The following is a 54,575-nucleotide window of genomic DNA, read 5'->3' as shown; positions in this document are numbered from 1 at the left end:
GAGATCGACCAGTTCGCCATCGACGCGATCCTGCTCAACGCCGAGGCCAACGGGCTGAGCGTGGACACCGAGCACGGCGACATGGTCGACGGCGACGCCGACGGATTCGACGTGGTGCTCGCCGGGGACATCTTCTACGACACCGCCGTGACCTCGCGGATGATGCCGTTCATCCGCCGCCTGCAGGCCCGGGACGTGACCGTGCTGGTCGGCGACCCCGGCCGGGCGCACCTGCCGCGGGAGCAGTTCTCCCGCGTCGCCCAGTACGAGGTGCCCGTGCCGAAGGCACTGGAGAACGCGGAGATCAAGACCACCACGGTGTGGCAGCCGCGTCCGCCGCGCTGACGCCAAGGGCGAGTGTCCGCCCGACACCGCCTGCCAGGCCTGCCGGGGTGGGCCTGGACCTACCCGCCACGGGGGAGTTGCCGCCATCGCCGCGGCACGGACCACGCGGTTAGCGTCGTGCCCACCACGAACCTGGGGGGTACCCATGGTGCAGCTCGCACTACGCTCGATCCGCTACCGGGCAGGCGGTTTCGCCGCCAGCCTGCTGACGTTACTGCTCGGCGCGACCATCCTGATGACGTTCGCGTCCCTGCTGGACACCGCCGCCGGAACCGACTCCCAGACCGCGGAATCACTCACCATCATGGCGAGTGTCGTCGGCGGGTGGGGACTGGTCATCGTCACCTTCGCCGCGGCGTCCACCCTCACCCTGCTCGTACGGCAACGCGCCGCCGAGATGACGCTCCTGCGCAACATCGGCGCCACCCCGGCGCAGATCCGCCGGATGCTGCTCGCCGAAGCGGTGACCCTGGCCGTCGTCGCCGTCGCGCTCGCCGCCGTGCCGTCGGTGTTCACCGGCCGCCTGCTGGTGGACCTGCTCGCCGACGCACGCCGTATCCCACCCGGCGTGACGCCCGCGTTCGGGCCGATTGCCCTCAGCATCGGACTCGGCGTCACCCTCGCCGCCGCCGCCCTCGCCGCGCTGCTGGCCTCCCGCCGCGCCACCAGCACCAGCGCCCCCCGCGGGTCAGCCACCCGCGGCCGCATCGCGGTCATCGCGGGCGTGCTCTGTCTCGCCGGCGGCATCAGCTGCGCGGTGACGACCATCGTCGCTCTCGACGACAGCGACGTCGCCGTGATGGCCGTCGGCGCACAAGGCTGCATCCTGTCCGCGGTCGGTTTCGCGCTGCTCGGGCAGCCGATCATCACCGCCGTGGCGGGCCTGCTCACCGCGCTGCGCCGCGGCGGCAGCCACCTCACCGTGGCCAACCTGCGCGGCCACACCCACCAGATGGCCGCGGCACTGGCCCCGATCGTGCTGTTCACCTCGATCGCGACCGGCACCCTGTACATGCAAAGCATCGAGAACAGCGCGGGCACCCGCCAGCCCGCCGAGATCGCGGACACCGTCGAAACCCTCAACTACGTCGTCGTCGCCATGATCACCCTGTTCGCGGCGGTGATGCTGATCAACACGACGGTGGCCGCCACCCTGCACCGGCGCCGCGAGTTCGGCCAACTGCGACTGGTCGGATCCACCCGCCCGCAAGTGGTGGGCATGGTCGGCAGCGAAGCGGGAGTGCTCGCCGCGGTCGGCGTGCTGTTCGGCACCCTCTCGGCCGCCGCGACCGTGATCCCGTACAGCGTCGTGAAAGCCGGGACGGTCCTGCCGGACGCGACGATCACCACCTACCTCGGTGTCGTGCTGGCCGCGGCGGTGCTCACCCTCGCGACCAGCCTCGCCAGCGCCCGCCGAGCCACCCGGCACCCGGCCGTCACCGTGGTCAGCGCCGCCTGACCCGTCCCCTGCGGTCGGCGACGAACCCCGGGTTCGTCGCCAACCCGGAGCGGGCCACGATCGAGTGACACGCTTGAGCTTCCAGCGGCTGGAGACTCTACGGTCGCCGACATGACGATCACGGTCCTGGACACCTACCCGGCCATCCAGGAGATCCTGCGCGCGCCCCACGCCGACCGGCCCGGCCTGCTCACGGCGATGGTGCGACCGGCGGCGGGCATGTACCGGTACTTCCCCGGCGAGGTCGACCTGGTCGCCATGCACCGAATGGGCTCCGGCTTCCCCCTCGACCGCGACGAGGACCAATGCCTCGACGCACTCGAGGCCATGCGCACGGCCGACGCGTGGAACCGGATCCGCCAAGCGCTCGACGACGCCCTCGCCACCCAGCTGACAGCCACCCCCGGCATCACGGTTCCGCCGGACATCACCGTCCTGCTGGTCATCGGCGACCCGGGCGACCAGCACTTCATGGGCACCGGCCTGGGCATGACGGCCAACGGCAGCGTCTCCGGCTACCTGTACCTCAACATCTGGCCCTACCCGGAGAACCTGGCGAGACTCGAAGCGACGGCGGTCCACGAACTCAACCACAACCTCCGCTACAACACCGGCAACGTCGTCTGGGACCCGGCGACAGTGACCGTGGGGGAGCAGATCGTCTCCGAAGGCCTCGCCGACGCCTTCGCCCGCCAGCTCTACGGCGACGAACTCGGATACGCCCGCGTCGGAGTACCGCACCTGACCGACGACGCGGTGTTCGCCAAGGTCATCACCGGCCTGGACATCACGGGCATGCAGAACTTCGCGGCCTGGGTGCACGGCGACGAGATAGCCGCCCGCTACGGCGCCACCCCGGTCGGCCTGCCCACCGGCGCCGGATACGCCGCGGGCAACCGGCTCGTCGACGCCTACCTGACCGCGACCGGCCACACCGCCGCCCAAGCGCTGCTCGCCGACAGCCGAGACGTCATCGACACCGCGCTGTCGACACCCTGACCACAGCCGCGACCTGGACCGCGCTCAACGGCCAGATCTACCGGGCCGTCCTGGAAGCAGGGCTGACTGGATCGAGGAGCGAACCGGCAAGTCCGCCCTTTACGCCCAGCCCTTGCCCTGGAAAGTGTCGCCGCGCCCCTGCGTTATCGTCAGAAACGTGGACGCTGAGAAGCCAAGTTCACCTTCCGCCAACGTCGGAGGATTCGCCGTCTGATTCGTGTTCTACGTCGCCATCGGGATGCCGCGACCAGACAGCACGCGATTTATCAGCTCGGACGGGCTGGTGGGGGTTCCGACGCGACAGCGGCGATCGCCGACGCGGCCGCGCATGACCTCAACCCTTATGTCCGGGCGTCCGCGCTTGCCCATCTCGCTCGCCGCGACGCCCAGCCTTTCGTGGGTCTGTTTTGCAACGCTCTGAGGGACCAAAGCCTCCTGGTGGTGAAGACCGCTATCGAAGGTTTGATTGCGGTCGGCGACCCGCGCCACGCCCCCCGCCTTGTGCGGTATCTCGACCATGAACTGCACAGCGTGCAACGGGTCGCCGCGACCGCCCTGCACGAATGGGGGTGGGCCACTGATGATGTCCGCCGCGCCCGAGTAGCGGTACCCCTGGAGGCGTGGACCGACGTCGCGTCACTCGGTGCGGGTGCTGTAGCAGTGGTGGCCAGGTCGTTGGCCCCGCTGTGGGCCTGCTGTATTTTGTGTGTCGGCAGATGTGCCTGCCCGCTTCCGAATCTCGGCACCCACGCGGCCAACTCGCCAGTGCGGCGGTTACGCCTGACCAACAGCCACCGATGCCCGGCGGGCTCGCCTCCGCCGCTGGCGAGGCCGATCCAGGCCCAGTTGTAGAACCGGTGTCCTTTCGCGCCCCTCCCGGCAGACAGGCGTTGCCAGGCGCGTTTCGGCAGCCGCGCGACCATCTCGTCGGCGGCGACCCACCCAGCGGGCACGCCGCTATAGAGAGCCCGCAGGATCATGCGCGAGGCCAGCGCGGGCTTGGTCGCGAACCTCGTATCCTCGGGCACTCCCGCCGCCGCGCACCGATCGGCATCACCGGTCCACGAGCGCGGCAGATAAAGCTCACGATCGATCAGCGCGTGCCCCACGGTGGTGGTTATAGGTCAGGAACACCCCGACCTGACTGTTCTCGATCCATCCGGCGGTGCCTGTTCGACGCGGTGATGCACCGCGCGCCAGTGGGCGACAGACGAGTTGACAATCGAAGATCGATGGGGACTGGTCCCTCGCAGTCGAGCCACTATGCATAAGTGTCGCGGTGCGCAGATGCGTCGCAGTTGGCGATCGAGACAGAAGAAGATCGCGACGACCCGCGCCTCGCCGTAGACCTGCTGCGCAAGGCCACAGTGGACGGTCACGGCGACGCGTTCCTCTACGAGGGCACCAGCAGCGAGAAGGTCACCGTCGACGCGGTGCTTGCCGACGAGAAGTTCATGCAAGGCCACGAGTTCGTCGCCGAGCGCATCGACGGCCAGGTCGCCACGGTGCTCGAGGAGGTAGGGATGCGCGAGGACGAGCTGGTGCGTGTTCCGGTGCTGCGGCGCGGGTACACCTGACAGGCCCTGGAGTCGTCGCGGATCGAGGTGAAGTCGCTCGAGGTGCTGCGCGAGCGGATGCGCACCGGCCAGGCACCCCAGACGCTCTACGCGGCGGCGAAGCGGATGGGTAAGCCGTTCGACGTCCGGTAGTGGCATTGCGGCGGCGTCGGCGATGTCGTTGTCGGTGAGCTGCGGGGCGGTGGTGATCGTTGTGCGGATCACGTGGCGCCGATGTTCGTAGGCGTCCATGAGGTCCATGTCGGCCGGGGGTGGCGCGTTCCTGCTCGACTCGGTGGGCGGCGGCCCGAAGCGCGTCGAGCGCGGCCTGGCGGGCGCGGGCGGCATCCAGCCTGCTGACACTGGCAGTCGGGATCACCGTGATCGTTCCGGTTGTGCTCGACGGCTGACGTCGTCGCATTCGGTGCGGGGACCTGCTGACCAGCGGCCCCCGCACTCGCTCACGACCAGCCCGCGCAAAGGCGGCAGCTGGCCTTCAGGAGGGCAGTTTCTGCGCGGCGACGGCCGCGAGGTTCTCCGCCCGGGGGCAGTATTCGGCGCCTGGTCGATCGCCTTCCACTGTCAGCACCACCACGTCGATGTGGGCTCGCGGCGCTGATGTCGGCGGCCGATGAGGCACGCTGACTGTGCACTTGTTGTTGGAGTCCGGGTCCAGCCAGACATACGCCGCGTGGCCACCCAGGTGGACCAGTTCGCCGTTGACCTTTTCCTGTGCTGGGTGCTGGTCGAAGCGCACGTTGATGCCGAGTCCGCCGACGGAGCTGAACCACTTGCACGCCCAATTCCCGAACACGTTGACGGCCGAATCGATGTCCACCGCGGCCACCGTGACGAGCGTCGTGCTGTCCAGCAACGTGCAGGCGTTGGCATGGGCTAGGGAATCGTCAGGGAATGGGCCGGCGCGCCGCGGGATCGAGCCGTTGCGAAGCACGGTCAACACGGTGTCGGTGGCGACCGTGGCTACTGTGCAAAGATCCGCTGGTGGGTTGTGTAGCTTCGCTGTCACGCGAACCGCGTACTCGTCATCCACGACCACGGTGCGGTCGCACTCGCTGTCGTTGTGGGCTGACTTGACGACTTCCAATGGTCGCCCCTGCACCACACGCGACGCGCGAGTGATCAACTGTACTTCGACGTCCACCGGGCGTTTCGCGCCCACGTCGATCAAGGCGTCACAGCGGTTGAAGTTGCCGTAGGTGGTCACTACTTTCACCGATCCGAACTGGCGTAATTGGTTCTCGTCGATCAACGCGCACGGGTCGGCGGTGCGTTCGTCGCCGATGACGCTACCGGGTGGTGTGGGCTGGAGCGCATCGGTAGGCTCTGGATGCTGTTCGAACAGTGCGGTGCCACCAAGCACTGCCACGGCGAGTATCACCGCGCTTTGTCGACGCAGGCGCTGACGCCGCGTTGGCCTTCGGGCACGGTGGTCAGTCGGCGACGGCGGTTCCCACTCGCCGACGATGTCCTTCAGACAGGTCCTGACTTCGGCCGCGGTTGGTCTCGTGTCAGGGTCGGGTCGCAGCATCTCCGCCAGCAGTGGGCCGAGTGCCCCGGCTTGCCGTATCGGGGGGGACATCGGCTAGTCGGACGCGTTCGAGAATTTCGTATGGTTCGCCGCTGCCGAACGGCGGCGTGCCCTCCACCGCAGCGAACAGGGTGGCGCCCAGAGAAAACACGTCCGAGGCCCGACTGGCCGGATACCCCTTGGCCACCTCAGGGGCGGCGTACGCGGGAGTACAGCTGAATTTGCTGTCGCCGGTGCAGGTGACATCTCGCCACAGGGAGATGCCGAAGTCGGTCAACTTGGCCAGGTCGTCGTCGGTGACGAGGATGTTGCCGGGCTTCACGTCGCGGTGCACGATGTTCTTCGCGTGTACCGCGGCCAGCGCGTCCGCGATCTGCAGACCGATCCTGGCCACTCGTCGTGGTGGCAATGCCCCGCTCGTCGCCAGCATCCTGTCCATGCTCTGCGTGGGCAGGTACTCCATCACGAGCCAGCAGCCGTCGGCGTCGATGGTGTCGAAGACCGAGATCGCGTGTGGGTGGTGCACTTGCGCGGCGTTCTGAGCCTCGCGGCGAAACAGCGCCCGACCGGCGTGGGTCACCTCGGCGTGCGGACGCTTGAGCGCTACCCGCCGTTTGAGCTTCCGGTCGAACGCCGTCCAGACGAGGCCGCCGGACCCGGAGCCGCAGATGTCTTGCAGCTCGTATCGCCCACCAACCAGATCCCCGGTGCGCACAGGAAACACGGTAACGGTAGCGGTAGGTGCCGTCACGCGCGTCCTGTCGAATCACCCGTTTGTCCTGCCGTTCATCGCAGCAATTCGGTGCTCAGATACGCCGGAACGCGGCGCGTCAGTGACCAACACCAACCTCGCCCGCGCCGACCGCTGACGACCCACCCAACAACCGTAAGACCACCACCACCTCGTGACCACCGTGACCAGCTAGAAGCTCCGCCAGCGCGGTTCAAACCCCTGGCGTGCAACAGAAACTACTTCAGAAGCAAGCACCAAACGGCCGGTGCTCACGTCTTGTCGGCGTCGATCGCCGCGCTCAACTCCCGCACAGCGACGTCATAGCGGTCGCGGTCGAACTGGAACGGGCCGAACGCGGTGTAGTCGCGTGCCCGGCGGTGAGGCTGTTGGAAGTCATCCCAGATCACCACCTCATCGGTCGTGGTGACCCGGGCCAACAGCGGCCAGCAGCCCACATCGCCGCAGCTGCATGCCAGCAGCGCGGTCCTCGGCCCGGTCGCGTCGGCGGGCAGTCCGTGGAAGTAATCCTCCACCGGGGCCGATCGGAAAACCCACGAGGCGAGACCGCCGTACACGTTGCCCGCCGGTCGCATGCCCGCGCCGATCTCGAACCGGTCGATCAGATCGGTGAGCGGTGCGCCGTCGACACGCGGAACGACCTGCGGCACACCGGAATCACCACGGCGCAGGTAGTCGAACCGGATCTCACTGCGGGCCACGCCGTGATTCTCCCAGACAATCCGCTCAGAGCCGACCCGCCTTGCGGACCATGAGGGCGGCCTGGTGGAACCGCTCACCCTCGTGCGGTTCGCGCCGCAACCGGGCGACCTCGTCGAAACCGGCCTCGCGCAACAGTTCCACGAGGCTGTCGGGCGACCACCGGTAGGCCAGCGACACCTTGTGGTCGAACTCCCGCGGAAGCGGGTCGTCCCCGGCGAAGAACCCGAGCAGCAGATGACCACCCGGCGCCAGCACCCGGTGGAACTCGGCGAACACGGCCGGCAGGTGCCGCGGTGGCATGTGGATGATGGAGTAGAACGCCAGAATGCCGCCGAGAACGCCATCCGCAAGGTCCAGAGCGGTCATCGATCCCTCGTGGAACCGCAACGCCGGATGCGCCTGACGGGCCAGGGCCACCATCGCGGCGGACAGATCGACACCGAACGCCGTCAGCCCCAGCGCGTGCAGATGCGCCGTCACATGGCCGGGCCCGCATCCGATGTCGGCGACCGGCCCAGCGCCGTGAGCCCGCACCAGGTCAGCGAACACGGCCAGCAGCGCACGTTCCATCGGCAAGGTGTCGAGCACATCGCTGAAAAGCTCGGCGTAGAGCGACGCGACAGAGTCGTAGGCGGCCTGGGTGTCCTGCAAGGTAACGGGTTCGGTCACGGCGGAACCCTATCGCCACCCTGCCTTCGTGATCGGCGACCGCCGGGTTCCGCGACGCCGCTGGCGAACGTCATCGGAGTCGGGCATGGTCCGGCGCTCAACTGTTGCCGCGCCGACTCCGGTAGGCCGCGACGCTGGCGCGGTGCGCGCAGGTTCGGGTGCAGTACTGCTTCGAGCCGTTGCGTGACAAGTCCACGAAGGTGGCCCGACAGCTGGGCCCGGCACAGACGCCCAGACGAGTCGGACCGAGCGTGGCGATCACGGAAGCCAGCGCGCTGAGCGTGGTCGCGGCCAGGTGCGCGGCGCAGCGGTCGGTGTCGGAGGTGACCTCGGTCCACCAGCGGCCGTGATCGTGGCGCAGCACCGGAGTGGCTCGGCTGCGGCGCAGACCGTCGTTGATCAGCATCGCGGCTGCGGCCGCGTCGGTGCTCGCTCGTTCGAGCACACCGCGCACCGTTTCACGCAACGCGCGGACCTCGGTCAGGTCGGTGCGGGTAAGACGCCGCCATGGACCGGTTCCCCGGTCGGTGGCCGTACTCGACGGCTCGCCCGGTCCGGCATGCGGATGGGCGTCGAGGAAGCCCTGGAGCTGGTCCACGGTCTCCAGCGCGTCTTCGCCCTTGACCGGCCTCAAGGTGTTGGCGAGATCGACGGCCAGCTCCACCGCCGACGTTCTGTGACACGCATCTAGCATTTGACGTATCTCCTCGCCGTTCGTAGAGTGACACTCATATCAGGTTTCACATGTCACAACATACCTCGGTGGAGACGACGATGCCGCAGACGATCCGGTCGGGAGAGCCCCTCGGCGGGGGAGCTGCCCACGGCCCGGACGGGCGTCGGCTGGGACTGGTCCTGGGGACGCTGGTGCTGCCGATGTACGTCGCACTGGGGGCTCCGGCGGTGGCGCTGCCGTCGATCGGCCGCGCGCTCGGAGTGCCGTTCGGGGCCACGGCATGGATCCTCGCCGCGTGGTCGCTGACCTCGGCGCTGGCGATGCCGGTCGCCGGTCGGTTGATGGCGCGGTGGAGCCCTTTCCGGGTCCTCGTCGCCGGGGTCGTCGCACTCAGCGCGGGCTCCGCGCTCGCCGCGGCAGGCCCGACGTTGCCGGTCGTGGTCATCGGTCGACTGATCGGTGGTGCCGGGGCGGGTGCGACCGTGATCGCCGTCTTCGCCGTGGCCACCGCCCTTCCCGGGCGGCACCGGCTGCGTGCGTTGGGAACGGTCGCAGCCGCCAGCGCGACGGCCTCGGCGTGCGGCACCCTGGTGGGCGGGGCGGTCACCGCGTGGCTGGGGTGGCGTGCCGTGCTCGCGATCCCGGTCCTCGCGCTGCCTCTCCTTCTGGTCGCGTCGGCAGACCGGCGCGCGTTCACGGGGGTCGGCGGCGGTGACCGCGACGGTGCTGCTGAGCGATTCGACGTCGTCGGCGCGGCGGTGCTGTCGGTGCTCGCCGGGTCGCTGATCACGGTGTTGCAGGCGCACTCGGTCGGCCTGTCCGCTCCGGTCACGCTTGCCGTGGCCGCCGCCGGGGCGCTCGCCGCGGTGGGACTGTGGTGGCGTGTGCGGCGCAGGCCCGACGGGTTCGTGCCCCGGCGAGTGATCGCGGCCCGCGGCGTCCCGGCGGCCGGGCTCGTCGGCGGGGCGGTCTTCGCCGGCTACTACGGGGTGCTGTTCCTCGCCCCGTCCCTGATCGAGCAGGCCACGGGCGGTGGCGCCCTCGAAGCCGGCGCCCTGCTGGTCCCGGCCGCCGCCTGCTCAGTGCTGGCGGCGCGACTGGTCGGCGCCGCGACCGCACGGTTCACCGCGTGGCAGGTCTCGGCCGGGCTTGCCGCACTCACCACCCTCGGCGTGCTCGTGGTCAGCGTGTTCAACGGGCCGATCGCGGTCATTGTCGGCGTGGCGCTGACCGTGTGCGGATTCGCCGGTGCCCAGGCTGTGCTGGTGGGCCTCGCGCCGGACCTGGTCGCCGCGGACGATCGTGACACCGCGCAGGGCCTGCTCACCTTCATGGTCAACCTGGGTGGCGGGATCGGTCCGGCCGCTGTCGCGGGCCTGTCCGGCATCGTGTCGGTGCCGGTGGCCCTCGCCGTGCTGGCGGTACTTCCCCTGGCCGGACTCGTCCTCGGCGTCACCCGGCGCCCCGGCGCCCGACATCCAGCGGACGCCGTCGACTCCCAGCCCGGCAAGTCCTGACAGAAAGCGAGCCAGCTATGGCCCCCGAGCCCTTCGAGGTCAGCATCACCGAAGCCGAGATCGCGGACCTGCGTGACCGGTTGCGACGGACGCGGTGGCCCGAGCCCGAGCCGGTGGACGACTGGTCGCAGGGAGTACCGCTGGCTTACGCGCAGGAGCTGTGCCGTAGCTGGGCCGAAGACTACGACTTCGGGTTCGCCGAGCGGCTCAACGTCTTCCCGCAGTACCGCGACACCGTCGACAGGCTGGGCATCCACTTCCTGCACGTCCGCTCGCCGGAGCCGAACGCGTTCCCGCTGGTGCTCACGCACGGCTGGCCGGGTTCGGTGCTCGAGTTCCTGGAGGTCCTCGGCCCGCTGACCGACCCGCGCGCGCACGGCGGGGACCCTGCGGACGCTTTCCACGTCGTCGCACCGTCGTTGCCCGGGTACGGCTGGAGTGACAAGCCGACGACGACCGGGTGGGGTGTCACGCGCATCGCGCGCGCCTGGGACACGCTGATGGTGTCGCTGGGGTACCAGCGCTACGGCGCACAGGGCGGAGACTGGGGTTCCGCGGTGTCCGGCGCGCTGGGCGAGGTGGCGCCCGAGCGGGTCGCCGGCGTGCACCTGAACCTGGGCTCCGTGACGCTAGGCAACTTCGACGACCCAACGCCCGCTGAACGGGCGAGCCTCGAGGCCGAGAAAGAGTTCCAGCGCACCGGCCGGGGATACTCGGGGCAGCAGGCGACGCGGCCGCAGACGCTCGGCTACGGCCTCACCGACTCCCCGTCGGGCCAGGCCGCCTGGATCGCGGAGAAGTACTGGGCCTGGACCGACCACAACGGCCACGCCGAGGACGCGGTGTCGCGGCAGCAGATCCTCGACGAGATCTCGGTCTACTGGTTCACCGCGTCGGCCACGTCGTCGGCACGCCTGTACTGGGAGAGCTTCGCCCACTTCCGCGACAAGGTAACCGCGCCGTCGGGCCTGTCGATCTACCCACGCGACATCACCCGCCCCTCGCGGCGGGAGGCCGAGCTGCGGTTCACCGACCTGCGCTGGTTCGAGGAACTGCCGCGAGGTGGCCACTTCGCCGCGCTGGAGCAGCCGGAGTCGCTGGTCGAGCAGGTGCGCGGGTTCTTCCGCCTCTTCCGCTGACCAGTAGTCGCAGACAGTTCGGAAAGCCACCCGGCCTCGAAGGCACCGTGGTCCGGCTCGAGGTCCAGCGGTTACCGTCCGGGGCGATCCCGGAACCGGTCTGGCACTGGTACTCGGCCACCGGCCTCGACCCTGCCGGGGTTGATCTGGGCCTGGCAGGCGTTCCTGTGAAGGTTCGACATCGACAGCACAACAGACGTCACCAGCCCGAGTCCGAAGAGGCTTCGGAACCGGCCACACCTAACCCGTCCAGCCCCACGCCATGACGTCCATACCGCCACCGGCACCCACACGCGAAAACCCAGCACCGGCAAGAAACCGAAGTCCAGCAACCCACGACACGGACACTGATCACGCCGTCGTCAGATCGGCCACCTCCGGCACAGGCTGCTTCACGACACGGTCGGCCGAGTCGCGAGTGGTGTACATGTCCCACAGGTCCGCGGCCAGGGCGTGCGGTTCCAGCATCGGGATGCTCTCGTCGGGCACGAACCGCCGCTGGGCCTCGCTGCCGCGCACGATGCCGCCGATCAGCAACAGGCCCGCGTAGACGCCCGTGTCGGCCAGTTCGTCGCGTAAGGCGTGCACGTAGTTGTGCAGTCCAGCGGCGGCCGCGCCGATGTTGCTGATCATGGGCATCGGTTCGGTCGCCGATATGCCCGTCGCGTACAGCACCGCGCCGGTGCCGCGTGCCAGCATCGACGGCAGGATCAGCCTGGTCAGTTCGACCGGGGCGATCAGGCGCAGTTCGAGTTGGGAGCGCAGGGCCTGTGCGGTGAGGCCCACGGGGCGGGCGGGCACCTCGTCCATTCCGGTCGCGCTCGACAGGGCCACGTCGATCTCGCCGATGTCCGCGACCACCTCGGCCAGCCGCGCGTGGTCGGTTATGTCGGCGACGAATGTCCTTGTCGGACTGTCGATCCTGGCCGCTACCGCGTCCAGTTTGGACTGGGTACGGCCGATCAGGGCGACGTGGAAGCCCTCGTCGGCGAATCGGGCCGCCGTGGCACCGCCGAGTCCGCTTCCGGCGCCGAACACCGCGATCGTCCTGGGCATGGGGTCTCCTCGATCCGGGAAGTTGAGGTCTTCCTCAAGATAGCAGAACATGAGGGGGGTCTCAACTTCGTAGGATGGGGATGTGAACAAGCCGCTGCGCCGGGATGCCCAGTACAACCGGGACAAGCTGATCGTTGCCGCGTCCGCCGTGTTCACCGAACGCGGCCTGGAGGCGCCGCTGGAGGAGATCGCCCGGCTGGCCGGGGTCAGCATCGGCACCCTCTACAACCGGTTCCCCACCCGCGCCGCGCTGTTCGACGCGGTCTTCCCCGAACGCCTGGCCACCACGCTGGTGTTCGGCGACGAGGCGCTCGACTGCGACGACGCGTGGGACGGGTTCGTGCTGTTCGTGACGAGACTGTGCGAACTGCAGGCCGCCGACCGCAGCCTCAACGACCTGATCACCCGGCGGTTCCCCGACGCCACCGCCGTCGCCGAGGCCTGCGGGCACGGGCTGGACAAAGCCACCGAGGTGATCGAACGGGCCCAGCGCGCCGGCAGCCTGCGCCCGGACTTCACCTTCGCCGACCTGGTCACCCTGACCTGGGCCAACGCCCGCATCGTCGCCGCCACCCACGACACCGCGCCCACCGCGTGGCGCAGGCACCTGGCGTTCCTGCTCGACGGCCTGCGCACGCCTGCCGCCCACCCGATCGACGAGCCGCCGCTGACCGCCGAACAACTCGACGCCTCGATGCGCGCCTGAAGCGTGCCCGGCAAACGGCGAGCTAGAGCGCACTCTAGATCAAGCGCGCGCATAGGCTGACCGACATGAGCGAGACCCTCAGCATCGGGCAGGTGGCCGAACGCACCGGGCTGAGCGTGCACACATTGCGCTTCTACGAACGCGAGGAACTGCTCACCGCGCCCGTCACCCGCGACACCGGCCGGCGCCGCGTCTACACCGAGGACGACGTGGAATGGCTGACCATGTGCGCGAACTTCCGGGCCACCGGCATGCCGCTGCCCGTCATCCGCGCGTACGCCGCGCTGGTGCGGCAAGGCCCCGGCAACGAACAGGACCGGCTGAACCTGTTGCGGGAGCACGAAAGGCGCATCGCCGAGCGGATGAGCGACCTGGCCGCCTGTCAGGAGCTGATCAGCTACAAGGTGCGGGTCTACGAAAGCCGTGTCGCGCACGGTACCACCGGCGGGCTCTGACCTGACATGTCGGCGACACGGCTGCTCGTGCTCGGCGTGGTCCGCGGCTTCGGCCGCGCGCACGGCTACCTCGTGCGAGCCCAGCTGGTCACCTGGGGCGCGCAGGACTGGGCCAACATCAGATGGGGCTCGCTGTACCACGCGCTGCGCAAACTCACCGCGGACGACCTGTTGACCGCCGCCGAGGACGGCCGGGGCCGCGTCGACTACGAGATCACCGCACGCGGCGAGGCGGAGTTCTTCCGGCTGCTGCGCTCCGCGTTGAGCGAACCCGCACCCCGGCCGGACATGCTCGCCGCCGGTCTGTCGCTGCTGCCCGCGCTGGGCCGGGCCGAGGCCGTCGAACTGCTGCGCGCCCGGCAGCGGATCCTGCGCGCCACGCAGGACGAGATCCCCGGCCGGATCCCCACGGGCTCACCGCATGTGCGTGAGCTGTACGGGCTGTGGGCGCAGAACACCGCGGGCAACCTGGCGTGGACCCAGCAGGTGATCGACCGCCTCGAAGCGGGCAAGTACGTCATGGCCGACGAGCCCGGCGCGCGGTTCGGGATCGCCGGAGCCTGGTCTCCACCGGCCGAATGACCACGAGATACCCGGCCAGGTGGGTACCTTTTGGCGTGATTCGTCCCGGTTCGCGGCCCACGTCCCCGGTTGCGCCGTTCGGCCGTAGCTGTGGTCTAGACCTCACTCTAACGTGGTCTGAACCATATCGTCGCCGCCTGCAAGCGCGAGGAGAACCATGTCTCTGAAGAGATGGGGCGCCGCCGTCCTGGCCGGTGCCTTATCGATCGGGTTGTCGGTCGCCGCATCCCCGGCCAACGCCCACGACCATGACCACGGCGGCAGCGGTGCCCGCACCGTCGGGTACTACACGCAGTGGAGCATCTACGACCGCAACATCCCGCTCCGCTACCTGGTGGACAACGGCACCGCCGCCAAACTCACCCACCTCAACTACGCCTTCGGCTTCCTCAACGAACAGGGCAGCTGCGTCAGCGCCGACGCGTGGGCCGACTACCAGCGGCCGTTCCCCGCCGAGCAGGCCATCAACGGCAAGGCCGACGAGGCGGGCCAGGCACTGGCGGGCAACCTCAACCAGATCAAGCAGCTCAAGCGGAAGTTCCCCAAGCTGCGGGTGTACATCTCGCTCGGCGGCTGGACCGGGTCGAAGTACTTCTCCAACGCCGCGCTCACCCCGGAATCCCGCGCCGCGCACGTGCGTTCCTGCGTCGACCTGTGGCTCAAGGGCAACCTGCCCGGCGCGCCCGCGGGCGCCGCGAAAGGCGTGTTCGACGGAATCGACCTGGACTGGGAGTGGCCGTCCACCGAGGGCAACCCCGGCAACGTCGTGCGTCCCGAGGACAAGCAGAACTTCACCAAGCTGCTGCGCGAGTACCGCGTGCAGCTGTTCAAACAGGGCTTCCAGGACCGCAGGACCTACGACCTCACCGCGTTCCTGCCCGCCAACCGCGAGGCGATGGACCGCGGCTACGAGCTCGCCAGCGTCTACAAGCTGCTGACGTTCGCCACAGTGCAGGGCTACGACTACCACGGCACGTGGGAGAAGATCACCAACCAGCAGTCCGCGATCCGCACGCCCGAAGGCGACCCGACCACGCCCAAGGACAGCAGTGAGATCGTCGTCGACGCGCACCTGCAACGCGGCGCGCCCCGCGACAAGATCACGCTCGGCCTGCCGTACTACGGCCGTGGCTGGACCGGCGTGACCAACCAGAACAACGGCTTGTTCCAGCAGTCCACCGGGCCCGCGCCGGCGACCTACGAAGCGGGCAACGAGGACTACCGCAAGCTCAAGACCCTGCTGGGCACCGGCACCTACAAGCTGTACCGCGACGAGAAGGCCGGGTTCGCGTGGCTGTTCGACGGCACCACGTTCTGGACCTACGACGACCCGACCGAGCTCAAGCGCAAGGCGAAGTTCATCCGTGACCGCAGGCTCGGCGGCGCGATGATCTGGTCACTGGACGGCGACACGCCACAAGGCGAGCTGATCAATGCCGTGCACAGGGGACTGCACAGGCGCTGAGATCCGTGGGGCGGGCGGCGTCCACCCGCCCGCCCCGCGAACCGGCGTCACTCACCCAGGTAGAACTTGCTGACCGCCTCCTGCGAGGCCCGTGCCGCCTGCTCCGGCGTGCCCGCGGCGATGTTGGCCTCGGCCCATTTCTCGCTGCTGACCAGCGTGAACTGCCTGCCCTCGGCGGAGACCTGCCACGCCTGTGCCTCGTCGGTGCTCATCGACTCGCCCGACAGGTGCAGTGCCAGCCCGGCGAGCATCCCGTCCCAGCCGATCCCGACCGCGCCCGGCCCGAACTGCGCCCACATCTCGTCCTGCACGTGCGCGACGTGTTCGAGCGCGAAGCGCGACCGGCCGTCCGGGTCTGTCGACAGGCGAACCTCGACCCAGGACACCTCGCCGCCCATCTCCCAGGTCACCGCGAAACTCGTCGGCGGGTCGCAGCGCTCGATCACACCACCGGCGTTGCCGTCGAACTGGTAGCGGCCGCCCGGCTTCAGCTCCCCGGTGATCGGCAGGAACCAGCGGGGCAGACGGTCGATGTTCGTGCACGCGTCCCACAGGTCGTCGAGATCGGTGTCGTAGGACTGGCTCAGGGTGAGCACACGCGCCTCGCCTGCGGCCAGGGTCCGGGTGCCGATCGTCCGGCTGACGGCGTTGATCTGGTGGTTTACGTCGATCATGGCCGGAAAGCTACAGCCGTCACTTATATAAATCAACAGCGAATGTCGTGGTCGTGATCTTGCCCGTGCGCGCCGGTGTCACGGCCTGATTTAGGCTGACGTGCCATGTCGGCGACACGGCTGCTGGTGCTCGGGATCGTGCGGGGATACGGGCGCGCCCACGGGTACCTGATCGGCAACGACCTGCTGGCCTGGGGCGCCGACCAATGGGCCAACGTCAAGTGGGGCTCGATCTACCACGCGCTCAAGCAACTGACCAAGAGCGGCTCGCTGATCGAGGACTTCCAGGCCACCCGCACCGAGTACGAGCTGACCGAGCGCGGCGAGATCGAGTTCCAGAAACTGCTGCGCAACGCCTTCCGCCGCCCCGAACACCGCCCTGACATGCTCGGCGCCGGGCTCGCGCTGCTGCCCGCGCTGACCCGGCCGGACGCCATCGGCCTGCTGCGGGAACGGCTCGCCGCGCTGGAGGCCCAGCGCGACGAGGCCGACGTGCAACTGCGCAAATCCACAGGCCCCGAGCACGTCTGGGAGCTCTACACCCTCTGGGGGCACTCCGCCGAGTCCAGCATCGAGTGGACCCAGGGCCTGCTGTCGCGACTGGAAGAGGGCAAGTACGCCATGGCGGGGGAGCCCGACTCGCCCGGCAAACCCGGCAGCTGGCACGACCTCCGGGCCCGGCTCGACCAGCGGTGAGATCGGGCGCGCCCGCGCCGTCCCCGCCCCTGATCCCACAGTCCGCCCTGGTGAAGGGCGGTTGACGCACGTCGGCAACCTGGAGTCCTCAGGGCTCAACTGTGCTGCCACCACGTGGACTCAAATTTGCATGGATCGGACGAAGTCGGGCATACTCCCGGCCCGGCATTCAAGTTTTAATATGGAGTGGGGTACTCGAATGGCCGAACGATTCGCCGTCGTCGCCGAGGGACTGCGCAAGCGGTACGGCGACCACTACGCGCTCAACGGGTTCGACCTGACCGTGAAGGAGGGCACGGTCTGCGGACTGCTCGGCCCGAACGGCGCCGGGAAGACCACCGCGGTACGGATCCTCGCGACCCTGCTGCGGTTCGACGAAGGCCGTGCGCAGGTCGCCGGTCTGGACGTGACCACGCGGTACCGGGAGGTGAAACGGCGGATCGGCCTGGTCGGGCAGCACGCCGCGGTCGACGAGATCCTGTCCGGGCGGCAGAACCTGGAGATGTTCGGCAGGCTGTTCCACCTCACGCCCAAACGGGCCCGCGTGCGCGCGGACGAACTGCTCGAGCACTTCGGGCTCACCGACGCCGCCGGCCGTCCCGCCAAGACCTACTCCGGCGGGATGCGCAGGCGACTGGACATCGCGGCCAGCATGATCCTCTCGCCCCAGGTGCTGTTCCTCGACGAACCCACCACGGGCCTGGACCCACGCAGCCGCAGCGAGGTGTGGCAGGCCGTGCGCGACATGGTCGCGACCGGCACGTCCGTCCTGCTGACCACCCAGTACCTCGACGAAGCCGACCAGCTGGCCGACCGCATCTCGGTGATCAACCACGGCAGCGTGATCGCCGAAGGCACCCCCGGCCAGCTCAAGTCCCGGCTCGGCGGCGACCGGATCGACGTCGTGCTGCACTCGGTCGCCGACCTGCCGCACGCCGCCGAGCTCGCGGGCAAGGTCGCGGGCACCGACGCCGAGATCGACACGGACGACCGGCGGGTCAGCGTCCAGGTCACCGACCGCGTCACCGCGCTGGTCGACATGGCACAGGCGCTCAAGACCGCCGAGATCGACATCGAGGACATCGCGCTGCGCAGGCCGACCCTCGACGAGGTGTTCCTGGCACTGACCGAGAAGGAGGCAGCATGAGGTGGGCACTGGCCGACACCTGGACGATCACCCGCCGCGACCTGATCCACTGGACGCGTGAACCCGGGTCGGTGCTGTTCGGCCTGTTCTTCACCATCATGATCGCGCTGATCTTCGGCTACCTGCTCGGCGGCGCGATGAACGTCCCCGGCGGCGGGGACTACAAGCAGTTCCTGATGCCCGGCATGTTCGCGATGAACATGCTCTTCGGCATCGGCGCGACGATGACCGCCATCGCGCAGGACCTCACCAAGGGCGTCACCGACCGGTTCCGATCCATGCCGATGTCACCCGCCGCCGTCCTGCTCGGCCGCAGCCTCGCCGACATGATCGACTCGGTGCTGCTGCTGGCCGTGCTCGTCGGCTGCGGGCTGTTCATGGGCTGGCACAGTGACGGCAGCCCCGGTGACACCGCGCTGGCGTTCGCGTTGCTGCTGCTCGTGCGGTTCGCGTTCATCTGGGTCGGTATCTTCTGCGGCCTGATGGCGTCCAACCAGGCCATGGTCACCGCCATCCAGACCATGGAGTTCCCGATCGGGTTCCTGTCCAGCGCGTTCATCCCGACCAGCACCATGCCCAGCTGGCTCGGTGCGATCTCCGAGTGGAACCCGCTGTCGTCCACGGTCACCGCCATCCGCGAGCTGTTCGGCAACCCCGGCGTCACCAGCGACTCCTGGATCACCCAGCACGCGCTGCTGATGGCCGTAGTCTGGCCAGTGGTCCTGCTCGCGATCTTCTTCCCACTGGCCGTGCGCCGCTACCGGAGGTTGAGCCGTTGATCGAGTTCGAACCGGCGGACCCGCCACGGGCGAGCCAGTTCGTCTTCCGTGGCCCGGACGGCACCGTCCGGGCCACGGTCGGCGCCGCTCTGTCCACGAAAGACACACTGGCCACCCTGCTCGCCGACGACCACTGGGGCCCGCGCACCCGCCGCGCCCTGCGCCTGGTCGCCGACGGCACGATCGCGCCCGCGATCTCACCCGGCGGCTACGACATGTGGCGCGCCGACACACCGGCGGGCGACGAGTTCGCCGACGCCGTCGCCGACACCCTCACCCGCACCCCGGCCGCGCCGCATGTCCTTGGCGGGCAGGCATTCGCGGCCTGGGAACCACAACGGATGCCGCGCGGCGCGCTCGACGCCGCAGTCCGCCTGGCGTTGCGGCTGACCGTCGACACCTCCACCGAAGCGCCTGAATTCCGTGCCGCACTGCAATTCCCGGGCGACTGGAACGCCGCGACCATGCTCGCGGTCCGCCGCGCCACGCCGGCGTGGCCGACGCTGGAACGGTTCCTCGACGACACCGAACCCGGCGAGCTCGCCCTGACCGACCACGACGTGGCCGAGTTGCTCGGCGGCGCGCTGCACCGCCTGGCCGACGCGGGCGTCGACGTGCTGTGGCCCAGCGACGTCGCCCGCTCGCTCGCCGCGCACGCCGTGATCGGCGGCAGCGCGCACAGCGCCGCCGAATTCGACCTCACCTGGCAGCTCACCCTCGCCGGGCAGGCACTCTCGGACGCCGAACTGGACGTGCTGGCACAGGCGCACCGGCCGCTCGTGCGGCTGCGGGGCCAATGGCTGCTGGTCGACCCCACGCTCGCGCGCAAGGCCCGGGAACGCGAGCTGAAACCGTTGCCGGCGGTCGAAGCGCTCGGTGCCGCGCTGACCGGCAGCGCCGACATCGACGGCGAACACGTGCCCGCCGTGGCCACCGGCTGGCTGGAGACGTTGCGGCAGCGCATCGCCGACCCCGACTCGGGCACCGAGGAGATCGGCCAGCCCGCCGGGCTGGCCGCGACCCTGCGGGACTACCAGCTGCGCGGCCTGCGGTGGCTGGACCGGATGACCTCGCTCGGCCTCGGCGGCTGCCTCGCCGACGACATGGGGCTGGGCAAGACGATCACCCTGATCGCGTTGCACCTGCGCCGCGCCGCCGAACGTCCCGGTGGACCGACCCTCGTGGTGTGCCCGGCGTCGCTGCTGGGCAACTGGGAACGCGAGATCACCCGGTTCGCCCCCGGCACCCCGGTCCGCCGCTTCCACGGCACCGCACGGTCACTGGACAACCTGGACGGCGGGTTCGTGCTCACCACCTACGGCACCATGCGCGTCGACACCGGCGTCCTCGCCGAACAGGACTGGGATCTGCTCGTGGCCGACGAGGCACAACACGTCAAGAACCCCGCGTCCGGCACGGCCAAGGCGCTGCGCCGGATCCCGTCGGCCGCACGGGTCGCGCTGACCGGCACCCCCGTGGAGAACAACCTCTCCGAACTGTGGGCGATCCTCGACTGGACCACCCCCGGCCTGCTCGGGCCGCTGACGGCGTTCCGCGACCGCTGGGACGGCCAGCCCGCCATGCTGGCACCGCTGGTGCGGCCGTTCCTGTTGCGGCGCCGCAAATCCGACCCCGGCATCGCCCCGGAACTGCCGCCCAAGACCGAAACCGACCGGCCGGTCGCGCTCACCCGGGAACAAGCCGGGCTCTACCAGGCACTCGTCGACGAGGTGATGGCGGAGATCAGGACCAGCAGCGGCATCGCCCGCCGCGGGCTGATCATGAAACTGCTCACCGGGCTGAAACAGATCTGCAACCACCCCGCCCAGTTCACCGGCGAGGCGAAACCCGAACTGCGCGGCCGCTCGGGCAAACTGGAACTGCTCGACGAACTGCTCGGCACGATCCTGGCCGAAGACGGCTCCGTGCTCGTGTTCACCCAGTACGTCACCATGGCCCGGCTGCTGGACCGGCACCTGCGTGACCAGGGCGTCACCACGCAACTGCTGCACGGCGCAACACCCGTCCCGCACCGGGAGGAGATGGTGCGGCGGTTCCAGGACGGCCAGGCGCCGGTGTTCCTGCTGTCGCTCAAAGCCGCGGGCACCGGCCTGAACCTCACCCGTGCCGACCACGTCGTGCACTACGACCGCTGGTGGAACCCGGCCGTGGAGGACCAGGCCACCGACCGCGCCTACCGGATCGGGCAGACCCGGCCGGTCCAGGTCCACCGGCTGATCACCGAAGGCACCCTGGAAGACCGCATCGCGCGGATGCTGCGGGAGAAGAAGAAACTCGCCGACGCCGTGCTCGGCACCGGCGAGGCGGCGCTGACCGAACTGACCGACGCCGAACTGGCCGACCTGATCGAACTGAGGGACACATGGTGAGCGACGCACGCGGCTTCCCCGCCTTCCCCGCGGGCGCGCGCAGGCGCGCCCGGTTCGCCCGATCGTGGTGGGGCAACGCCTGGATCACCGCGATCGAGGACGCCGCACTGGACAACAACCAGATGAAGATCGGCCGCAAGTACGCCTACGCCGGCCAGGTCGGGCCGATCACCGTCAGCCACGGCCGGATCGCGGCCACCGTCTACGGCAGCGACCGCACCCCGCACGTCACGTCCGTCCACATCGCACAACTCACCGACACCGAATGGGCCAGGCTGCTGGACTGGGTCGCCGCGAAAGCCGGATACATCGCGGCGCTGCTGGACAAGGAGATGCCGCACGACCTGACCGCGGCCGAGGTCCCGCTGCTGCCGCAGATGACCGACCTGGAACCCGAATGCGACTGCGAAGGCTGGGAACTGCCCTGCAGGCACGCCGCCGCGCTGTCCTACCAGGTCGCGTGGCTGATCGACGAGGACCCGTTCGTGCTGCTGCTCATCCGCGGCCGCGGCGAGGCCGACCTGCTCGACGAGCTGAACCTGCGCAGCGGGCCGTCCTCGTCCATGCTGCGCTACCTGGTCACCGACGCCGCCGCCCGCGCCCAAGCCCTGCTCGACGGTGCCGTACCGCCGGAACTGACCGAATGGCAGGACACCGTCCGGTGGGCCGCGACCTACCCCGCGCTCACCGGTCAACTCGCCGAGGCCACCGGCCGCGACCTCACCCGCGCGGTGCGGGCGTGGACCTACGGCGGACCCACCGGCCTCGACGTACTGGACAACACCTGGCGGCCCGGCAAAACCGACCTCGCCAAGGCCGCCGCCGCGCTCGAGAGCCCGGACCTGCCGGAGCTGACCCAGACCCGCAACCACTGGACCGCCGACAACACCCAACTGCGGCTGGGCAAGGACGGCCGCTGGTACCCCTACCGGCGCCAGGACGGCGAATGGTGCCCGGCCGGGCCACCCGAGACCGACCCGGCGACCGCGCTCCTGGGGATCTGACGGCATCCAGCACAGCTGGTGCCCGAGCTACGCGGTGGCGACCGGGATCCGCAGTTGACCGTCCATCACAGTCACCGCGTGCCCCGTCAACAGCACCCGGTCGCCGACCAGTTCGGTCCGCACCAGACCCGAACGGCGTGACGCCTGCAACCCCACCAGACTCGTGCGGCCCAGCCGCCGCGCCCAGAACGGCGCCAGCGCGGTGTGCGTGCTGCCCGTCACCGGGTCCTCCGGAATCCCGTGGCCGGGCGCGAACAGCCGCGACACGAAGTCGTACCCGCAGTCCGCACGGGCCGCCCGCGCGGTCACCACCACCCCGGACAGACCGTGCTCCGCCTCGACCCTGCCCAACGCCGACATGTCCGGCCGCAGCGCCCGCACCGTGTCCTCATCGGACAACAGCATCAGGCGGTCACCCAACGCGCCGGTCCGGAACGCGGCCACGATCGGCGCCCCGAGCGCCTCGGCCAGACCAGCGGGCGGCTCCGGGTCGTCGGTGATCTCCGAGCGCGGGAGGTCCAGTGTGATCGCGCCGTCGTCACGGCTGTGCGCCACCAGGACCCCGCTGCGCGTGGCGAACCGGACCGTCGCGGGCGCGTTCCCGTCGGAGCGCAACGCGTGCGCGGTCGCCAACGTCGCGTGCCCGCACAACGGGACCTCGACCTCCGGGGTGAACCACCGCAAGGCGTAGTCCGCCGTGCCGTCATCGAGCGGATGGGCGAACGCCGTCTCCGACAGGTTCATCTCGAACGCGACCTGACGCATCCACGTCTCGTCCGGCCATTCCCGCTCCAGCAAGCACACGGCTGCCGGGTTGCCGCTGAACGGCCGGTCGGTGAACGCGTCGATGATCCGGATTCGCATACCGCCGACGTTAGGAGCCCGGCTCGCGTTGTCCCATGGCCAATCCCAGGAAATTGGCCCGGTGGGCCGCGGCGAGCCCGCGCAACCCCGCCGCGATCCGCGGCACCTCGATCCCGCCGTAGCCCAGCACGATCCCGTGCTGCGGCTCGCCGAGGCAGAACTCGGCCAGTGACTGCACCGCGATCCCGTACGCCCGGGCCCGCGCCACCACTCCGGTCGGATCGAACCGGGTGCGGGCGCACACGTGCAGGCCTGCCGTGGACGGCACCAGCTCCAGCCAGTCGAACCCGGTCCGCAGCGTCGTCGTGATCAGCTCGTGGCGTGCGGCGTACTCGCGTGTCGCCTTGCGGATGTGCCGGGCCAGCAACCCTTCCTCGATGAACCGCGCCAACGCCGCCTGCGTGATGGGATCGCCGTGCATGTCGGTCAACTGCTTGGCCGTCCGCAGGGTCGCGCGCAGCGACGGCGGCGCCACCAGGAACCCCACCCGCAACATCGGCAGCATGATCTTGGAGAACGACCCGACGTAGACCACGCGGCCATTGCGGTCGATGCTCTGCAACGGCTGCAACGGCCGTTCGGAGAACCGGAACTCGCTGTCGTAGTCGTCCTCCACGATCACCGCGTCGCGTTCGTCGGCCCACGCCAGCAACGCCGTGCGCCGCGCCAGCGACATCGCCGTGCCCAACGGGAACTGATGCGACGGCGTCGTGTACACCACCCGCGCCGCCGACGGGATCGCTGTCACGTCAATGCCTTCACCGTCCACCGGCACGCCCACCACCCGCGCGCCCAGCGACTGGAACAACCGCCGAGCGGGGGAGTACCCCGGCTCCTCCACCGCGACCACGTCACCCGGGTCCACCAACACCCGGCCGATCACGTCCAACGCCTGCTGCGCCCCCTGCGTGACCAGCACGTCCTCCGCGCCCGCGACCACCGACCGTGACACACCCACGTACCGCGCGATCGCCGCCCGTAACCCCGCGTGCCCCGCCGGGTCGGCATAACGGGCCGGATGCACGCTCTTGGCCCGCAACTCCCGCGCCACCAACCGCCGCCACGTCTCCAACGGGAACAACCGGCCGTCCGGCACACCGAGCTGGAAATCGAACGGCAGCACCGCGTCGGCCGACGGCTCGGACACCGACCGCCACAACCGCCTCGGCCGCACCCGCGCCTGCCGCTGGGTTACCGCGCGTGCCACGGGCTTGACCGGCTGATCGGTCACGAACGTACCCGCGCCCACCCGGCCCACCAGGAACCCCTCCGCGGTCAACCGCTCGTAGGCGTCCGTCACGGTCGTGCGCGACACCTGCAACCGCTGCGCCATCTCGCGCGTCGGCGCCAATCGCTCACCCGGCCGCAACCGGCCGTCCAGAATCGCCGCCAGCAGCTCACGGTAGATCCGTGCGGACAGATCGCCCCGCCCGGCCAGGCTGACATGAAAGTCCATTGGTCCATTCAGTTGTGCGGAAATTGGCTATAACACCCGACCAATGTACTCCGTAGGTTTCTCCTCATGCGCAGACTCGCAGCAGCTCAGCTGACCAACTCGATCGGCGACGGCGCCTTCTACGTCACCTCGGCGCTGTACTTCACCCGCGTCGTCGGCCTGTCCGCCACCCAGGTCGGCCTCGGGCTGACCATCGGCTGGGCGGTCGGGTTCGTCGCCGGTGTCCCACTCGGCCACCTCGCCGACCGGCGCGGCCCCCGGGCCACCGCGATCCTGCTGGCCATCGCCACCGCCGTCACGATCAGCGCGTTCCTCGTGGTCCGCTCGTTCTGGCCGTTCCTGCTCGCGGTCTGCCTCTACACCAGCGCCCAGTGCGGCCTCACCGGCGCACGCCAGGCACTGCTGGCCGGGCTCGTGCCCGCCGCGGAACGCACCCGCACCCGCGCGATCATCCAGGCCGCGGTCAACGGTGGCATCGCCGTCGGCGCCGGACTCGGCGGCCTCGCGCTGTACTTCGACACCTCGGCCGCCTACATGGTGATCTTCGCGGTCGACGCCATCAGCTTCCTGATCTGCGCTGCCATCCTGCGGCCCCTGCCCGAGGTGCCGCCCGCGCCCGCCGCCGGTGACACGAAACTCGCCGTCCTACGAGACCGGCCCTACGCGGTGCTGGCGCTGCTCAACACCATCATGCTGCTGCACATCCCCCTGATCACCCTGGCCACCCCGCTGTGGATCGTCCAGCACACCGACGCGCCGCGCTGGATGGTCTCCGCGGTCCTGCTGCTCAACACCGTGTCCGTCGTGCTGTTGCAGGTCCGTGTCGCCCGCGGCGTCACCTCGCTGGCCACCGCGGTGCGCTCGATGCGGCACGCAGGCGTGATGCTGATGGTCGCCTGCGTCGTGTTCGCCCTGTCCGCACTGGGCACCTCCGCGTGGCTCGCGGCGGGGATCCTGCTCGCGGCGGCACTCGTGCAGACCTACGGCGAGATGATGCAGGCCGCCGGGGCGTGGGAGATCAGCTTCGCGCTCGCCCCGCCGGACAAGCACGGCCAATACCAGGGCCTGTTCGGCAACGGCCTCGCCGTCGCACGGGTCATCGCGCCGCTGCTGCTCACCACCCTCGTCGTCACGTGGGGCATTCCCGGCTGGATCGTGCTCGGTGCCGTCTTCCTACTCACCAGCCTGCTCATCAAACCCGCGGTGCGCTGGGCCGAACGCACCCGCCCGCACACCATCGCCGCCGAACCCCAGCCGGTCACCCGCACGGCATGACCACGCGCCTGGCTATCTCCGCGTCCAGCGGGCTCATGCCGTCGCTCACCGGTTGCGACAGCCCCCACCACCGGAAGCCCAACGCTTCGTCGTTCACGACAAGCGCAGGCACGACCTCGAGCCGGGTCCGGTAGACAGCAAGCAGTTCCCGACGCGCGGGCTGGGTGAGATCGAACTCGGCAACCGCCACGAAGGCCAGATCGGCCCCCTGGATGCCGGTCTCCTCATGCAGTTCCCGCACCGCGGCCTGGCGCGGGAACTCCCCGTGCTCCCGCATCCCTCCCGGCAGCTCCCACTGCTTGCGCCAACCGTCGAACATCATCAGCACGGCATTCGCGTGCACGACAACGACCAACGACGCGGGGATCGCCGTGTGCCCGGCCAGGTTCGCCAGCTCGTCTTCCGCGACGAACCGAACGTCGACCAAGACGTTGCCAGCGCGATCACGGATCGGAAGTGCGGCCATGCCGCCGATCCAACCGCACCGCCGACTGGAACACGCGACGTCGCGGGCAGGCCAGGACTGATGGGTGAACTCGGTTGATCCCGCCGCTGTCAGGCCGGCAGCAACGCCGCCGCCCGTTTCACCGTCCTGATCACCGGCGCGGTCTCCACATCGCGGACCGCGTCCAACGCCGACACCCGTTCGGTCAGATACCGGTACAGGTCCGCGTTGTCCCGGCAGTTCACCGCCGCCACCAAATTCGACGACCCGGTGGTCACCGCCGCGAACGACACCTCCGGGTGCCGCGCGATCGTCTCCGCGGTCGTCGCCAACCGCGACGGCCGCACCCGCATCCACAACCGCGCCTCCACCCCGAACCCCAGCGCCGCCGCCGGGACATCAAGGAAGTACGTCAGCACCCCCGCCCGCCGCAGATGCTCCATCCGCCGCTTCACCGTCGAATCCGACCAGCCTGTCAGCGACGCCAGCTCCGCGTACCCCATTCGCCCGTCCCGGCCCAACGCCTCCAGCAACGCGTGGTCGGCGAACTCCAAAACCATCGGGCTGTCGTCGGTGACCCCAGGCGCGGGCGTCAGCTGCGCGACCTGGTCGGCGTCCAGCCACGTCAACCCCGACCACCGGTACGGAGACGCGGTGATCCGCAGGATCGAATGCGCCGACACCGACGTCACCCGGCGTGTGCGCGGCAACTTCGACAACAGCAGCTCGTCCCACTCGCCGACCGTGCGCGACTGCGTGCTACAGGCGATCTCCGTCCCACCGGACAACAGGTACACCCACGACGTGTCCGGGCGCGCCGCCAGCGCCGCTGCCACCGCCGTGGCCGCGTCCGGTGTGCACTGCAACCGCAGCGTCCACGCCGTGTACCCCAACCGGGCACCGTTGACCACACCCGCGACCCGCACGACCCCGGCCGACCGCAGCCGCTGATAACGGCGCGCCACCGTGTTCTCCGAAACACCGATGACGGCCGCGATGGTTCTCAGCGGAGCGCGACCGTCGATCTGCAACGCGTGCAGCACGCCGCGATCGACCGGGTCCAGCGTGACGGGATCCATCACAGGAGCGTAAACCCTGACAGTTTCGCTCATAGATGACCGAAGTGGTCAGGGCAATCCCTCGGACGGGTCGAATCTCGACTCCATCACCACGAGAGGAGAACCCATGCGGAAGTGGGGAGCGCTGGTCGCGGTCAGCCTCGGCTCGCTGCTGTTCCTGATCGACACCACCGCCGTCACGGTCGCCCTACCCGACATCGGACACGACCTGCACGCGCCACTGACACCCCTGCAGTGGGTGCTCAACATCTACACCGCGGTCCTCGCCGCACTCATGCTCGTCGCCGGATCCGTCGCCGACCGCCACGGCCACCGCGCGGTCTACCTCGCGGGCCTCGGCGTGTTCACCGCCGCGTCCCTGGCCTGCGCCCTGGCACCGAACATCACGGTGCTGATCACCGCCCGCGGCGTGCAGGGCATCGGGGGAGCGGCGATGGCCGTCACCACGTTCACGCTGATCGGCAGCAGCTACGACGGCCGCGACCGTGGCATCGCCATCGGCATCTGGGGCGCGGTCAACGGACTGGCCGCCGCGGCCGGGCCCATGCTCGGCGGCGTGCTCACCCAGTACGTGGGCTGGCAGGCGATCTTCCTGGTCAACCTGCCCGTGGCGCTGCTGGCCGTCGCGCTGACCCGCGCCAGCGTCCGCCCCGTGCCCGGCAACCGGGGAAAACGGTTCGACCTGGCCGGGCTGCGGTCGCTGTTGCGGGTCACCACGTTCAACGCACTGCTCGTCTGCGGGATCGTCGCCGCCTGTGTGTTCGCGTGCCTGGTCTACACCTCGATCTGGCTACAGGACACCCTGCGGCTCGGCCCGGTCGCCGCCGGACTGGCCATGGTCCCGCTCGCGCTGAGCACATTCGTCGCCTCCACGCTCGCCGGGCGACGGCTGCGGACCGTCCCACCCCGGCTCATGATCGCGCTCGGGCTGCTGCTCGGCGGCGTGGGCAGCGCACTGCAAGCCGGATTGGACAACGACTCCACCGCGACAGCGATCCTCGTCGGCCTGACCGTGTCCGGGCTCGGCGTCGGACTCCTGATGCCCGCCATGGGCGCCGTGCTGTTCGCCACGGTGCCCGCCGAACACGTCGGTGTCGCGGTCGGCATGTCCACCACCGCACGCCAACTCGGGCAGACGCTCGGCGTCGCCGCGCTCGGCCTGGTGTTCCAAACCGGCGGCACCAGTGTCGACGGCCTCAACCGCGTCTACCTCGTCACCGCCGCGCTGGGCGTGCTCGCCGCCGTTGTGGCGTTCACGATGATCCGCGACAAGACCACGGCCCAGGGGCTAGCGTCGTGACACCCCGTGTGCACCTCGAGGCCCAACGCAGACCACGTGGCAGCCCACCGCACCTCAGGGGAACGTGACGCAAACCAGCCACCAGTACGCACCGAACTGAACAGTGCCAGCCCAAGGTGACCAAGCGCCAAAATCTCGGAGAGGCGGAACTGTCTTGACCATGAGCGACGCCGTAGTTCCCTTCCACAGCCAGGTACCCCAGGCCGACCTCGACGACCTGCGCGACCGGCTGGCCCGCACTCGCTGGCCGGACGAACTGCCCGGCGTGGGCTGGGACTACGGTGTCCCGCTCGAACGGTTGCGCGCACTGGCGGCCTACTGGCAGGACGGCTACTCCTGGCGCGAGCAGGAGACGAAACTCAACGCCCACCCCCAGTTCACCACCGTCATCGACGACCAGCAGATCCACTTCCTGCACGTGCGATCACCCCACCCGCACGCGCTGCCGCTGCTGCTCACCCACGGCTGGCCCGGGTCCGTGCTGGAATTCCTCGACGTCGTCCCACCGCTGACCGACCCCGAGGACCTCGCCGACGCCTTCCACGTCGTCATCCCCGCCATCCCCGGCTTCGGCTTCTCCGGCCCCACCGCCACCACCGGCTGGGACGCCCACCGCGTGGCGGACCTGTGGACGAAACTCATGACCCGCCTGGGCTACGAGCGCTACGGCGTGCAAGGCGGCGACTGGGGATCCCTGATCTCCCGCGTCGTCGGCGGCGCCGACCCCGGGCGCGTGGTCGGCGTGCACCTGAACTTCCTGGTGACCGTGCTGCGCGGCGCCCCGGTGGACCTGTCCGACGAGGACGAGGCCCGACTGGCTGCGGTGAGCACGTACCTCGCCAACCCCGCCGGATATCTCCGCCAGCAAGCCACCCGGCCGCAGACCCTGTCCTACGCGCTGACCGACTCACCGGTCGGGCAACTCGCGTGGATCGCCGAGAAGTTCCAGGAATGGAGCGACCCGGGCGTCACCGTCGACGACGACTGGCTGCTGACGAACGTCTCCCTGTACTGGCTCACCCGGACGGCCGGATCCTCCGCGCGGATGTACTACGAATCCACGGCGCTGCGCGGCAAATCCCTGCACTGCCCCGTACCGGTGGGCGTCGCGGTGTTCCCGCACGAGTTGGTCCAGCCCGTGCGCGCGTTGGCCGAACGCGACCTGGACATCGTGCACTGGACCGAACTGGACCGCGGCGGGCACTTCGCCGCACTCGAAGTGCCCGACCTGTTCGTCCGCGACGTCCGGGAGTTCTTCGCGAAGGTGCGCTGAAGCGTGGGGTGCTGAAGCGTGGGGCGCGACGTTCACCCGGCCGCGACGCGGGCCGCCATCAGATCAGGGATATCGACGGCATCGAACGCCTCGTCCAGTCCGGCCGCGCGCAGAGAGGACGGCCTTCGCACTCGTTGGCTGACCATGTGCGAGAACTCTTAGCCAAGGTACTGGCGCACCACGGCGGCCATACCCGCCATGCCCTCCTTCACCGGGTGGTAGGCCGCCGCGGCGAGGATGTTGTCGTTCTGGCCGTTGATCCACGCCGCGCCACCCGAGGCGCAGGCGTCGTGCCCTTCCGACGGGCCGAACACGTCGACATAGGTGGCGTTGCCGTCGGCCGCGTTCGCCAGCGACTGGTTCATGTCGCGTTGCACCTGGTTCAACCAGGCGTAGTCGCCGTCGGCGAACGGCAGGATGGCCGGGCAGGTGCCGCTCGGCGGCGTGATCCGCGGATACCCCACGACCAGGACCCGAGCCTGCGGCGACCGTTCATGAATGGCGGTGAGCACCGCCACCACACGCGACCCGTTCTTCTCGATGGCCGCCCTGATCGTGTCGACACCGTCCACAGTGAAGTGCTGTTCGCACGGGTTGCCGGTCGGGTCGGCCGGGCGCAGACGAGGGCAGGTCGAGACAACGCTGCCGAACACGCCGTCGTCGTTGCCGCCGATGCCGACGGTCACCAGGTCCGTGTCGGACCGCAGGGCGTTCAACTGAGGCGGGTTGGTGCCGTTGAACGGCACCGGCTGCGGCCGCGTCATGTTCGTGGTGTCCGCGCCGGCGCAACTGACATCGGTGAACTCACCAACCCGCAGCGCCTGCGACAACACCGACGGGTAGTTCGCGGTCGAGCGCCCGCAGCCGAGCGGATCGGTTCGCTGGATGGGGATGAACGGGCCGGACGTGTACGAGTCGCCGAGGGCGACGTAGTGCTGGAATCGCGGAGCGGCCGTGGTGGGTGTGGCGGCGGTGGCCAGCAGCGTGGCCGCCGAGGCCACGACGACAAGCAGCCGGGTGATGCGCATTCGAGCCCCTGTTCGTTGAGGACACTGCCTCCACACTCAGCGAACACCCGGCGGCGTGGGGCGGACTTCACCCGAGTGTGGTGCGACAACGGGTGATCACGACGGCGTCACCGTGTTGGTCGCCTGCATCCCTGCGAGGATGATCTGCATGCCGTACTCGAAACACTCGTCGGTGTTCGGATCGAACAGGTTGTCGTCCACATAGGCCTGCGCGGTCAACGGGAACCGTGCGGCGTCCAACGTGCCGTGCGGCGTCTCGGCTTTGTAGGCGTGGTTCTGTTCCTCGATGGTGAACCCGACCGCGTAGTGCACCAGCGCCGCCAAGCTGCGCGCCGCGGGCTGCACGTCGAACCCCGCGTCCTGCAACGTCCGCAGTGCCAACTCGGTCGCACGGAACAACCCGGGTTCGGCCACGCTGCTGCTGGCGAAAATTCGCCCACCGTCGCGGTAGCGCAGCATCGCCCGCCGCAGTTGACGCGCCCAGTCGGCCAACCAGTCCTGCCAGCTCACGCCCGCGCGCGGTGCTTCCAGACCGTCGGCGGCGTCGTTGAAGATCGCCGCCGCCATCACGTCCAGCAGGTGATTCTTGCTCTTCACGTGCCAGTACAGGGCGGCCGACCGCACCCCCAACCTGCTTGCCAGCAGTCGCATCGACAACCCGTCCAGGCCGCCCTCGTCGAGCATCTCCAGCGCCGCCCGCGCGATCACGTCCACGGTGAGCTTCACCCTTGACACGTTATCAACGACAAATACATCCTTGACGATGTCCAAGATCTACTAAGCGTCAATAAGGGGATGTCGGGGTTGAGCGACTTCAACAACCAGGTGATCGAGGAGTTCAGGGCCAACAAGGGCGTCGTCGGCGGGCACTTCGCCAACGCGCACGTCGCCCTGGTGCACCACGTCGGCCGCAAAAGCGGCCAGGAACGGATCACGCCCCTGCTCTACCTGCCCTACGACGGCGCCTATGTCTTCATGGGCAGCGCGGGCGGTGCACCGAAGACCCCCGCGTGGTTCCTCAACCTCGAAGCCGCCGACACGGTGACCATCGAGGTCGGCGAGCAGACCCTCACGACCAAGCCGACCATCATTCGCCAAGGGCCGGAGTGGCTGCGCATCTACACCCAGTTCACCCAGTACTGGCCCGACATCTACACCTACGAGGAGAAAACCGAGCGGCGGTTCCCCTTCGCCCGGCTCGACCCGGTCGGCTGAGCGGGGGACACGGGCACATGCGCGCCTGGCGCCTGACCGCGACCGGTCACCCTCTGGACCACGTCGAACTGCCCGATCCAACGGCCGGGCCCGGCGAGGTCGTGCTCCGCACGATGGCCGCCGGGCTGTGCCAGACCGACCTCAGCTTGGCGCGCGGCTCCCTCGCCGGTGCCGCCGTCCCGATCGTCCTCGGCCACGAGATCGCGGGTGTGGTCACCCAGACCGGCGCGGGCGTGGAGGAGTTCGCGGTCGGTGACCGGGTGGCGGTCCGCACCGGAATGGACGCGCCCGGCATCGTCTCCGACGGCGGGTTCGCCACCCTCGTGCGCACCCCGGCGCAACGCCTGGTCGCGATCCCCGACCGCGTGTCGTTCGCGCAGGCCGCGGTCGCCACCGACGCGGGCCTGTCGTCGTATCACGCCCTGTACGCCCAAGGCGGTCTGCGGCCCGGGATGAAAGTCGGCATCGTCGGCATCGGCGGACTGGGCAGCTTCGGCGTGCAGATCGCCGCGGCCGCCGGAGCCGAGGTCACCGCCGTGGTCCGCAGACCCGCGCTCGCCCAGACCGCACGGCAACTCGGCGCCACGACCGTGGTGCGCAGCGCAGCGGACCTGGCCGGACTCGACCTCGACCTGGTCGTGGACTTCGCCGGGTACAGCGAGACGGTCGTCGGGGCCCTCGACGGCATCCGCCACGGCGGCCGCGTGGTCGTGGTCGGCGTCGAGGACGCCGTCGCGCACATCCCCATCGGCAAGCTCGTGCTCACCAACGCCGAGATCGTCGGCGCCAACGCGGGCACCAGCGACGAACTGCGCCACGTGCTGGCGATGATCGCCGAGGGGACCCTCACCCCGACGATCACCCCGATCGGCTTCGACGAGATCCCCGATGGGCTCGACCGGCTGGCGCGCGGCGGCATCGTGGGACGGCTCGTCGCCGACATGACAGGTTAAAGCTGGGCGGGCAGCCCGAACACCGCGAACAACGACTTGTCGAAGAACGACACGGTCTGCCGCACACCCCGCTCGTCCAGCTCCAGCAACTCCACTTTCCACGGCACGAACGACCTGTCCGCGCCGCCGATCGCCGACCCGCGGATGTAGCTGGCGAACCCGGGCTGGCCGTTGCCGTGGATCGGCACCAGCCGCAAGTCGTCGCGGTGCGCCGGGCACCACGTGTCCACCAGGCGCGCGATCGCCTCCCCGCCCTGGTACCACTGCGGGAACGGCGGCATCTGCATGATCGCGTCCTCGGTGAACACCGCGACGATCGCCGGGATGTCCTTGGCCTCGAACGCCGCCACGAACCGGTCCAGCAGTTCGCGCTGCCGCGCCGCGGTCGGCTCGACGACGTCGTCCGGCGTGGGTGTCGCCGACGCCAGCTGGGCGTGCGCCCGTTGCAGCGCGCTGTTGACCGCCGCGGTGGTCGTGTCCAGCATCTCGGCGACCTCGGCGGCCGGCAGCTTCAACACGTCCCGCAACACGAGCACGGCCCGCTGCCGCGCAGGCAGGTACTGCAGCGCGGCGATGAACGCCAACCGCACGCTCTCCCGCGCGGTGACCACCGACGCCGGGTCCAGCATCGCGTCCGGGATCGGCTCCAGCCACGGCACCTCGGACCGCTCGACCGGCTCCACCGCCGGGTCGCCGCGGTCACCCGACAACCCCACCGGCAACGGCCGCCGGTCCCGGCCCTCCAACGCGCTCAGGCACGCGTTGGTGGCGATCCGGTACAGCCACGTGCGGATCGACGAACGGCCCTCGAACGCCCCGTACCCCCGCCAGGCCTTCAGGTAGGTCTCCTGCACCAGGTCCTCCGCCTCGTGCACCGACCCCAGCATCCGGTAGCAGTGCGCGAGCAGCTCGGCGCGGTAGGGATCCGCCGAACGCTGGAACTCGTCGTCCGTCGACGTCAACGACCTGGTCACGCCCATTCCTCTCCACCCACGAGAAGCCCGTCACCACTATGGACAGCCCAGTGTGCCGGAACTCATCGGAAGCACGGCGATGAGTTCCCGCGGTCTCGAGGATCTGCCCCTGTAGAACCCGGCACCGACCTGAAGGAGAGAACCGGATGACGACCGCGTTGCCGCCCGTGGTGTCCGAGCGGGAGTGGCTGGCCGCTCGCAAGGCGCTCCTGGCCAAGGAGAAGGAAGCGACCAAGCTGCGCGACCGGCTCAACGCCGAACGGCGCAGGCTGCCGATGGTGCGCGTGGCGAAGGACTACACCTTCACCGGTCCCGACGGCCCGCTCAGCCTCGCCGAGCTGTTCGAAGGACGCACCCAGCTCTACATCCACCACTTCATGTGGCGCGACGACCTGGACGCGGGCTGCCCCAGCTGCACCGCGTCGGCGGACATGAACTTCACCCCGCAGGTGCTGACCCACCTGCACTCCCGCGACATCACCTTCGCCGCGGTCAGCCGCGCGCCCGCCGAGAAGATCCTGGCCTACAAGGCCAAGCACGACTGGACGTTCCCGTGGTACTCCTCGCACGGCAGCGACTTCAGCTACGACATGCACGCGTCGCTGGACGAGACCCGCCGCCCGGTGGAATACAACTACCTGCCCAAGGACGAGCTCAACCGGCGCGGCATCCCCGAGGAGATGATGACCGGGGACTGGCCCGCCAACAGCGTCTTCCTGCGCGACGGTGACGACGTGTTCCACACCTACACCGCCTACGCGCGCGGTCTCGACCAACTGTTCACGCCGTACAACTTCATCGACCTGACCCCGTACGGCAGGCAGGAGACCTGGGAGGACTCGCCGGAGGGCTGGCCGAAGCTGACCAACGGCCTCGGAAGCTAGACCACTATTTCCCCAGCAAAGAGGCGCTCGCGTCGCACGGCGTGGGAGATGACGACCTGGCGGGCATCGCGACCGGCCGCCCGCCAGGTCACACACCGTCGCAAGCAGGCCTTCTCCGCGCTCGCGGAGCGGCTGGTTGCAGCACAGGCCGGGTAGCTGCTGTGATGCCGTCTCGTGACGGTAACCGAGACACATCGGGCGATTGACGCGGTCTGGCGGATCGAGTCGGCGAGGGTGATCGCCGGGCTCGCGCGGATCGTGCGCGACGTCGGCCGCGCGGAGGAACTGGCACAGGACGCGCTGGTCGCGGCCCTGGAACAGTGGCCGGAACAAGGCGTGCCCAAGAACCCCGGCGCGTGGCTGATGGCCACCGCCAAGCACCGCGCGATCGACCACGTCCGCCGCGAGCAGGTGCTGGCCCGCAAGGTCCAGGAACTCGGCCACGAGATCGAGACCGGTGGCGCGGCCCCCGAACCGGACATCGACGCGGCGCTCGACGACGACATCGGCGACGACGTGCTGCGGCTGGTGTTCACCGCATGCCACCCGGTGCTGTCCACCGAGGCGCAGGTCGCGCTGACCCTGCGGATGCTGGGCGGGCTGACCACCAAGGAGATCGCCCGCGCCTTCCTGGTCGGCGAGTCCACCATCCAGCAGCGCGTCGTGCGAGCCAAACGGACACTGGCCGACGCGAAGATCCCGTTCGAGATCCCCCCGGCCGCGCAGCGCGCCGAACGGCTCGCCGCCGTCCTCGAGGTCATCTACCTGATCTTCAACGAGGGCTACTCGGCCACCGCGGGCGACGACTGGCTGCGGCCGGCGCTGTGCGACGAGGCGCTGCGGCTCGGCCGCGTGCTCGCCGGGCTCGCGCCCAAGGACGCCGAGGTCCACGGCCTGGTGGCGCTGCTGGAGATCCAGGCGTCCCGGGCCAAGGCCCGCACCGACGCCCAGGGCGAGCCGATCCTGCTGCTGGAGCAGAACCGCTCCCAGTGGGACCAGATGCTCATCCGGCGTGGCCTGGCCGCACTGGACAAGGCCGAAGCATTGGACGACAAACGCGGCCCGTACACGCTGCAGGCCGCGATCGCCGCCTGCCACGCCCGCGCCCACGTCGCCGCGGACACCGACTGGGCGCGGATCGCCGCGCTCTACGCCGACCTCGCCGACGTGACCGGCTCACCCATCGTGGAGCTCAACCGGGCGGTCGCGCTGTCCATGGCGTTCGGTCCGGAGGTCGGGCTGCGACTGATCGAGGAGATCGCCGACGCCCCGAGCCTGAAGTCCTACCACCTGCTGCCGACCGTACGCGGCGACCTGCTGGCCAAACTCGGCCGCTACGACGAGGCGCACGCCGAGTTCGAACGAGCCGCGTCTCTCACCGGCAACGCACGCGAACAAGCACTGCTGCTCGACCGCGCGGCGGCCTGCGCACGTGGGGAGGCACCGGACCGATGAGTTCTCCCGGCCCCGTCCGTCTAGGGGGTATGAGCATCAAACCCGAGATCATCGAGCGCGGCGAGCAGCCTTACGCGGCCGTGCGCGGCACTGTGACCATGCAGACCTTCGGCGAGATCGCCGACCGGATGCCGGAGTTGATCGGCTCCCTGCTGGCGCGGGGCGTGGGCCTGGCCGGGGCGCCGTTCTTCCGCTACACCCTGATCGACATGCAAGCTCAACTCGAGGTTGAGGCTGGCATCCCGACCCTCGAGGTGATCGAGGGTGAGGGTGACGTGTTCGCCGCCGTGCTGCCTGCGGGCCACTACGTCAGCCACACCCACGTCGGACACCCCGACGAACTGGTCGGCGTCACCGGCCAGGTGCTCGACTGGGCCGCCGGGGAAGGCCTGACCTGGGACAAGACCGACACCGACCGGGGTGAGCGGTGGGGCTGCCGTCTGGAGGTGCTCAAGTCCGACCCGCGCGTCGAGCCCGACATGACCAAGTGGGAGACCGAACTGGTCTTCCGGCTGGCCGAATAGTCGGCCGGTCGGTCGATCACCACTTCAGGTTCGCCACGACCCTGCGCACCAGCGGCATCGACCGATCGCACTCGTAGGTCTTGTCGACTGGTTTGCCGGTGTCCGCGCTCTGGCTGCCGAACTGCAGCCAAGGCGTGCCGCCGTTGACGTAGATCAGGCAGTACCGGCCGTCGTCAGCGAGAACCGAGCCCTTCTTGGCGCCGACGTCCACGGCCCGTTTCGCCGAGGTGCCGACGTCGGGGAAGGCCGGGGTGTTGAGGATGACGCTGACGTACGACGCGCCATCCGGCGCCTCCCAGCGGCAGCCCCGCCCGACGGTCGGCAGGTCGTCGGGCGCGCCGCTGACCTTGGCGCCGACGTGCGCGCTGACCTCGTCGTCGGTCAGCAACGAGCACGGGTCGGTGGCGACCTTGACGTCGTTCGAGGCGGGCGGCGGGGGCGGCGCCGGGGAGGCGGCTGGCGGCTGGTCCGAGCCGGAGCAGCCGGCCAGCAGCGACAAGGCGGCGAGCGGCACCAAGATTCGTGTGATCACCAGTGGTCCTTGCGTGCAGGGTGCAGGGATGGTGTGTTGTCTAGACCACATCCTGCCCGCAGGGGCGAACCAGGGTCAACACGATCAAGGTTGGGTCCCGATGGCGACCCCGAAGCCCGCTTCGAAGACCCGGCGCAGGACGTCCCACGAGATCATCTCGATGTTGGTGTGCACCGAGATGACGTGCTCGCCGTCAGCGGTGCTGACCGTGAAGAACATGGAACCCCAGTAGCTGCCGCCCACCCCGCGCAGCACCCGGCCGCCCGTGGCCGCCGTGTCGAACTCGAACAAGCCGAGGCCGTACCGCGTGTGCGGCAACCAGTCGCTGCCCTCGGTGCTGACCGTGGTCCACATCTGACGGTGCTGGGCGGGCGGCAGCAGCGTGCCCGAGGCCAACGCGCTGACCGCGCGGATCATGTCGCCGGTGGTGGAGATGATGTTGCCGGGCACCCATGAGGTGTTGAACTCGGTCACGTCGAGCGGGTCGAGCCCCGGCTGCTCGAGCATCGACTCCCAGTTCGACGACGTGACCGCGTCCGCGTCGACGCCGTCCTTGAGGAACTGCCTGGAGTACGCGCGCGGGTGCGGATCGCGGTAGGTCACGTCCGCGGCGGGCCGCACGTAGGTGTGGGTCAGGCCGAGCGGCTGGAAGATCCGGCGCTCGACCTCCTCGGTGAAGCTGTGCCCGGTGATCTTCTCGATCACCGCCTCGGCGAGGTAGAAGCCGCCGTTGGCGTACCGGAAGTGTTCGCCGGGCTGCCCGACCGGCGGCTGGGACACCGTCATCTCGAACAGCTCCTGCCGGGTGAACGCGTCGAAGCGGTGCTCTCGGAACGCGGCACGGGTGGTGTACCGGCTGGTCAGCTCGGGTGCCAGGCCCGTGGGGAACAGGCCGCTGGTGTTGGCGAGCAGGTGCCTGATGGTGATCTTGTCACCGTCGTAGCCGTTGACGTCGAGCACGCCCGGCAGCCAGGCGTTCACCGGGTCGTCGATGCCCACCTTGCCCTCGGCTTCGAGACCGAGCAGCACAGCGGCGATGAACGCCTTGCCGCCGCTGCCGATCTGCGCGTGTTCTCCCGGTTGACGGGGAGCGCCGGTGGCGAGGTCGGCGACGCCCGCGGTGCCGAACCAGGTCCGATGCCCGTCCTTGACGTCGGCGACGATGCCGGGGATGCCCGCCTCGGCCACCGCCCAGTCGAGTACCTGTTGGAGATCAGTGTGGGTCACGTCGAACGCCTTTGCTGTCAGAATATTTCCGATATCGCAAAAGTTACGTTGCATCAGCGGGCGATGACAATCAGAAATCAGTGAAGCGAACGGCAAAGATGCAGTTCAAAAGGCATATTTCGTTGCGCGTTGCTGCCGCCTAATGCAATGATCGCGTTGCGTTGTGCTCGACATCGACAGGCCGGTGACACAGATGGCTGGAGAACGGTTGACCCAGCAGGACAGGCGGCGGATCGCCGCCGGGCTGCGGGAAGGGCTGACCTACGCTGCGATCGGACGCGAGATCGGACGCCCGACCTCGACCGTCACCCGCGAGGTGATGCGCCACGGCGGTCCGGCCGACTACCACGCGGGCCAGGCCCACCGGGCCAGCACACACCACGTGCGCCAGGGCGCGCCCGCCGTGCCGTCACCGGCAAGCCCCCACCTCGGTGGACGTGACCGGCGCGTCGTGAACGGGGTGGCCGCCCACATCGCCGACCTGTTCGTCCAGACCGGGCTCCCGCGAATGATGGCCAGGGTGCTCGCCGCGTTGTTCACCACCGACAGCGGCAGCCTCACCTCGGCCCAGCTCGTGCAACGCCTGAACGTCAGCGCCGCCTCCATCTCCAAGGCCGTCGGCTACCTGGAGTCGATCGAGCTCATCAAACGGGAACGCGACCCCCGCCGCCGCGCGGACCGCTACGTCGTCGACGCCGACGTCTGGTTCCAGGCCACCATGGCCAGCGCCCGCGTCGACGCCCAGATCGCCGCCGCCTGCGCGACCAGTGCCCTCAGGCTCGGCGCCGCCACCCCCGCCGGTGTCCGCCTGAGGACCGTGAGCCAGTTCATGCAGCGCGTCAGCGACGACGTGGTCCGCTCAGCCAAGCACTGGCGCCAGGTGTACGTCGACGAGTGACACGACCTACGACCGTCTCCGGCCCGAGCCGCGTTTCCCCGTCGGCGCGCGTTTCCCACTGGGCTTGCGGTTCCAGTGCGCCGGGCGCGTCAGCGACGGCGGCAGCCGGGTCGCCGAATCCCCGCGCGCGGCGTTGACCTGCGCCTGGGTCAGGAAGATGCTCCCGGTCAGATCCGCGCCCGACAGGTCCGCGTCCCGCAGGTCGGCGCCGATCAGGTCCGCCAGGCGCAGGTCCGCGCCACGCAGGTCGGCACCGATCAGCAACGCCCCGCGCAGGCTCGCGCCGCGCAGGTCGGCGCCCCGCAGCTTGCCGCCGATCAGATCCGCGCCACGCCGGTCCCGTCCACCGGTCCCGGCGCGGACCAGCTCACTCGTGCGCAGCAGCAGCGCGTTGACCTTGTCCCGGTGGGCCGCCAGATCCAGCTCGACGATCGACTCCGCGCCGCCGTGCGTGAGCTTCTCGGTCTCCTCCAGCAGCGCGGCGAGCTGGTCGCGCAGTTCGCGGGCGGGCGGCAGCCGCAACGCCTCGGTGAGGTACCACAGCAACTCGTGCAGCTGCCGCATCGCCGGGAACACCCGGAACATCCGCCCGGCGCTGCCCGGCTCGGCACGCCAGTCCCGCCCGGCGAACGTCACCTGGGAGACCTTCTGGCCCGCGCCGAAACAGTCGAACACCGTGCACCCCGGGAAGCCCCGGTCCCGCAACGAGTCATGGATTCCGCACCGGAAGTCCACCAACAGGTTGCGGCACGGCTCCCCGGCGTCCTTGCTGACCGCGAAGTCCGCCGAGGCCGCGAACGGCAGCGCCACACAGCACAACCCGAAGCACCGGGAACAGTCGGCTCGCAGTTCCTCTGGCACGGGTCTCCCTCAACTGGCTGGTGGCGCTGACATCGCGAAAGGTTAGCTCCACTCCGGCTGCGGCTCACCGAAGCGGTAGGTACCGACGGTCCATTCGAAGCCTTCCGGGTCGGCCACCCGGAACCGGTAGTTCCACTCCGAACGCCCCGCCGCCCAGATCGTCGTCGCGCCTTCGGCGACGGCCTGCTGGTAGATCCGGTCCACTGTCTCCTCGCTGTCGACCGACAAGTACAGGCCGTGTCCTGCGGTGTCGCCCCGGCGAGGCGCCCGCTCGTAGCCGTCGCGGTCGCTGAACACCACGATCGCCGCGTCCCCGAGACGCAGTTCCGCGTGCATGATCCCGCCATGCTCGTCCGGGAACTGCATGGTCGGCTCGAACCCGAGGGCCTTGCCCAGCCAGTCGATGGCCTGCACGGCATCGCGGTAGCCGAAATACGCGCTCAACACTGTCTGTGTGGTCATGCCGGAAGCCTCTCGGCAATAACGGCCAGACCACGTCCTAAACGAAAACGGGATGCCGAAGGGGAGCGGGAGCTGGGACAGTTCGGCCGGTGTACCAGGTACTGCTCATCGGCGGTCCCGCGGGCGTCGGCAAATCGACGGTCGGCTGGGAGGTCTCCGCGCAGCTGCAAGCACGCGACGTGCCGCACTGTCTGGTCGAAGGTGACATCATGGACCAGATCCACCCGGCCCCGCCCGGCGACCCGCACCGCGCCGCGATCACCGAACGCAACCTCGCGGCGATCTGGGCCAACTACGCCGAACTGGGCCAGCGGCGGCTGATCTACACCAACACCGTCAGCATCCTGGACGCCCCGCTGGTCATCCGCGCGATGGGCGACCCGGCCACCGTCGTCACCCGCGTCCTGCTCACCGCCGGCCACGACACCGTGCGTGAACGCCTCGCCCGACGCGAGATCGGCTCCCAGCTCGAACGCCACATCGAACGCAGCGCGTTCATGGCCCGCCACCTCGACGAGAACGCCCCGCACGGCACCATCAGGATCGACACCGACGGGCGGACCATCACCGACATCGCCACGCAGGTGTGCGCGGCATGGCTGTGATCCGGACTAACCGGGGCGTTTGCTGATGATCACCAGGTAGCGGCAGCTCTCGGTGGTGGGGTTGACGAACGAACTCGGTTCCGGCGGCCCCATCTGCAGACAGTCACCAGGCCCCAGGTCGTGCTCGACATCGCCCTCCCGTAACCGCAACCGCCCCGACAACACCCAGATCTGCTGGTGCTTGTAGGTGTACAACTCCGCCGGGTACGACACCACGGCCCCCGCGGGCAGTTCGACCTCCACCAGTTCCAGCGGGCCGCCCGCGTCCGGGGACACCGCGCGGCGGCGGTACCCCGTCTCCGGGTCGGTCCACACCGGCTGGTCAGCGGCCCGGCGCAGCCGGGACGTGTTGGCCTCGGCTCGGGCGATCAACGACGACAACGTCATCCCCAGCGCCGCGGCCAGCCTGCCGAGCAGCACAGCGGTCGGCTGCGCCTCGCCCCGCTCGATCTTCGCGATCATCGCCCGTGACACATTCGATCGGGCGGCCAGAGCGTTCACCGACAGGTCACGGGCTTCGCGGGCGGCGCGCAGCGTGTCGGCCAGCGACACCGCGAGATCATCCATGGCTGTCACTATAGCGTCAGAAACAGCTACTATAAGAGCCATGAAGGTGCGCGACGCGACCGAACTCGACGCGGTGGCGTGCGCGGCGATCTACGCCCCGTACGTCACCGACACAGCGATCACATTCGAAACCGAACCCCCGGCAGCCGAGGAGATGGCCGTCCGGATCACGGCCGCGACCAGTACCCACGCGTGGTTGATCCTGGAAGACGACGACGGCACAGTGATCGGCTACGCCTATGGCGGACCGTTCAAAGCCCGCGAGGCGTATCGGTGGTCATGTGAGGTCAGCGTGTATCTGGAACGCGGCCGACGACGTACCGGCGGCGGCCGCACGCTGTACACCGCGTTGCTGGAGCGACTCGCGCAGCGCGGCTACCGGACCGTGGCCGCGGGCATGACGCTGCCCAACGACGCCAGCGTCGGCCTGCACCGAGCGATGGGGTTCACCACCGTCGGCACATACGAGCGCATCGGGTGGAAGCACGGCGCCTGGCGCGACGTCGCATGGGCCCAACGCGCCATCGGAAGTACCGACGACCCGCCCGGCGATATCGTGCTCGCATGAGACTGACGCGTGCGGAGGCGCAAGAACGAACCCGCGCCAAAGTACTCGCCGCCGCGCGTGACGAATTCGCCGAGCGCGGGTTCCGGGACGCCAAGATCGACGAGATCGCCGCCCGCGCCGAGCTGACCCGCGGCGCGGTGTACTCCAACTTCCCCGGCAAACGCGCGCTCTACTTCGCCGTCCTCGCCGAGACCACCGCGGCCCAGCACGGTCCCGAACACCCCGGCACCCCCACGACGCCACGCGACGTTCTCGGCACGCTGGCTCGTGCCTGGGTCACCCGGTTGCCGATGGCCACCGACCCCCAGGCCCGGCTCGGCGTGCACCTGATGCCCGAGATCGTCGCCGACGACCGCGTCCAGAAACCCTTCGCCCAACTGATGTGGCTCTGCGCCATCCAACTCGGCCTGACCCTGGAGAACCTGCGCCCCGGCACCCGTGAGGTCCGGCGCGCGCAGACCGTCCTCACCACCCTGCACGGCGCAGGCCAGCTCGCCGCCGCCGCGCCCGGGTTCGGCGAGCCGTTCACCGTGGTCACCGCCTGCGAACAGCTCGCGGACGCTGACTTCGACGACACCTGGCTCACGCCCCACACGAACCCCGACGTGCGAACCGCGTCCTCTCCCTGGCCCCTCGGCGAGGACGGGATCGTGGCCATCCTCGGGCTGCACCGGCTGTCAGCCGTGGAGGAGGCGCTACGCGCCGGGACCGAGGTCACGCTCGTGCTCGTCACGGCCGACCCGGTTGAGCTGATCCCGTTGGCACGACTGGTGATCACCGACTTCGCCGGGCTGCTGCGCAACGCCGCCCCGGCCTCGGCACGACCACGGCTGCGGATCGTGCTCGACGACACCAGCACGTACACCGCCGCCGCTGGCATCGACACCGTCACCGACATGACCGAGACCGCGTTGCGCGTCGAGTCCGGCCAGGTCGTGCTGCGCGCCGACGGCTTCGGCGCCTGCCACGCGGCCGCCACCGTGCGCACAGTGAGATCGAGGACCGGACGCCGGTGACCTGCGGCGGCGTGGGTCAGCACGGCACTGGCCGAACTCAACCCACCGTGATCGGCAGGTGCGCGGCCAAGAACGCCGCCCGGTCGGCATACGCGGCCACGTCGTTGATCACGTGCCCCGAGTCGTACCACCGCTGCTGTTTGGGTTGTGGCGCCATCGCGTAGAACTCCTCGGACTCCGCCGCTGTCACACCGATGTCGAACCGCGCGAACTGGTACAACACCGGAACCCGCACACGCCCGATGAAATGCTCGGCGTCGTACGGCGCCATCGCGGTCAGCGTCTGCTCGAACAACTCCGGCGGAATCGACGCCCGCATCCTGGTGATCTGCGGATGGCCGCTGTGGCGCCAGTGGTGTGTCAGGCCCGCCATCGGCACTTCGAGCACGAAACACTCGAACCGCCGGTCGATCCCCGCCACCACCGCCATCATCATCGCCCCGCCGCTGTGCCCGACACCCGCGATCCGGTCCGTGCGGCCCAGCAGCAGATCCGCGCCCCGGCGCAGCGCGAACACCGACCGGCGGATCGCCGCGACCTGGTCGTCGACGTACTGGAACCGCAGGCACAACCCGATCCCGCCCGACCTGGCCAGGGCGACCGCCTCCGGCAGGAACCCCTCCGCGCCGCTGGTGGTGTGCATGTAGACCACGCCCGCGGCAGGCGGACCGTCCGGCTCGACCAGGTAGCCGGTCACCCGCGCGCCTTCGGCGTTGTCGAACGAGCAGCGGGAGATCGTCGCACCGGGACGGACGGCCAGCCGTTCAGTGGTGTCGTTGAGCGGGGCGGCCGAGTCGTAGCGCAAGTCAGGCATGCACTCCAGTGTGCGAGCGCTCCACGGCCGGGAACGCGATGTTTGCCCGTCCGGGAAAGTGACTACGCGCGTTAAGGTGGTCGCACAGGGGGTTTTCATGGCAACCGCGTCATTGGGGCCGGCTTATCGACGGTTGTGGTCGGCGACCGCACTGGCCAATCTGGGCGACGGCATCCGGCAGGCCGCGTTGCCGTTGCTGGCCATCACCATCACGACCAACCCCACGCTCATCGCGGGCGTCGCCGTCGCCGGGCAACTGCCATGGCTGCTGTTCGGGCTGACGGCCGGCGCGGTCGTGGACCGGGTCGACCGGCGGCGCCTGGTGGCCGTGGTCGACGTCGCCCGTGTCGTGTTGCTGGCGGTTCTCGTCGCCGCGGTGGCCGCGAACGTGGTCGGGCTCCCGCTGATCTACCTGGTCGCGTTCGGGTGCGGGATCGGCGAGACACTCCGCGACACGGCCGCGTCCACCTTGCTGCCGCCGCTGGTGAACCGCGACGACCTCGACCGCGCGAACGGCAAACTGATCAACGCCGAGATCGCGGGCAACGAGCTGATCGGCCCGCCGCTGGGGAGCTACCTCGTCGGGATCGCACTGGTCGTGCCGTTCGCGGTGAACGGTGGCACCCTCGCCGTCGCGGTCGTGCTGATCCTCGCCCTGCCGGCCATCTTCGCGCCCCGCTCCGCACCCGGCCGGACCAGGATCCTCGCCGATACCGGCGCCGGACTGCGCTGGCTGGCCGGGCACCGCCGGTTGCGTACCCTCGTCGCGCTCGCCAGCGTGTTCTCGTTCGTGGACAGCGCATGGTTCGCCGTCCTCGTGCTGTACGTGACCCAGGTCCTGGCGCTGCCCGCTGCGGGCTACGGCCTCATGCTCGCTGTCGGCGCGTGCGGCGGACTCGCCGGTGGCGCCTCAGCCGCACGCCTCGGCCGCCTGCTGGGACCTGGGAGAACCCTCGCCGCTTCGCTGCTGGTGGCCGCGGTCGGCCAGGTGCTGCTCGGGCTGACCAGTTCCACCGCGGCCACGGTGGCCGGTCTGGCGCTGGGCAGCTTCGCGTTCGGCGTCTGGAACGTGATCAGCCTGACGCAGCGTCAGAAGAACACACCCGAGGACATGCTCGGCCGCGTCACCAGCACCGCCCGCACGATGACCATGGTCTCGTCGATGCTGGGCGCGCTCGCCGGCGGCGTCGTGGCCAGCACCCTCGGCCTGCACGCGGTGATGTTGCTCGGTGTGCCGATGCTGCTGGCCGCCGCCGTTGTCAGCGTGGTGACGTTCCGCGACTAGGCATCCCACGCTTGGCGCAGCGCCTGAGCGAACACGTCCACCGACTGGCCGCCCGAGACACCGACCTTGCGGTCCAGCACGAAGAACGGCACGGCCCGCGCGCCCAACTGCGCCGCTTCCCGCTGCTCGGCTCGGACCTCCTCGGCGTACAGCGTCGGGTCGTCGAGCACCCGCTGAACGTCCGCCTTGTCCAACCCCGCCGCCACCGCGACGTCGACCACGGTGTCGGCGGCGGTGAAGATCGGCCGCGCCTGGGCGAAGTTCGCGTCGAACACCGCGTTGAGCACCTCGTTCTCCACGCCCTTGGCCCTGGCCAGGTGCAGCACGCGATGCAGGTCGAACGTGTTTCCCACCTCGCGGTCGGTGCGATAGCCGAGCCCCTCGGCCTCGGCCAGCGCGGCGACCCGCTGCTCCATCTCCGCGGCCTGCGGGCCGTAGCGTGCGGTCAGCATCTGCTCGATCGGCTCGACGCCCTCCCGGCCGGGGTCCAGTTCGAACGACCGGTAGACCACCTCGACCTCGTCCCGGTGCTCGAAACCGGCCAGCGCCGCCTCGAACCGGGCCTTGCCGATGTAGCACCACGGGCAGACGACGTCGCTCCAGATCTCCACACGCACGTTCGTCAGTTTACGAAGTTCCGGGCGGACGGGGGAGTACGCACTCGAAGGTAAGTCGGTCAACCCAGCGTGAGCACGCAGGTAACCCGATCGGGCATCAGGGGCGTGTGCTTCGCTGGAGGCCGTGATCAGAACGCGTCGGCAGAAGAACGGCATGGTGACCGTGACCTGGGTGCTGCCCGCGGACGTGCACGACGGGCCGGTCAGCGTCGTTGGCTGCTTCAACGACTGGACACCCGGCCTGCACGTCCTCGGCAAGCGGTCCAACGGAACCCGGTCGGTGTCCTGGACCGCGCCCGCCGGGACCGAGACCCGGTTCCGGTATCTCGGCCACGGCGGCCGCTGGTTCAGCGATCCCGACAGCACCAGCCACGGCGTGGACAGCGTCGTCGTCGCCGAGGCCTCACGGAACTAGCAGGACCTTGCCCGTGGTCGCCCTGGTCTCCAGCGCCGCGTGGGCCGCGGCGGCCTCGGCGAGCGGGAAGCTCTGCACGGCGGGCACGAGCTTGCCCTCGCCCGCTGCCGCGAGCGCCTCGGCCTCGAAGTCGTACTTGCCGGGCGCCTGCAGCATCGTCCCCAGCGCGTCGACCGCCGTGACGTTCGGGTTGTCCTGCGCGAACTCCTGCTGCGCGGCGTTGCCGATCGACACGAACCGGCCACCGTCGACGATCCGGTCGTAGGCCAGCTTGCCCAGTTCGCCGCCCACCCCGTCGAGCACCAGCGTCACGCCGTGCACGGCCTGCTCCCAGCCCGGTTCGTTGTAGTCCACCGCGTCGACACCCAACTCCCGCACCGCCGCGACCTTCGCCGGACCACCCGCGGCCCCGATCACCTTCGCGCCCAGATCCCGCAGGTACTGCACCACCAGTCGTCCAATCCCCCCGGCGGCCGAGGTCACCAACACGGTGTCGCCCGCGGTCGGCTGGGCGATGTGCAGGAACCCCAGTGCGGTGTTGCCCGTGATGATCATCGCGGCGGCGGCCTCGAACCCGAGCCCGGCGGGGATCCGGTGCACGTTCGCCACGGGCGCGACCGTGAACTCCGCGTACCCGCCCGGCGAGCTGCGCGCGACCACGACCTCCCGGCCGAGCCACTCGGTGTCGACCTCCGGGCCGAGCATGTCCACCACCCCGGCCACCTCACCACCGAAGATCGACGGCAGTTCGGGCAACGGCGGCGACATGCCGCTGACCTTGCCCTGGCGCATCACCGTCTCGATGTAGTGGACACCGGCGGCCTTGATCGCGATCCGGACCTCACCGGGACCGGGCACCGGGTCGGGGACGGTCTCGTACTTCAGGTTCTCGGCGGGGCCGAACGAATGGAGAACAACTGCGTGCATACCGTTCAGCCTGCAACCTCAACCGAGGCTGAGGTCAACCCTTGACCCTCTCACTGTGTGAGGGCCTGTACTGGGAGTCGTCATGTTCAGCATTGGAGACTTCGCCAAGCACGGCCGTGTGTCGGTGCGGATGTTGCGGCACTACGACGCCATCGGCCTGCTGCGCCCCGCGCACGTCGACCAGTCCAGCAACTACCGCTACTACGCGGCCGAGCAGTTGACCCGGCTCAACCGGATCATCGCGTTGAAGGATCTCGGCTTCAGCCTGCAGCAGGTGGCCACGATGCTCGACGAGCGGATCAGTGCCCAGGAAATGCGCGGCATGCTGCGGCTGCGACAGATGGAACTGCACACTGCGGTCACCGAGACAGCCGCACGGCTGGCCCGGGTCGAGGCGAGGCTCCGCAGTATCGAGACCGAGGGAACGATGGCCGAGGAAATCGTGATCAAGAGCTTGCCCGCGTTGCGGCTGGCCGAGCTCGTCACCGAGGCTGCCAGCTTCGAACCACAGGACATCGGCCCCGTCATCGGGCCGCTGTACGTGGCACTGTGCGAGCTCGTCACCCAGCCGATCGGCCCGGGGCTGTCGCGCTACAAGGAACTGCCCGACGGCAGGATCGAAGTGCACGCGGGCTTCCCGGTCGCCGCCGACGTGCCCGGCACCACGATGGTGGACCTGCCCGCGGTGGCACGCGCCGCCACGATCGTGCACCACGGCGACCTGGACGACGTGCTGCCGACCTCGCAGGCGCTGATCCGCTGGATCGAGGACAACGGGTACACGACCACCGAACTGCCCAGGGAACTGTCGCTGGCAGTGCCCGAAGACCGCGCCGAGTGGGTCACCGAACTCCAGGCGCCGCTGGCATGACCGCATACATCGGATCAGGGCCGTACTGCTACTCCAACAGCGTGGCGATGCTGACCGGCGCCACCCCCGCGGTGGTCGAGACGCTGACCGGTTCGCCGTTCGGGGCGCAGATCGAGGGGGCACTGCCGTACTTCGACCCGTGCGGCTGGCACCCGGAAATCGGTGTGGACAACGCGTTGTCGTTACTGGGCTGGCGGTGCGAACGGGAAACCGGGGGAGACCCCGTGGCCCGGCTGCGTGCGCTGGACTCCCCGGCGATGGCGGGACCGCTCGACATGGGGCTGTTGTCGTACCAGACAGCGGGCGCCGGTGACCACTACGTCGTCGTGCTCGAGGTGACCGACGACGTGGTGCTCCTGCACGACCCGGAAAGTCACCCGTACGCGACCCTGCCGATCGCGCAGTTCGTTGCGGCGTGGGAAGGCAAAGCTGTCACGTACAGCACCGAGTCGTTCGTGCTGCGGTCGAAGTTCGTCCGGGACCGTGCGGTGTCCGAAGTGGACGCTTTGTGGGCGTCCGTGCCGCAGGCGATCCGCTGGCTGGACGGCGCGAGCGACGCCGTGCTCGAGATGGCGTCACGGTCCTTCGACGCCGACACCCGGACGCTGTGGGCGCACTTCGGCATCCGGGTGGGGACGCGGCGCCTCGCCGACGCCTCGGCGAACCTGGCCGCACTGGGCCTGACCGAATCCGCCCGGGTGCTCGACGAGCAGGCCCGGCTGGTCGGCGGGCTGCAGTACCCGCTGCTCAACGACGACGACCTGGCCGTGGCCGACGGGCTGCGGCGCCTGTCGCCGACCTATAACCGGCTGCGTGACGTGCTGGAGGCTGAGTACGTTCGCGTGCGTGGCTGACGAGACCATGACGGCCAACGTCGCACAGGCCATTGTGGACCCACAGCAGTGGGCGCGGACGTTGCGAGGCGCCCACGCCGCACTGCGCCCTGGCGGGCGCTTCGTGTTCGAGACACGGGTGCCCGCCCGGCGGGCGTGGCTGGAGTGGACGCGCGCGGCGTCGCATCGCGTCTCGTCCATCGACGGCGTCGGCGATGTCGAGAACTGGGTCGAGGTTCTCGACGTCAGCCTGCCGCTGGTGACCTTCCGCAGGACGTACGTCTTCGCCGACGGCGAGCGGCTGCTGTCCGACTCGACGTTGCGGTTCCGTGACCGCGACGAGATCGAAGCGGACCTCGTCGCACACGGCTTTCGCGTCAGCGAGGTCCGCGACGCCCCCGACCGCCCCGGCCGTGAGTACGTGTTCCTGGCGCAGACCCAGACACAGACCTAGGCACGGACCTTGGCCAGGAACGCCGTGACGTTGGCCATCATCCGCTCCACGCTGGCCTCGAGCGAGATCGACTCCTTCATCTGCCCCGCCTGCCCGGCGTCCTTCTTGCCACGCAGGTACAGCGAACACGCCAGGTCGGCGCACATGTATGCGCCCACGGAGTTGCCCTGCTGGCCGCTCTTGCCCGCCTTGCGGCCGGTCATCAGCGAGACTCCGCCGCCGGTGTGCGTGGTCAGGCAGAGCGAGCACATGGACCGGCGCACGAATCCGGCCGACCCTGGCGCGGCTCGGCGCAGCGCCACCCCGACGAACCCGTCGCCCTCCGGGGCGATCAGGTAGGCGCGGTCCGGCGCGGCCTGGTCCTGCCAGCCGAAGAAGTCCAGGTCATCCCACGGGCGGTCGGCCAGGTCCCTGGGCACGGCCAGCCGCTTCGCCTCGCCCTTGGTGCAGTTGACGAACGAGGCGCGGATCTCGGGGTCGGTGACTGGTCTCATGCTTACGACGGTAGATTTCCTAGGGGTATTAGGCAAATAATTAATGTACCTAGGGAGGTGATCCATGGCACGTGCCGGACTGACAGCAGACCGCCTGGTCCAGGCGGCGGCGGAGCTCGCGGACGAGATCGGGTTCGACAAGGTGACCGTCTCGGCGCTGGCCCGCCGCTTCGGCGTCAAGGACGCGAGCCTGTACTCGCACGTCAAGAACGCCCAGGACCTCAAGGAACGCGTCGCCATGCTCGCACTGGGCGAAATGGCCGACCTGGCCGCCGACGCGCTGGCCGGTCGTGCGGGCAAGGACGCGCTGGTGGCGTTCGCCAACACCTACCGCACGTACGCCAAGCTGCACCCCGGCCGCTACGCCGCCGCTCAACTGCCGTTGCGCCCGGAGGCTGCCGAAGCCAGCGCGGCCCGGCGGCACTCGGAGATGAACCGCGCGATCCTGCGTGGCTACGGCCTGCCCGAACCCGCCCAGACCGACGCGATCCGGATGCTGGCCGGCACGTTCCACGGATACGTCACCCTGGAGATGGCGGGCGCGTTCAGCCACACGCCCCGCGAGACCAGCGTCTCGTGGTCACGCACCCTGGACGCGCTCGACGTCACGCTCAGGAACTGGCCACCGGAGTGACCCGTTTCGTGCCGTACACGAACGGATGCTCCTCTTCCTCCGCGATGTCGTCCTGCGGGTAGCCCCGCACGAAGCCCGTCGCCGCGGCCAACCGGCGCATCGCGTCCTCGCTGATCGACACCCCGACAGCACCGAGGTTGTCCTTGACCTGCTCGACGCTGGACGCACCGATGATCGGGTGCACGATCGGCGATCGATGCCACAACCAGGCCAGCGCGACCTGCGCGGGTGACACGCCGAGCTCGTCGGCGACGGTTTGGACCTCTCGCGCCACCGCCTGTTCCTGAGTGCTCACGGCCTCGACGTCGAGCCGCTGACCGGAGCCCGCCGCGCCGCCGCCCGTGAGTCTGCCCGCCAACTTGCCCTGCGCCAGTGGCGCGTACGCCGCCACGGTGACACCTGACGCCTGCGCCATGGGCAGCAGGTCACGTTCGATGTCCCGCCGCAGCAGGTTGTACGGCACCTGAAGCCCCGCGAACGCGCTCCACCCACGCCACTCGGCCACCGTGTTGGCCCGGCTGACCAGCCACGCCGGAGCATTGGAGATCCCGACGTAGCGGATCTTGCCCGCCCGCACCGCGTCGTCGAGCACACGCATGGTCTCCTCGATCGGCGTGTGCCGGTCCCAGCAGTGCACCCAGTACAGGTCGATGTAGTCGGTACGCAGCCGCCGCAGGCTCTGCTCCAACGTGAGCACCATGTTCTTACGGTGGTTGCCCGACGCGTTCGGGTCGTTCTGGTCACGCGAGAGCGTGTACTTCGTCGCCAGCACCAGGCTGTCGCGCCGGTCGCCCAGCATCTCACCGAGGATCGACTCGCTCTCGCCGTACGCCGACGCCGTGTCGATCACGTTGCCACCCGCGTCGAGGTAGGCGTCCAGCATCGCGTGGAACGTCCGCTCACCGCCGCGCTCGTAGAACGTCATGGCGCCGAAGAACAGCTCCGAAATCCGCAACCCGGTGCGGCCCAACAGTCGATAACGCATGGCCATGAGCCTGCCGAGACGCCGGCCGTCGAGGGAGACCGCGACAAGGGTGGCCCCACGAGGGCTACGCTGCAGGTCATGACCGAGTTGGGTGCGTTCCTGCGGGCACGGCGCGAGTCGATCGCACCGGCGGACGCGGGTCTGCCCGACAGTCCGCGCCGCCGCACACCCGGCCTGCGCAGGGCGGAACTGGCCACCCTGGCGGGCATCAGCGTCGAGTACCTGACACGCCTGGAACAAGGCCGAGACCGCAATCCCTCCAGCGAGATCCTCGGCGCGCTGGCCGACGCACTGCGCCTGACCGTCGACGAACGCGTCTACCTGCACCGGTTGATGAAAGCCAACACCGGTACCGCCTGTCAGGGCACCACAGCACCTCCCCGTACCGTCCGCTCGACCGTGACAGCGATGCTCACGCGACTGGAGCCAACCCCCGCGATAGTCACCAACCAGGTGGGCGACGTACTAGCGCACACCACGGGCTACGCACGCTTGCTCGACCCGGTGCCGGAGAACATGGCGTGGTTCGTGTTCACCTCACCGCACGCCCACGACACGTTCCCCGACTGGGCCGTCATCGCCGACCAGTGGGCCGCGGACCTGCGCACGGCCGCGTCACTCGGCGACCCCTACGCCGCGTTCATGGCCCAGGAACTCCAGGTCGCCGGAGGCACGGAGTTCAGCAGGCGCTACGACTCGTCCACCATGCTCGCCAGTCGCACCGGCGTCGAACACTGGCGGCACCCGAGGGTGGGGGAGTTGCGGCTGGCGTACGAAACCCTTGCCCTGCCCGACGTCGACGAACAAAGGCTGACGGTCTACCTCCCGGCGGACGACGCCACGTCAACCGCCCTCGACCTGCTCACCCTGCACAACGACGTTCTCCAGTAGCGTCCGTTTCCACCACCGGGGCAGACATGCTGGGCTACGGCTCTTCCTGGCCGCGTGGCCGTCGTCCTCGGTCGTCGTCGCCGATGGTGCGGAAGTCGGTGAGGTCGAGGTCGCTGGATTCGTGCACGACCCGGTTGCCGTGCCCGAGGCGGACGTTGCGCCGATCGACGTCCATGTCGTCGCCGAACGACGGTCGCTCGCTGCGGTCCAGTTGGCTCTGGAACTGCGCGGCGAGGTTGGCCATACCGGCCGCGAACAGGATGACCTCGGGCTCGCCGCGGACCAGGTCAGCGTCGAGGGTGTACCCGTGCGCCGTCGGGTTGTGCAGCAGGACGTCGTTGGCCGCGGCGACGTTGTTCTCGTTGTGCGTGGTGCCGAACCCCGCGAGGTAGGCCCGGAGTGTCGGGAAGTCCGCGAAACGCAACAAGGTGATGACGGCCTGCACGACGTAGTTGTGCAGGTATGTCGACGCGGTCCCGTAGCGTCCGCCGGCGTGCGCGGAGAATCGGGAGCCGATCGCGAACCAGGCGGGTGGGTTGGGCAGTGCCTGTTGCGCGCCCGTGGCGGTGGTGAACTGCTGCACGGTTGTGCCGTGGGTCAGCGTTGTTCCCACGGCCAAGGTCCGGATCGGGATGCCGCCGACCGGGGCAGGCACAGCGACCGGGACGGCTCCTGCGGCTGCGGCGGGCGCGGTGCCGAGCAGAGCGTCTCGCGCTGCGGCCGGGTCCGCGATGATGGCGTCCAGGTCGGCGGTGCTCAGGTGCGTGAGCAGGTCGGCGACGGCGTCGCTCGGTCCGGTGGGGTGCGCCATGACGTGATCCTTTGCTGCCGCTCGTCGCTGGTCAGGAAGTCCTCGCGGCGCGGGCGAGGCGCGCCGCGTCCTGCAGGATCCGGTCGAGTTCGGCGGGGTCGAGTTCGGCGAGCGGGAGTCCGCTCGCCTCAAGGGTGGACGCGATGTCGTACCGCAGGCGTTCGTCGATCACGGCGTCCGCCGCACCGCTGTCGGACCCGTCAGGCACGGCCTCGCCGAGGATGGTGTCGATCCACTGGGTGAGCGTGGTGGCCTTGGTCGCGTCGTCGGCCGCTTCCCAGCCCGGCCAGATCTGGTCGAAGGTGGCGGTGACCGCCTGTGGCCAGTCGTCTCCCATGCCGCGCTGCAACCGGTCGCCGATGTCGGCCGGGACCCAGCCCCAGTACGTGCCTTCCGCCGCCGCGTCCCTCTGGCCGTACTGCGCCGCGAGGTCCTGCGGGTCGTACTCGGCCAACTCCATCACGACGGACAACGGGGCACTCGTCAGCCGCTCCAGGTTCTCGACGAAACGGTCGATCACCGAGTCGTCGATCGACGAGTCGTACTGGGTCCCGGTCGCGCGGAGCTGGTCGACGAAGCCACTCCAGTCGTCGGGCTGTTGCGACGCCACCGCGGAGACAGCGTCGAACCAACCCCGCCCGTTGGCGGCAGGCAGTTCGACCGCGTTGATCACAGCAGCGGCCAGCTGGTCGTCCATGGGCGCTCCCTTGCCGTTGCCCAGGTCGCCGCAAGCGCACCTGGTGTCGACATGGACTGAGGTTAGGAGC

Annotated in this window: 61 protein-coding genes and 1 pseudogene (1 of these 62 cut by a window edge); 35 read left to right on the top strand and 27 right to left on the bottom strand. The window is 69.5% G+C overall.

Going from position 1 to position 54,575, the window contains the following annotated elements; genetic code table 11:
• The 4 genes from ALI144C_RS24450 to ALI144C_RS59140 form a co-directional block, all read left to right on the top strand.
• Positions 1–345: the 3' portion of a class I SAM-dependent methyltransferase gene (locus tag ALI144C_RS24450; RefSeq protein WP_076989459.1), read on the top strand. It extends 303 nt beyond the left edge of the window; the window shows 345 of its 648 coding nt (coding positions 304–648); its start codon lies beyond the left edge, outside the window; it ends in the stop codon at positions 343–345.
• 145 nt (positions 346–490) lie between these two features.
• Positions 491–1,804, top strand: a complete 1,314-nt coding sequence (locus ALI144C_RS24445) for an FtsX-like permease family protein (protein ID WP_076989458.1) — start codon at positions 491–493, stop codon at positions 1,802–1,804.
• A 111-nt stretch (positions 1,805–1,915) separates the two neighbouring features.
• Positions 1,916–2,803 carry a DUF2268 domain-containing protein gene (locus ALI144C_RS24440; protein WP_076989457.1) on the top strand — a complete coding sequence of 296 codons (888 nt, stop codon included), beginning with the start codon at positions 1,916–1,918 and terminating at the stop codon, positions 2,801–2,803.
• A gap of 201 nt (positions 2,804–3,004) precedes the next feature.
• A complete protein-coding gene (locus ALI144C_RS59140) occupies positions 3,005–3,655 on the top strand; it encodes a HEAT repeat domain-containing protein (RefSeq protein ID WP_083753336.1) in 651 nt (216 codons plus the stop codon).
• Here ALI144C_RS59140 and ALI144C_RS57675 read toward each other — a convergent pair.
• Positions 3,556–3,994, bottom strand: a pseudogene (locus ALI144C_RS57675) (transposase); the annotation flags it as partial. The gene ALI144C_RS59140 and the pseudogene ALI144C_RS57675 overlap by 100 nt on opposite strands.
• 107 nt (positions 3,995–4,101) lie before the next feature.
• Here ALI144C_RS57675 and ALI144C_RS24425 point away from each other — a divergent pair.
• Complete coding sequence (locus tag ALI144C_RS24425) at positions 4,102–4,380, top strand: protein-arginine deiminase family protein (protein WP_168211334.1); 279 nt, start codon at positions 4,102–4,104, stop codon at positions 4,378–4,380.
• A 475-nt stretch (positions 4,381–4,855) separates the two neighbouring features.
• Here the strand turns inward: ALI144C_RS24425 and ALI144C_RS24420 are convergent, their stop codons facing one another.
• The 5 genes from ALI144C_RS24420 to ALI144C_RS24400 all read right to left on the bottom strand — a co-directional run bounded on the left by ALI144C_RS24420 (position 4,856) and on the right by ALI144C_RS24400 (position 8,694).
• A complete protein-coding gene (locus ALI144C_RS24420; RefSeq protein WP_143230827.1) occupies positions 4,856–5,746 on the bottom strand; it encodes a hypothetical protein in 891 nt (296 codons plus the stop codon).
• Positions 5,747–5,888: 142 nt separating this feature from the next.
• On the bottom strand, positions 5,889–6,623 hold the full coding sequence (locus tag ALI144C_RS24415; RefSeq protein WP_076989453.1) for a serine/threonine-protein kinase: 735 nt from the start codon (positions 6,621–6,623) through the stop codon (positions 5,889–5,891).
• A gap of 287 nt (positions 6,624–6,910) precedes the next feature.
• Complete coding sequence (locus tag ALI144C_RS24410) at positions 6,911–7,360, bottom strand: hypothetical protein (RefSeq protein ID WP_076989452.1); 450 nt, start codon at positions 7,358–7,360, stop codon at positions 6,911–6,913.
• Positions 7,361–7,385: 25 nt separating this feature from the next.
• Positions 7,386–8,030, bottom strand: coding sequence for a class I SAM-dependent DNA methyltransferase (locus ALI144C_RS24405; RefSeq protein ID WP_076989451.1), 645 nt, complete (start codon positions 8,028–8,030; stop codon positions 7,386–7,388).
• Positions 8,031–8,127: 97 nt separating this feature from the next.
• Positions 8,128–8,694, bottom strand: a complete 567-nt coding sequence (locus tag ALI144C_RS24400; RefSeq protein WP_237774287.1) for a CGNR zinc finger domain-containing protein — start codon at positions 8,692–8,694, stop codon at positions 8,128–8,130.
• 98 nt (positions 8,695–8,792) lie between these two features.
• Here ALI144C_RS24400 and ALI144C_RS24395 point away from each other — a divergent pair, with 98 nt between their 5' ends.
• Together ALI144C_RS24395 and ALI144C_RS24390 are read left to right on the top strand one after the other, a co-directional pair.
• Positions 8,793–10,223: an MFS transporter gene (locus ALI144C_RS24395; protein WP_237774286.1), complete on the top strand. Its 1,431-nt coding sequence runs from the start codon at positions 8,793–8,795 to the stop codon at positions 10,221–10,223.
• A 17-nt stretch (positions 10,224–10,240) separates the two neighbouring features.
• Positions 10,241–11,362, top strand: a complete 1,122-nt coding sequence (locus ALI144C_RS24390; RefSeq protein ID WP_076989448.1) for an epoxide hydrolase family protein — start codon at positions 10,241–10,243, stop codon at positions 11,360–11,362.
• A gap of 351 nt (positions 11,363–11,713) precedes the next feature.
• Here the strand turns inward: ALI144C_RS24390 and ALI144C_RS24385 are convergent, their stop codons facing one another.
• Positions 11,714–12,418, bottom strand: coding sequence for an SDR family NAD(P)-dependent oxidoreductase (locus ALI144C_RS24385; protein WP_076989447.1), 705 nt, complete (start codon positions 12,416–12,418; stop codon positions 11,714–11,716).
• 82 nt (positions 12,419–12,500) lie between these two features.
• Between ALI144C_RS24385 and ALI144C_RS24380 the strand changes: the two genes are divergently transcribed.
• The 4 genes from ALI144C_RS24380 to ALI144C_RS24365 all read left to right on the top strand — a co-directional run bounded on the left by ALI144C_RS24380 (position 12,501) and on the right by ALI144C_RS24365 (position 15,626).
• Complete coding sequence (locus ALI144C_RS24380) at positions 12,501–13,124, top strand: TetR/AcrR family transcriptional regulator (RefSeq protein ID WP_076989446.1); 624 nt, start codon at positions 12,501–12,503, stop codon at positions 13,122–13,124.
• Positions 13,125–13,189: 65 nt separating this feature from the next.
• Positions 13,190–13,579, top strand: a complete 390-nt coding sequence (locus tag ALI144C_RS24375; protein ID WP_076989445.1) for a MerR family transcriptional regulator — start codon at positions 13,190–13,192, stop codon at positions 13,577–13,579.
• Positions 13,580–13,585: 6 nt separating this feature from the next.
• Positions 13,586–14,161: a PadR family transcriptional regulator gene (locus tag ALI144C_RS24370; protein WP_076989444.1), complete on the top strand. Its 576-nt coding sequence runs from the start codon at positions 13,586–13,588 to the stop codon at positions 14,159–14,161.
• 157 nt (positions 14,162–14,318) lie between these two features.
• Positions 14,319–15,626 (top strand): glycoside hydrolase family 18 protein, encoded by a 1,308-nt coding sequence (locus tag ALI144C_RS24365; protein WP_076989443.1) that lies wholly within the window; start codon positions 14,319–14,321, stop codon positions 15,624–15,626.
• Positions 15,627–15,673: 47 nt separating this feature from the next.
• Here the strand turns inward: ALI144C_RS24365 and ALI144C_RS24360 are convergent, their stop codons facing one another.
• A complete protein-coding gene (locus ALI144C_RS24360; RefSeq protein WP_076989442.1) occupies positions 15,674–16,300 on the bottom strand; it encodes an SRPBCC family protein in 627 nt (208 codons plus the stop codon).
• Between the two features lie 105 nt (positions 16,301–16,405).
• Between ALI144C_RS24360 and ALI144C_RS24355 the strand changes: the two genes are divergently transcribed.
• The 5 genes from ALI144C_RS24355 (at position 16,406) to ALI144C_RS24335 (ending at position 22,316) form a co-directional block, all read left to right on the top strand.
• Entirely contained in the window at positions 16,406–16,996 is a 591-nt protein-coding gene (locus ALI144C_RS24355) for a PadR family transcriptional regulator (RefSeq protein WP_076989441.1), read from the top strand.
• A gap of 199 nt (positions 16,997–17,195) precedes the next feature.
• Positions 17,196–18,143, top strand: coding sequence for an ATP-binding cassette domain-containing protein (locus tag ALI144C_RS24350; protein WP_076989440.1), 948 nt, complete (start codon positions 17,196–17,198; stop codon positions 18,141–18,143).
• Positions 18,140–18,922: an ABC transporter permease gene (locus ALI144C_RS24345; RefSeq protein WP_076989439.1), complete on the top strand. Its 783-nt coding sequence runs from the start codon at positions 18,140–18,142 to the stop codon at positions 18,920–18,922. Before ALI144C_RS24350 ends, ALI144C_RS24345 begins: the two co-directional genes overlap by 4 nt.
• On the top strand, positions 18,919–21,312 hold the full coding sequence (locus ALI144C_RS24340; protein WP_076989438.1) for a DEAD/DEAH box helicase: 2,394 nt from the start codon (positions 18,919–18,921) through the stop codon (positions 21,310–21,312). The genes ALI144C_RS24345 and ALI144C_RS24340 overlap by 4 nt, the downstream gene beginning before the upstream one ends.
• A complete protein-coding gene (locus ALI144C_RS24335) occupies positions 21,306–22,316 on the top strand; it encodes an SWIM zinc finger family protein (RefSeq protein ID WP_076989437.1) in 1,011 nt (336 codons plus the stop codon). The genes ALI144C_RS24340 and ALI144C_RS24335 overlap by 7 nt, the downstream gene beginning before the upstream one ends.
• 27 nt (positions 22,317–22,343) lie before the next feature.
• On the opposite strand, the gene ALI144C_RS24330 is transcribed toward ALI144C_RS24335, so the two are convergent.
• Both ALI144C_RS24330 and pdxR read right to left on the bottom strand, forming a co-directional pair.
• Positions 22,344–23,180: a PhzF family phenazine biosynthesis protein gene (locus tag ALI144C_RS24330; protein WP_076989436.1), complete on the bottom strand. Its 837-nt coding sequence runs from the start codon at positions 23,178–23,180 to the stop codon at positions 22,344–22,346.
• A gap of 10 nt (positions 23,181–23,190) precedes the next feature.
• Complete coding sequence (pdxR, locus tag ALI144C_RS24325; RefSeq protein ID WP_076989435.1) at positions 23,191–24,636, bottom strand: MocR-like pyridoxine biosynthesis transcription factor PdxR; 1,446 nt, start codon at positions 24,634–24,636, stop codon at positions 23,191–23,193.
• 66 nt (positions 24,637–24,702) lie between these two features.
• On the opposite strand from pdxR, the gene ALI144C_RS24320 reads away from it, so the two are divergent.
• Entirely contained in the window at positions 24,703–25,911 is a 1,209-nt protein-coding gene (locus ALI144C_RS24320) for an MFS transporter (RefSeq protein WP_076989434.1), read from the top strand.
• Here ALI144C_RS24320 and ALI144C_RS24315 read toward each other — a convergent pair.
• Positions 25,895–26,377: an NUDIX hydrolase gene (locus tag ALI144C_RS24315; RefSeq protein ID WP_076989433.1), complete on the bottom strand. Its 483-nt coding sequence runs from the start codon at positions 26,375–26,377 to the stop codon at positions 25,895–25,897. The two genes, ALI144C_RS24320 and ALI144C_RS24315, sit on opposite strands and share 17 nt — an antisense overlap.
• Before the next feature lie 89 nt (positions 26,378–26,466).
• Positions 26,467–27,435 (bottom strand): Lrp/AsnC family transcriptional regulator, encoded by a 969-nt coding sequence (locus ALI144C_RS24310; RefSeq protein WP_076989432.1) that lies wholly within the window; start codon positions 27,433–27,435, stop codon positions 26,467–26,469.
• Positions 27,436–27,541: 106 nt separating this feature from the next.
• On the opposite strand from ALI144C_RS24310, the gene ALI144C_RS24305 reads away from it, so the two are divergent.
• Together ALI144C_RS24305 and ALI144C_RS24300 are read left to right on the top strand one after the other, a co-directional pair.
• On the top strand, positions 27,542–28,735 hold the full coding sequence (locus tag ALI144C_RS24305; protein WP_076989431.1) for an MFS transporter: 1,194 nt from the start codon (positions 27,542–27,544) through the stop codon (positions 28,733–28,735).
• Between the two features lie 160 nt (positions 28,736–28,895).
• On the top strand, positions 28,896–30,008 hold the full coding sequence (locus ALI144C_RS24300; protein ID WP_076989430.1) for an epoxide hydrolase family protein: 1,113 nt from the start codon (positions 28,896–28,898) through the stop codon (positions 30,006–30,008).
• Positions 30,009–30,166: 158 nt separating this feature from the next.
• On the opposite strand, the gene ALI144C_RS24295 is transcribed toward ALI144C_RS24300, so the two are convergent.
• Both ALI144C_RS24295 and ALI144C_RS24290 read right to left on the bottom strand, forming a co-directional pair.
• A complete protein-coding gene (locus ALI144C_RS24295; RefSeq protein WP_076989429.1) occupies positions 30,167–31,036 on the bottom strand; it encodes an SGNH/GDSL hydrolase family protein in 870 nt (289 codons plus the stop codon).
• A 96-nt stretch (positions 31,037–31,132) separates the two neighbouring features.
• Positions 31,133–31,762 carry a TetR/AcrR family transcriptional regulator C-terminal domain-containing protein gene (locus ALI144C_RS24290; protein WP_076989428.1) on the bottom strand — a complete coding sequence of 210 codons (630 nt, stop codon included), beginning with the start codon at positions 31,760–31,762 and terminating at the stop codon, positions 31,133–31,135.
• A 69-nt stretch (positions 31,763–31,831) separates the two neighbouring features.
• Between ALI144C_RS24290 and ALI144C_RS24285 the strand changes: the two genes are divergently transcribed.
• Together ALI144C_RS24285 and ALI144C_RS24280 are read left to right on the top strand one after the other, a co-directional pair.
• Positions 31,832–32,251: a nitroreductase/quinone reductase family protein gene (locus ALI144C_RS24285; RefSeq protein ID WP_076989427.1), complete on the top strand. Its 420-nt coding sequence runs from the start codon at positions 31,832–31,834 to the stop codon at positions 32,249–32,251.
• Between the two features lie 17 nt (positions 32,252–32,268).
• Positions 32,269–33,204, top strand: a complete 936-nt coding sequence (locus ALI144C_RS24280; protein WP_076989426.1) for an alcohol dehydrogenase catalytic domain-containing protein — start codon at positions 32,269–32,271, stop codon at positions 33,202–33,204.
• Here the strand turns inward: ALI144C_RS24280 and ALI144C_RS24275 are convergent.
• Positions 33,201–34,178, bottom strand: a complete 978-nt coding sequence (locus tag ALI144C_RS24275) for a sigma-70 family RNA polymerase sigma factor (protein ID WP_237774285.1) — start codon at positions 34,176–34,178, stop codon at positions 33,201–33,203. The two genes, ALI144C_RS24280 and ALI144C_RS24275, sit on opposite strands and share 4 nt — an antisense overlap.
• A gap of 146 nt (positions 34,179–34,324) precedes the next feature.
• Between ALI144C_RS24275 and ALI144C_RS24270 the strand changes: the two genes are divergently transcribed.
• From ALI144C_RS24270 to ALI144C_RS24260, 3 genes are all read left to right on the top strand, one after another.
• Complete coding sequence (locus ALI144C_RS24270) at positions 34,325–35,062, top strand: DUF899 domain-containing protein (RefSeq protein WP_076989424.1); 738 nt, start codon at positions 34,325–34,327, stop codon at positions 35,060–35,062.
• 174 nt (positions 35,063–35,236) lie between these two features.
• Positions 35,237–36,517: an RNA polymerase sigma factor gene (locus ALI144C_RS24265; RefSeq protein ID WP_076989423.1), complete on the top strand. Its 1,281-nt coding sequence runs from the start codon at positions 35,237–35,239 to the stop codon at positions 36,515–36,517.
• 29 nt (positions 36,518–36,546) lie between these two features.
• The gene (locus ALI144C_RS24260) at positions 36,547–37,041 is read left to right on the top strand and encodes a GyrI-like domain-containing protein (RefSeq protein ID WP_076989422.1); all 495 of its coding nucleotides are present in this window, start codon (positions 36,547–36,549) and stop codon (positions 37,039–37,041) included.
• Between the two features lie 16 nt (positions 37,042–37,057).
• Here the strand turns inward: ALI144C_RS24260 and ALI144C_RS24255 are convergent, their stop codons facing one another.
• Positions 37,058–37,573: a DUF3558 family protein gene (locus tag ALI144C_RS24255; protein ID WP_076989421.1), complete on the bottom strand. Its 516-nt coding sequence runs from the start codon at positions 37,571–37,573 to the stop codon at positions 37,058–37,060.
• 84 nt (positions 37,574–37,657) lie between these two features.
• Positions 37,658–38,800 (bottom strand): serine hydrolase domain-containing protein, encoded by a 1,143-nt coding sequence (locus ALI144C_RS24250; RefSeq protein WP_076989420.1) that lies wholly within the window; start codon positions 38,798–38,800, stop codon positions 37,658–37,660.
• Between the two features lie 193 nt (positions 38,801–38,993).
• On the opposite strand from ALI144C_RS24250, the gene ALI144C_RS24245 reads away from it, so the two are divergent.
• Positions 38,994–39,698 (top strand): GbsR/MarR family transcriptional regulator, encoded by a 705-nt coding sequence (locus tag ALI144C_RS24245; protein ID WP_076989615.1) that lies wholly within the window; start codon positions 38,994–38,996, stop codon positions 39,696–39,698.
• Between the two features lie 6 nt (positions 39,699–39,704).
• On the opposite strand, the gene ALI144C_RS24240 is transcribed toward ALI144C_RS24245, so the two are convergent.
• Positions 39,705–40,559 carry a pentapeptide repeat-containing protein gene (locus ALI144C_RS24240; protein ID WP_076989419.1) on the bottom strand — a complete coding sequence of 285 codons (855 nt, stop codon included), beginning with the start codon at positions 40,557–40,559 and terminating at the stop codon, positions 39,705–39,707.
• Between the two features lie 42 nt (positions 40,560–40,601).
• Positions 40,602–41,021 (bottom strand): VOC family protein, encoded by a 420-nt coding sequence (locus ALI144C_RS24235; protein WP_076989418.1) that lies wholly within the window; start codon positions 41,019–41,021, stop codon positions 40,602–40,604.
• 89 nt (positions 41,022–41,110) lie between these two features.
• On the opposite strand from ALI144C_RS24235, the gene ALI144C_RS24230 reads away from it, so the two are divergent.
• On the top strand, positions 41,111–41,626 hold the full coding sequence (locus tag ALI144C_RS24230; RefSeq protein WP_076989417.1) for a hypothetical protein: 516 nt from the start codon (positions 41,111–41,113) through the stop codon (positions 41,624–41,626).
• 6 nt (positions 41,627–41,632) lie between these two features.
• On the opposite strand, the gene ALI144C_RS24225 is transcribed toward ALI144C_RS24230, so the two are convergent.
• Positions 41,633–42,193, bottom strand: coding sequence for a helix-turn-helix domain-containing protein (locus ALI144C_RS24225; RefSeq protein WP_076989416.1), 561 nt, complete (start codon positions 42,191–42,193; stop codon positions 41,633–41,635).
• A 40-nt stretch (positions 42,194–42,233) separates the two neighbouring features.
• Here ALI144C_RS24225 and ALI144C_RS24220 point away from each other — a divergent pair, with 40 nt between their 5' ends.
• Entirely contained in the window at positions 42,234–42,761 is a 528-nt protein-coding gene (locus ALI144C_RS24220; protein ID WP_193441222.1) for a GNAT family N-acetyltransferase, read from the top strand.
• Positions 42,758–43,777, top strand: coding sequence for a TetR/AcrR family transcriptional regulator (locus ALI144C_RS24215; protein ID WP_076989415.1), 1,020 nt, complete (start codon positions 42,758–42,760; stop codon positions 43,775–43,777). The genes ALI144C_RS24220 and ALI144C_RS24215 overlap by 4 nt, the downstream gene beginning before the upstream one ends.
• Positions 43,778–43,814: 37 nt before the next feature.
• On the opposite strand, the gene ALI144C_RS24210 is transcribed toward ALI144C_RS24215, so the two are convergent.
• Complete coding sequence (locus tag ALI144C_RS24210; protein WP_076989414.1) at positions 43,815–44,591, bottom strand: alpha/beta hydrolase family protein; 777 nt, start codon at positions 44,589–44,591, stop codon at positions 43,815–43,817.
• A 97-nt stretch (positions 44,592–44,688) separates the two neighbouring features.
• Between ALI144C_RS24210 and ALI144C_RS24205 the strand changes: the two genes are divergently transcribed.
• Positions 44,689–45,876, top strand: a complete 1,188-nt coding sequence (locus tag ALI144C_RS24205) for an MFS transporter (RefSeq protein ID WP_076989413.1) — start codon at positions 44,689–44,691, stop codon at positions 45,874–45,876.
• Here ALI144C_RS24205 and ALI144C_RS24200 read toward each other — a convergent pair.
• The gene (locus ALI144C_RS24200) at positions 45,873–46,493 is read right to left on the bottom strand and encodes a DsbA family oxidoreductase (protein ID WP_076989412.1); all 621 of its coding nucleotides are present in this window, start codon (positions 46,491–46,493) and stop codon (positions 45,873–45,875) included. The genes ALI144C_RS24205 and ALI144C_RS24200 overlap by 4 nt on opposite strands.
• Positions 46,494–46,617: 124 nt before the next feature.
• On the opposite strand from ALI144C_RS24200, the gene ALI144C_RS24195 reads away from it, so the two are divergent.
• Complete coding sequence (locus ALI144C_RS24195; protein ID WP_076989411.1) at positions 46,618–46,908, top strand: hypothetical protein; 291 nt, start codon at positions 46,618–46,620, stop codon at positions 46,906–46,908.
• Here ALI144C_RS24195 and ALI144C_RS24190 read toward each other — a convergent pair.
• Entirely contained in the window at positions 46,897–47,835 is a 939-nt protein-coding gene (locus ALI144C_RS24190) for a zinc-binding dehydrogenase (RefSeq protein ID WP_076989410.1), read from the bottom strand. The two genes, ALI144C_RS24195 and ALI144C_RS24190, sit on opposite strands and share 12 nt — an antisense overlap.
• A gap of 82 nt (positions 47,836–47,917) precedes the next feature.
• On the opposite strand from ALI144C_RS24190, the gene ALI144C_RS24185 reads away from it, so the two are divergent.
• From ALI144C_RS24185 to ALI144C_RS24175, 3 genes are read left to right on the top strand one after another with little or no spacing between them, the layout of a single operon-like run.
• Positions 47,918–48,706 carry a MerR family transcriptional regulator gene (locus tag ALI144C_RS24185; protein ID WP_076989409.1) on the top strand — a complete coding sequence of 263 codons (789 nt, stop codon included), beginning with the start codon at positions 47,918–47,920 and terminating at the stop codon, positions 48,704–48,706.
• Entirely contained in the window at positions 48,703–49,560 is an 858-nt protein-coding gene (locus tag ALI144C_RS24180) for a cysteine peptidase family C39 domain-containing protein (RefSeq protein ID WP_076989408.1), read from the top strand. Before ALI144C_RS24185 ends, ALI144C_RS24180 begins: the two co-directional genes overlap by 4 nt.
• Complete coding sequence (locus ALI144C_RS24175) at positions 49,553–49,993, top strand: hypothetical protein (protein WP_202819048.1); 441 nt, start codon at positions 49,553–49,555, stop codon at positions 49,991–49,993. The genes ALI144C_RS24180 and ALI144C_RS24175 overlap by 8 nt, the downstream gene beginning before the upstream one ends.
• On the opposite strand, the gene ALI144C_RS24170 is transcribed toward ALI144C_RS24175, so the two are convergent.
• Complete coding sequence (locus tag ALI144C_RS24170; RefSeq protein ID WP_076989407.1) at positions 49,990–50,487, bottom strand: FBP domain-containing protein; 498 nt, start codon at positions 50,485–50,487, stop codon at positions 49,990–49,992. The two genes, ALI144C_RS24175 and ALI144C_RS24170, sit on opposite strands and share 4 nt — an antisense overlap.
• Before the next feature lie 64 nt (positions 50,488–50,551).
• Here ALI144C_RS24170 and ALI144C_RS24165 point away from each other — a divergent pair, with 64 nt between their 5' ends.
• Positions 50,552–51,121 (top strand): TetR/AcrR family transcriptional regulator, encoded by a 570-nt coding sequence (locus ALI144C_RS24165; protein ID WP_076989406.1) that lies wholly within the window; start codon positions 50,552–50,554, stop codon positions 51,119–51,121.
• On the opposite strand, the gene ALI144C_RS24160 is transcribed toward ALI144C_RS24165, so the two are convergent.
• Positions 51,099–52,106 (bottom strand): aldo/keto reductase, encoded by a 1,008-nt coding sequence (locus ALI144C_RS24160; RefSeq protein ID WP_076989613.1) that lies wholly within the window; start codon positions 52,104–52,106, stop codon positions 51,099–51,101. The genes ALI144C_RS24165 and ALI144C_RS24160 overlap by 23 nt on opposite strands.
• Positions 52,107–52,184: 78 nt before the next feature.
• Here ALI144C_RS24160 and ALI144C_RS24155 point away from each other — a divergent pair, with 78 nt between their 5' ends.
• Positions 52,185–52,997, top strand: coding sequence for a helix-turn-helix domain-containing protein (locus ALI144C_RS24155; protein WP_076989405.1), 813 nt, complete (start codon positions 52,185–52,187; stop codon positions 52,995–52,997).
• A 34-nt stretch (positions 52,998–53,031) separates the two neighbouring features.
• Here ALI144C_RS24155 and ALI144C_RS24150 read toward each other — a convergent pair whose 3' ends face one another.
• Complete coding sequence (locus ALI144C_RS24150; protein WP_076989404.1) at positions 53,032–53,808, bottom strand: hypothetical protein; 777 nt, start codon at positions 53,806–53,808, stop codon at positions 53,032–53,034.
• A 31-nt stretch (positions 53,809–53,839) separates the two neighbouring features.
• Positions 53,840–54,505, bottom strand: coding sequence for a hypothetical protein (locus ALI144C_RS24145; RefSeq protein ID WP_076989403.1), 666 nt, complete (start codon positions 54,503–54,505; stop codon positions 53,840–53,842).
• Positions 54,506–54,575 lie beyond the last annotated feature (70 nt).

The sequence above is a fragment of the Actinosynnema sp. ALI-1.44 genome (genome assembly GCF_001984155.1).
GTDB lineage: Bacteria > Actinomycetota > Actinomycetes > Mycobacteriales > Pseudonocardiaceae > Kibdelosporangium.
The sequence above is the reverse complement of the archived record's forward strand: the minus strand, read 5'-3'. Positions and strand labels throughout refer to the sequence as shown.

What these genes read in the sequence shown, in the direction of transcription:
- ALI144C_RS24330 (WP_076989436.1), bottom strand. Translation starts at nt 23,180, where the DNA reads ATGCGAATCCGGATCATCGACGCGTTCACCGACCGGCCGTTCAGCGGC.
- ALI144C_RS24370 (WP_076989444.1), top strand. Translation starts at nt 13,586, where the DNA reads ATGTCGGCGACACGGCTGCTCGTGCTCGGCGTGGTCCGCGGCTTCGGC.
- ALI144C_RS24305 (WP_076989431.1), top strand. Translation starts at nt 27,542, where the DNA reads ATGCGGAAGTGGGGAGCGCTGGTCGCGGTCAGCCTCGGCTCGCTGCTG.
- ALI144C_RS24310 (WP_076989432.1), bottom strand. Translation starts at nt 27,435, where the DNA reads ATGGATCCCGTCACGCTGGACCCGGTCGATCGCGGCGTGCTGCACGCG.
- ALI144C_RS24300 (WP_076989430.1), top strand. Translation starts at nt 28,896, where the DNA reads ATGAGCGACGCCGTAGTTCCCTTCCACAGCCAGGTACCCCAGGCCGAC.
- ALI144C_RS24170 (WP_076989407.1), bottom strand. Translation starts at nt 50,487, where the DNA reads ATGAGACCAGTCACCGACCCCGAGATCCGCGCCTCGTTCGTCAACTGC.
- ALI144C_RS24155 (WP_076989405.1), top strand. Translation starts at nt 52,185, where the DNA reads ATGACCGAGTTGGGTGCGTTCCTGCGGGCACGGCGCGAGTCGATCGCA.
- ALI144C_RS24320 (WP_076989434.1), top strand. Translation starts at nt 24,703, where the DNA reads ATGCGCAGACTCGCAGCAGCTCAGCTGACCAACTCGATCGGCGACGGC.
- ALI144C_RS24390 (WP_076989448.1), top strand. Translation starts at nt 10,241, where the DNA reads ATGGCCCCCGAGCCCTTCGAGGTCAGCATCACCGAAGCCGAGATCGCG.
- ALI144C_RS24225 (WP_076989416.1), bottom strand. Translation starts at nt 42,193, where the DNA reads ATGGATGATCTCGCGGTGTCGCTGGCCGACACGCTGCGCGCCGCCCGC.
- ALI144C_RS24350 (WP_076989440.1), top strand. Translation starts at nt 17,196, where the DNA reads ATGGCCGAACGATTCGCCGTCGTCGCCGAGGGACTGCGCAAGCGGTAC.
- ALI144C_RS24440 (WP_076989457.1), top strand. Translation starts at nt 1,916, where the DNA reads ATGACGATCACGGTCCTGGACACCTACCCGGCCATCCAGGAGATCCTG.
- ALI144C_RS24355 (WP_076989441.1), top strand. Translation starts at nt 16,406, where the DNA reads ATGTCGGCGACACGGCTGCTGGTGCTCGGGATCGTGCGGGGATACGGG.
- ALI144C_RS24160 (WP_076989613.1), bottom strand. Translation starts at nt 52,106, where the DNA reads ATGCGTTATCGACTGTTGGGCCGCACCGGGTTGCGGATTTCGGAGCTG.
- ALI144C_RS24295 (WP_076989429.1), bottom strand. Translation starts at nt 31,036, where the DNA reads ATGCGCATCACCCGGCTGCTTGTCGTCGTGGCCTCGGCGGCCACGCTG.
- ALI144C_RS24285 (WP_076989427.1), top strand. Translation starts at nt 31,832, where the DNA reads ATGTCGGGGTTGAGCGACTTCAACAACCAGGTGATCGAGGAGTTCAGG.
- ALI144C_RS24375 (WP_076989445.1), top strand. Translation starts at nt 13,190, where the DNA reads ATGAGCGAGACCCTCAGCATCGGGCAGGTGGCCGAACGCACCGGGCTG.
- ALI144C_RS24190 (WP_076989410.1), bottom strand. Translation starts at nt 47,835, where the DNA reads ATGCACGCAGTTGTTCTCCATTCGTTCGGCCCCGCCGAGAACCTGAAG.
- ALI144C_RS24345 (WP_076989439.1), top strand. Translation starts at nt 18,140, where the DNA reads ATGAGGTGGGCACTGGCCGACACCTGGACGATCACCCGCCGCGACCTG.
- ALI144C_RS24220 (WP_193441222.1), top strand. Translation starts at nt 42,234, where the DNA reads ATGAAGGTGCGCGACGCGACCGAACTCGACGCGGTGGCGTGCGCGGCG.
- ALI144C_RS24205 (WP_076989413.1), top strand. Translation starts at nt 44,689, where the DNA reads ATGGCAACCGCGTCATTGGGGCCGGCTTATCGACGGTTGTGGTCGGCG.
- ALI144C_RS24235 (WP_076989418.1), bottom strand. Translation starts at nt 41,021, where the DNA reads ATGACCACACAGACAGTGTTGAGCGCGTATTTCGGCTACCGCGATGCC.
- ALI144C_RS24260 (WP_076989422.1), top strand. Translation starts at nt 36,547, where the DNA reads ATGAGCATCAAACCCGAGATCATCGAGCGCGGCGAGCAGCCTTACGCG.
- pdxR (WP_076989435.1), bottom strand. Translation starts at nt 24,636, where the DNA reads ATGGACTTTCATGTCAGCCTGGCCGGGCGGGGCGATCTGTCCGCACGG.
- ALI144C_RS24360 (WP_076989442.1), bottom strand. Translation starts at nt 16,300, where the DNA reads ATGATCGACGTAAACCACCAGATCAACGCCGTCAGCCGGACGATCGGC.
- ALI144C_RS24145 (WP_076989403.1), bottom strand. Translation starts at nt 54,505, where the DNA reads ATGGACGACCAGCTGGCCGCTGCTGTGATCAACGCGGTCGAACTGCCT.
- ALI144C_RS24180 (WP_076989408.1), top strand. Translation starts at nt 48,703, where the DNA reads ATGACCGCATACATCGGATCAGGGCCGTACTGCTACTCCAACAGCGTG.
- ALI144C_RS24270 (WP_076989424.1), top strand. Translation starts at nt 34,325, where the DNA reads ATGACGACCGCGTTGCCGCCCGTGGTGTCCGAGCGGGAGTGGCTGGCC.
- ALI144C_RS24365 (WP_076989443.1), top strand. Translation starts at nt 14,319, where the DNA reads ATGTCTCTGAAGAGATGGGGCGCCGCCGTCCTGGCCGGTGCCTTATCG.
- ALI144C_RS24150 (WP_076989404.1), bottom strand. Translation starts at nt 53,808, where the DNA reads ATGGCGCACCCCACCGGACCGAGCGACGCCGTCGCCGACCTGCTCACG.
- ALI144C_RS24165 (WP_076989406.1), top strand. Translation starts at nt 50,552, where the DNA reads ATGGCACGTGCCGGACTGACAGCAGACCGCCTGGTCCAGGCGGCGGCG.
- ALI144C_RS24210 (WP_076989414.1), bottom strand. Translation starts at nt 44,591, where the DNA reads ATGCCTGACTTGCGCTACGACTCGGCCGCCCCGCTCAACGACACCACT.
- ALI144C_RS24335 (WP_076989437.1), top strand. Translation starts at nt 21,306, where the DNA reads ATGGTGAGCGACGCACGCGGCTTCCCCGCCTTCCCCGCGGGCGCGCGC.
- ALI144C_RS24315 (WP_076989433.1), bottom strand. Translation starts at nt 26,377, where the DNA reads ATGGCCGCACTTCCGATCCGTGATCGCGCTGGCAACGTCTTGGTCGAC.
- ALI144C_RS24280 (WP_076989426.1), top strand. Translation starts at nt 32,269, where the DNA reads ATGCGCGCCTGGCGCCTGACCGCGACCGGTCACCCTCTGGACCACGTC.
- ALI144C_RS24215 (WP_076989415.1), top strand. Translation starts at nt 42,758, where the DNA reads ATGAGACTGACGCGTGCGGAGGCGCAAGAACGAACCCGCGCCAAAGTA.
- ALI144C_RS24445 (WP_076989458.1), top strand. Translation starts at nt 491, where the DNA reads ATGGTGCAGCTCGCACTACGCTCGATCCGCTACCGGGCAGGCGGTTTC.
- ALI144C_RS24245 (WP_076989615.1), top strand. Translation starts at nt 38,994, where the DNA reads ATGGCTGGAGAACGGTTGACCCAGCAGGACAGGCGGCGGATCGCCGCC.
- ALI144C_RS24385 (WP_076989447.1), bottom strand. Translation starts at nt 12,418, where the DNA reads ATGCCCAGGACGATCGCGGTGTTCGGCGCCGGAAGCGGACTCGGCGGT.
- ALI144C_RS24185 (WP_076989409.1), top strand. Translation starts at nt 47,918, where the DNA reads ATGTTCAGCATTGGAGACTTCGCCAAGCACGGCCGTGTGTCGGTGCGG.